54 protein-coding genes (2 of these 54 only partly in view) are annotated in these 56,787 nt (G+C 68.6%); 28 read left to right on the top strand and 26 right to left on the bottom strand.

From position 1 onward, the window contains the following. Positions 1–354, top strand: the end of a protein-coding gene (gene sucD / locus EV647_RS17200; RefSeq protein ID WP_134003849.1) for a succinate--CoA ligase subunit alpha. Its footprint begins 537 nt before the window's first position; 354 of the gene's 891 nt are visible here — the last part of the coding sequence; its start codon lies off the left edge, out of view; its stop codon occupies positions 352–354. 52 nt (positions 355–406) lie between these two features. Here sucD and EV647_RS17205 read toward each other — a convergent pair whose 3' ends face one another. Further along, positions 407–1,738 carry a hypothetical protein gene (locus tag EV647_RS17205; RefSeq protein ID WP_134003851.1) on the bottom strand — a complete coding sequence of 444 codons (1,332 nt, stop codon included), beginning with the start codon at positions 1,736–1,738 and terminating at the stop codon, positions 407–409. A gap of 175 nt (positions 1,739–1,913) precedes the next feature. Between EV647_RS17205 and EV647_RS17210 the strand changes: the two genes are divergently transcribed. The 3 genes from EV647_RS17210 to purH are packed head-to-tail and all read left to right on the top strand — an operon-like array spanning position 1,914 to position 5,384. Continuing rightward, positions 1,914–3,179, top strand: a complete 1,266-nt coding sequence (locus EV647_RS17210; RefSeq protein ID WP_134003860.1) for a DUF6350 family protein — start codon at positions 1,914–1,916, stop codon at positions 3,177–3,179. Between the two features lie 10 nt (positions 3,180–3,189). Then, positions 3,190–3,828 carry a phosphoribosylglycinamide formyltransferase gene (purN, locus tag EV647_RS17215; RefSeq protein WP_134003862.1) on the top strand — a complete coding sequence of 213 codons (639 nt, stop codon included), beginning with the start codon at positions 3,190–3,192 and terminating at the stop codon, positions 3,826–3,828. Continuing rightward, complete coding sequence (purH, locus tag EV647_RS17220; RefSeq protein WP_134003864.1) at positions 3,825–5,384, top strand: bifunctional phosphoribosylaminoimidazolecarboxamide formyltransferase/IMP cyclohydrolase; 1,560 nt, start codon at positions 3,825–3,827, stop codon at positions 5,382–5,384. Before purN ends, purH begins: the two co-directional genes overlap by 4 nt. A gap of 92 nt (positions 5,385–5,476) precedes the next feature. Here the strand turns inward: purH and EV647_RS17225 are convergent, their stop codons facing one another. Genes EV647_RS17225 through EV647_RS17235 form a run of 3 tightly spaced genes read right to left on the bottom strand, consistent with a single transcriptional unit; the run spans position 5,477 to position 7,162 of the window. After that, positions 5,477–5,944 carry a GNAT family N-acetyltransferase gene (locus EV647_RS17225; protein WP_134003866.1) on the bottom strand — a complete coding sequence of 156 codons (468 nt, stop codon included), beginning with the start codon at positions 5,942–5,944 and terminating at the stop codon, positions 5,477–5,479. A gap of 44 nt (positions 5,945–5,988) precedes the next feature. Next, entirely contained in the window at positions 5,989–6,258 is a 270-nt protein-coding gene (locus tag EV647_RS17230; protein ID WP_134003868.1) for a DUF3017 domain-containing protein, read from the bottom strand. 46 nt (positions 6,259–6,304) lie between these two features. Next, positions 6,305–7,162 carry a bifunctional methylenetetrahydrofolate dehydrogenase/methenyltetrahydrofolate cyclohydrolase gene (locus tag EV647_RS17235; protein WP_134003870.1) on the bottom strand — a complete coding sequence of 286 codons (858 nt, stop codon included), beginning with the start codon at positions 7,160–7,162 and terminating at the stop codon, positions 6,305–6,307. A 315-nt stretch (positions 7,163–7,477) separates the two neighbouring features. Between EV647_RS17235 and EV647_RS17240 the strand changes: the two genes are divergently transcribed. Beyond that, the gene (locus tag EV647_RS17240) at positions 7,478–8,458 is read left to right on the top strand and encodes a pirin family protein (RefSeq protein ID WP_134003872.1); all 981 of its coding nucleotides are present in this window, start codon (positions 7,478–7,480) and stop codon (positions 8,456–8,458) included. A 28-nt stretch (positions 8,459–8,486) separates the two neighbouring features. On the opposite strand, the gene EV647_RS17245 is transcribed toward EV647_RS17240, so the two are convergent. Next, complete coding sequence (locus tag EV647_RS17245) at positions 8,487–8,798, bottom strand: cupin domain-containing protein (protein ID WP_131344540.1); 312 nt, start codon at positions 8,796–8,798, stop codon at positions 8,487–8,489. Between the two features lie 72 nt (positions 8,799–8,870). Here EV647_RS17245 and EV647_RS17250 point away from each other — a divergent pair, with 72 nt between their 5' ends. Further along, positions 8,871–9,806, top strand: a complete 936-nt coding sequence (locus EV647_RS17250; RefSeq protein WP_134003874.1) for a helix-turn-helix domain-containing protein — start codon at positions 8,871–8,873, stop codon at positions 9,804–9,806. On the opposite strand, the gene EV647_RS17255 is transcribed toward EV647_RS17250, so the two are convergent. Then, positions 9,794–10,435, bottom strand: coding sequence for a phosphotransferase (locus tag EV647_RS17255; RefSeq protein WP_134003876.1), 642 nt, complete (start codon positions 10,433–10,435; stop codon positions 9,794–9,796). The genes EV647_RS17250 and EV647_RS17255 overlap by 13 nt on opposite strands. Then, a complete protein-coding gene (locus EV647_RS17260) occupies positions 10,436–11,698 on the bottom strand; it encodes a glycoside hydrolase family 18 protein (RefSeq protein WP_134003878.1) in 1,263 nt (420 codons plus the stop codon). Between the two features lie 95 nt (positions 11,699–11,793). Between EV647_RS17260 and EV647_RS17265 the strand changes: the two genes are divergently transcribed. From EV647_RS17265 to EV647_RS17275, 3 genes are all read left to right on the top strand, one after another. Continuing rightward, positions 11,794–12,504: a transporter substrate-binding domain-containing protein gene (locus EV647_RS17265; protein WP_134003880.1), complete on the top strand. Its 711-nt coding sequence runs from the start codon at positions 11,794–11,796 to the stop codon at positions 12,502–12,504. Between the two features lie 169 nt (positions 12,505–12,673). Next, the gene (locus EV647_RS17270) at positions 12,674–15,943 is read left to right on the top strand and encodes a S8 family peptidase (protein ID WP_134003882.1); all 3,270 of its coding nucleotides are present in this window, start codon (positions 12,674–12,676) and stop codon (positions 15,941–15,943) included. Between the two features lie 97 nt (positions 15,944–16,040). Then, entirely contained in the window at positions 16,041–19,253 is a 3,213-nt protein-coding gene (locus EV647_RS17275; protein WP_134003884.1) for a S8 family serine peptidase, read from the top strand. Between the two features lie 55 nt (positions 19,254–19,308). On the opposite strand, the gene EV647_RS17280 is transcribed toward EV647_RS17275, so the two are convergent. Continuing rightward, positions 19,309–20,301, bottom strand: coding sequence for a malate dehydrogenase (locus tag EV647_RS17280; protein ID WP_134003886.1), 993 nt, complete (start codon positions 20,299–20,301; stop codon positions 19,309–19,311). A 192-nt stretch (positions 20,302–20,493) separates the two neighbouring features. On the opposite strand from EV647_RS17280, the gene EV647_RS17285 reads away from it, so the two are divergent. Then, on the top strand, positions 20,494–21,276 hold the full coding sequence (locus EV647_RS17285; protein ID WP_238177249.1) for a spermidine synthase: 783 nt from the start codon (positions 20,494–20,496) through the stop codon (positions 21,274–21,276). On the opposite strand, the gene EV647_RS17290 is transcribed toward EV647_RS17285, so the two are convergent. After that, positions 21,239–21,808 carry a helix-turn-helix transcriptional regulator gene (locus tag EV647_RS17290; RefSeq protein ID WP_166680358.1) on the bottom strand — a complete coding sequence of 190 codons (570 nt, stop codon included), beginning with the start codon at positions 21,806–21,808 and terminating at the stop codon, positions 21,239–21,241. The genes EV647_RS17285 and EV647_RS17290 overlap by 38 nt on opposite strands. 56 nt (positions 21,809–21,864) lie before the next feature. Here EV647_RS17290 and EV647_RS17295 point away from each other — a divergent pair, with 56 nt between their 5' ends. Beyond that, the gene (locus EV647_RS17295; RefSeq protein WP_134003892.1) at positions 21,865–22,722 is read left to right on the top strand and encodes an MOSC domain-containing protein; all 858 of its coding nucleotides are present in this window, start codon (positions 21,865–21,867) and stop codon (positions 22,720–22,722) included. A 9-nt stretch (positions 22,723–22,731) separates the two neighbouring features. Here EV647_RS17295 and EV647_RS17300 read toward each other — a convergent pair whose 3' ends face one another. Together EV647_RS17300 and EV647_RS17305 are read right to left on the bottom strand one after the other, a co-directional pair. After that, positions 22,732–23,202, bottom strand: a complete 471-nt coding sequence (locus tag EV647_RS17300; RefSeq protein ID WP_134003894.1) for a lamin tail domain-containing protein — start codon at positions 23,200–23,202, stop codon at positions 22,732–22,734. Positions 23,203–23,313: 111 nt separating this feature from the next. Next, positions 23,314–24,075: an MBL fold metallo-hydrolase gene (locus EV647_RS17305; RefSeq protein WP_134003896.1), complete on the bottom strand. Its 762-nt coding sequence runs from the start codon at positions 24,073–24,075 to the stop codon at positions 23,314–23,316. An 82-nt stretch (positions 24,076–24,157) separates the two neighbouring features. On the opposite strand from EV647_RS17305, the gene EV647_RS17310 reads away from it, so the two are divergent. Further along, on the top strand, positions 24,158–25,108 hold the full coding sequence (locus EV647_RS17310) for a GlxA family transcriptional regulator (RefSeq protein WP_134003898.1): 951 nt from the start codon (positions 24,158–24,160) through the stop codon (positions 25,106–25,108). On the opposite strand, the gene EV647_RS17315 is transcribed toward EV647_RS17310, so the two are convergent. The 4 genes from EV647_RS17315 to EV647_RS43040 all read right to left on the bottom strand — a co-directional run bounded on the left by EV647_RS17315 (position 25,087) and on the right by EV647_RS43040 (position 29,465). Continuing rightward, the gene (locus tag EV647_RS17315; protein WP_134003901.1) at positions 25,087–25,341 is read right to left on the bottom strand and encodes a hypothetical protein; all 255 of its coding nucleotides are present in this window, start codon (positions 25,339–25,341) and stop codon (positions 25,087–25,089) included. The genes EV647_RS17310 and EV647_RS17315 overlap by 22 nt on opposite strands. A 310-nt stretch (positions 25,342–25,651) precedes the next feature. Next, entirely contained in the window at positions 25,652–27,604 is a 1,953-nt protein-coding gene (locus EV647_RS43035; RefSeq protein ID WP_238177250.1) for a hypothetical protein, read from the bottom strand. 308 nt (positions 27,605–27,912) lie between these two features. Continuing rightward, positions 27,913–28,896: a CAP domain-containing protein gene (locus EV647_RS17325; RefSeq protein WP_134003903.1), complete on the bottom strand. Its 984-nt coding sequence runs from the start codon at positions 28,894–28,896 to the stop codon at positions 27,913–27,915. Positions 28,897–29,090: 194 nt separating this feature from the next. Then, positions 29,091–29,465: a CAP domain-containing protein gene (locus tag EV647_RS43040; RefSeq protein ID WP_238177251.1), complete on the bottom strand. Its 375-nt coding sequence runs from the start codon at positions 29,463–29,465 to the stop codon at positions 29,091–29,093. On the opposite strand from EV647_RS43040, the gene EV647_RS43045 reads away from it, so the two are divergent. Next, positions 29,449–29,790, top strand: a complete 342-nt coding sequence (locus EV647_RS43045; protein WP_238175875.1) for a hypothetical protein — start codon at positions 29,449–29,451, stop codon at positions 29,788–29,790. The two genes, EV647_RS43040 and EV647_RS43045, sit on opposite strands and share 17 nt — an antisense overlap. Before the next feature lie 191 nt (positions 29,791–29,981). Here EV647_RS43045 and EV647_RS17335 read toward each other — a convergent pair whose 3' ends face one another. Then, positions 29,982–30,644, bottom strand: coding sequence for a GNAT family N-acetyltransferase (locus EV647_RS17335; protein ID WP_133785044.1), 663 nt, complete (start codon positions 30,642–30,644; stop codon positions 29,982–29,984). Between the two features lie 108 nt (positions 30,645–30,752). Beyond that, complete coding sequence (locus EV647_RS17340) at positions 30,753–31,883, bottom strand: GNAT family N-acetyltransferase (RefSeq protein WP_134003907.1); 1,131 nt, start codon at positions 31,881–31,883, stop codon at positions 30,753–30,755. Between the two features lie 68 nt (positions 31,884–31,951). Here EV647_RS17340 and EV647_RS17345 point away from each other — a divergent pair, with 68 nt between their 5' ends. Beyond that, positions 31,952–32,767 (top strand): DeoR/GlpR family DNA-binding transcription regulator, encoded by an 816-nt coding sequence (locus tag EV647_RS17345; RefSeq protein ID WP_134003909.1) that lies wholly within the window; start codon positions 31,952–31,954, stop codon positions 32,765–32,767. Here EV647_RS17345 and galK read toward each other — a convergent pair. Beyond that, positions 32,760–33,887, bottom strand: a complete 1,128-nt coding sequence (gene galK, locus EV647_RS17350) for a galactokinase (protein ID WP_134003910.1) — start codon at positions 33,885–33,887, stop codon at positions 32,760–32,762. The genes EV647_RS17345 and galK overlap by 8 nt on opposite strands. After that, entirely contained in the window at positions 33,884–34,930 is a 1,047-nt protein-coding gene (gene galT, locus EV647_RS17355) for a galactose-1-phosphate uridylyltransferase (protein ID WP_134003912.1), read from the bottom strand. Before galT ends, galK begins: the two co-directional genes overlap by 4 nt. 168 nt (positions 34,931–35,098) lie before the next feature. Between galT and EV647_RS17360 the strand changes: the two genes are divergently transcribed. After that, complete coding sequence (locus EV647_RS17360) at positions 35,099–36,421, top strand: hemolysin family protein (RefSeq protein WP_134003914.1); 1,323 nt, start codon at positions 35,099–35,101, stop codon at positions 36,419–36,421. Here EV647_RS17360 and EV647_RS17365 read toward each other — a convergent pair. Continuing rightward, on the bottom strand, positions 36,369–37,625 hold the full coding sequence (locus EV647_RS17365; RefSeq protein ID WP_134003916.1) for an MFS transporter: 1,257 nt from the start codon (positions 37,623–37,625) through the stop codon (positions 36,369–36,371). The two genes, EV647_RS17360 and EV647_RS17365, sit on opposite strands and share 53 nt — an antisense overlap. Positions 37,626–37,628: 3 nt before the next feature. Next, positions 37,629–38,219, bottom strand: coding sequence for a helix-turn-helix transcriptional regulator (locus EV647_RS17370; RefSeq protein WP_134003918.1), 591 nt, complete (start codon positions 38,217–38,219; stop codon positions 37,629–37,631). 158 nt (positions 38,220–38,377) lie between these two features. Between EV647_RS17370 and EV647_RS17375 the strand changes: the two genes are divergently transcribed. Next, positions 38,378–38,761, top strand: a complete 384-nt coding sequence (locus tag EV647_RS17375) for a YciI family protein (RefSeq protein WP_131344491.1) — start codon at positions 38,378–38,380, stop codon at positions 38,759–38,761. Here EV647_RS17375 and EV647_RS17380 read toward each other — a convergent pair. Continuing rightward, the gene (locus EV647_RS17380) at positions 38,747–39,787 is read right to left on the bottom strand and encodes an N-acetylglucosamine kinase (protein WP_134003920.1); all 1,041 of its coding nucleotides are present in this window, start codon (positions 39,785–39,787) and stop codon (positions 38,747–38,749) included. The genes EV647_RS17375 and EV647_RS17380 overlap by 15 nt on opposite strands. Positions 39,788–39,996: 209 nt before the next feature. On the opposite strand from EV647_RS17380, the gene EV647_RS17385 reads away from it, so the two are divergent. From EV647_RS17385 to EV647_RS17430, 10 genes are all read left to right on the top strand, one after another. Then, positions 39,997–40,779, top strand: coding sequence for a sugar isomerase domain-containing protein (locus EV647_RS17385; RefSeq protein ID WP_134003922.1), 783 nt, complete (start codon positions 39,997–39,999; stop codon positions 40,777–40,779). A gap of 24 nt (positions 40,780–40,803) precedes the next feature. Then, entirely contained in the window at positions 40,804–42,222 is a 1,419-nt protein-coding gene (ngcE, locus tag EV647_RS17390) for an N-acetylglucosamine/diacetylchitobiose ABC transporter substrate-binding protein (protein WP_134003924.1), read from the top strand. Beyond that, positions 42,219–43,220, top strand: a complete 1,002-nt coding sequence (locus EV647_RS17395) for a carbohydrate ABC transporter permease (RefSeq protein WP_238177252.1) — start codon at positions 42,219–42,221, stop codon at positions 43,218–43,220. The genes ngcE (EV647_RS17390) and EV647_RS17395 overlap by 4 nt, the downstream gene beginning before the upstream one ends. Next, complete coding sequence (locus EV647_RS17400) at positions 43,217–44,110, top strand: carbohydrate ABC transporter permease (RefSeq protein WP_134003926.1); 894 nt, start codon at positions 43,217–43,219, stop codon at positions 44,108–44,110. The genes EV647_RS17395 and EV647_RS17400 overlap by 4 nt, the downstream gene beginning before the upstream one ends. 12 nt (positions 44,111–44,122) lie before the next feature. After that, positions 44,123–45,466 (top strand): N-acetylglucosamine/diacetylchitobiose ABC transporter substrate-binding protein, encoded by a 1,344-nt coding sequence (gene ngcE / locus EV647_RS17405; RefSeq protein WP_134003928.1) that lies wholly within the window; start codon positions 44,123–44,125, stop codon positions 45,464–45,466. Positions 45,467–45,514: 48 nt separating this feature from the next. Further along, positions 45,515–46,522 carry an iron-siderophore ABC transporter substrate-binding protein gene (locus tag EV647_RS17410; RefSeq protein ID WP_134003930.1) on the top strand — a complete coding sequence of 336 codons (1,008 nt, stop codon included), beginning with the start codon at positions 45,515–45,517 and terminating at the stop codon, positions 46,520–46,522. Between the two features lie 46 nt (positions 46,523–46,568). Continuing rightward, a complete protein-coding gene (locus tag EV647_RS17415) occupies positions 46,569–46,982 on the top strand; it encodes a hypothetical protein (protein WP_202876192.1) in 414 nt (137 codons plus the stop codon). Positions 46,983–47,138: 156 nt separating this feature from the next. Next, a complete protein-coding gene (gene trpS, locus EV647_RS17420; RefSeq protein ID WP_134003932.1) occupies positions 47,139–48,194 on the top strand; it encodes a tryptophan--tRNA ligase in 1,056 nt (351 codons plus the stop codon). Positions 48,195–48,206: 12 nt separating this feature from the next. Beyond that, the gene (locus EV647_RS17425) at positions 48,207–48,719 is read left to right on the top strand and encodes a 2'-5' RNA ligase family protein (protein ID WP_133785077.1); all 513 of its coding nucleotides are present in this window, start codon (positions 48,207–48,209) and stop codon (positions 48,717–48,719) included. A 28-nt stretch (positions 48,720–48,747) separates the two neighbouring features. Continuing rightward, positions 48,748–49,803 (top strand): YihY/virulence factor BrkB family protein, encoded by a 1,056-nt coding sequence (locus EV647_RS17430; RefSeq protein ID WP_134003934.1) that lies wholly within the window; start codon positions 48,748–48,750, stop codon positions 49,801–49,803. On the opposite strand, the gene EV647_RS17435 is transcribed toward EV647_RS17430, so the two are convergent. Next, positions 49,797–50,927, bottom strand: a complete 1,131-nt coding sequence (locus tag EV647_RS17435; RefSeq protein ID WP_134003936.1) for a D-alanyl-D-alanine carboxypeptidase family protein — start codon at positions 50,925–50,927, stop codon at positions 49,797–49,799. The genes EV647_RS17430 and EV647_RS17435 overlap by 7 nt on opposite strands. 58 nt (positions 50,928–50,985) lie before the next feature. Continuing rightward, the gene (locus EV647_RS17440; RefSeq protein ID WP_134003938.1) at positions 50,986–51,930 is read right to left on the bottom strand and encodes a zinc metalloprotease; all 945 of its coding nucleotides are present in this window, start codon (positions 51,928–51,930) and stop codon (positions 50,986–50,988) included. Positions 51,931–52,153: 223 nt separating this feature from the next. Here EV647_RS17440 and EV647_RS17445 point away from each other — a divergent pair, with 223 nt between their 5' ends. Further along, the gene (locus tag EV647_RS17445) at positions 52,154–55,039 is read left to right on the top strand and encodes a S8 family serine peptidase (protein WP_238177253.1); all 2,886 of its coding nucleotides are present in this window, start codon (positions 52,154–52,156) and stop codon (positions 55,037–55,039) included. Positions 55,040–55,182: 143 nt separating this feature from the next. Further along, a complete protein-coding gene (locus EV647_RS17450) occupies positions 55,183–55,389 on the top strand; it encodes a HEAT repeat domain-containing protein (protein WP_134003940.1) in 207 nt (68 codons plus the stop codon). A 208-nt stretch (positions 55,390–55,597) separates the two neighbouring features. On the opposite strand, the gene EV647_RS17455 is transcribed toward EV647_RS17450, so the two are convergent. Then, on the bottom strand, positions 55,598–56,317 hold the full coding sequence (locus tag EV647_RS17455) for a FadR/GntR family transcriptional regulator (protein WP_134003942.1): 720 nt from the start codon (positions 56,315–56,317) through the stop codon (positions 55,598–55,600). 9 nt (positions 56,318–56,326) lie between these two features. Next, positions 56,327–56,787: the 3' portion of a 3-oxoacyl-ACP reductase gene (locus EV647_RS17460; RefSeq protein ID WP_134003944.1), read on the bottom strand. Its footprint extends 316 nt past the window's final position; only the last 461 of its 777 coding nucleotides appear in the window; its start codon lies beyond the right edge, outside the window; its stop codon occupies positions 56,327–56,329.

The raw sequence follows: 56,787 nt of genomic DNA on the forward strand, positions 1-56,787 counted from the left end.
GGGATCGGCGGCGACCCGATCATCGGGACCACGCACATCGACGCGCTGCGGGCCTTCCAGGACGACCCGGACACCGACGCGATCGTGATGATCGGTGAGATCGGCGGTGACGCCGAGGAGCGGGCGGCCGCGTTCATCAAGGAGAACGTGACCAAGCCGGTCGTCGGGTACGTCGCGGGCTTCACCGCACCGGAGGGCAAGACGATGGGCCACGCCGGCGCGATCGTCTCGGGCTCGTCGGGTACGGCGGCCGCGAAGCAGGAGGCCCTCGAGGCCGTCGGCGTGAAGGTCGGCAAGACGCCGTCCGAGACCGCCAACCTGATGCGCGAGATCATGCAGGGCCTGAGCAAGTAACTGCCAGGAGCTGTGCAGCGGGACCTGCCCCTGACGGGGTGGGTCCCGCTTTCTACTGGTAGGCGGCGGAGCGGTCGGCCGCGCGGGCGAGCGTCTCGTTGAACGCCGCGTTGGTGAGGTCCAGCTCCTTGAGCACCGGGAACAGCACGTAGACCGCCCGGTTCCCGGATCCGGCGATCCCGATCCGGTAGACGAACTTCTTCCCGTCGCCGGTGTCGTACGTCGCCTTCCAGCTCTTGCCCGTCATCGTGTTGGTCTTGACCGTGCCGGTCGACTCGACCTTCGCGTTCGAGACGTTCTTCTCGCAGGCGTCGACGTTCTTCTTGATCTGGCTGACGTAACTCGCCGCCGCGGTCGGGGTGGCGAACTTGATCACCGTGTCGTCGAACCCGAACTCGGTCGGCACCTTCGCCTCCGGCGTCACGTACGTGACCGTGCCGTACTTCGTCGCCTTCGCCTTCTTGAGGCCGAGCTTCTCGCAGCCGGTGCCGTCGTTGCTCGTCGCGGGGGCGCTCACCCACGGCTTGTCGATCTCGTCCAGCAGCGGCAGGTCGACCGACGCCATGAAACCCGGGGCGTCGGTGTTCGGCAGCAGGGCGGGTTTCGCGACCGGCGCCCCGGTCGCGCAGCCGCCGGTCTGGGCGCAGATCTTCTTCGCCGCGGCGCTCGCGGTGGCCAGCACCGTGTCCGGCCGGGGCGGCGCGGCCGCCAGCGTGTCGTGCTCGACGACCATGGTCGCCTGCCCGACGAGTGTGACCGCGACGGTCTTGTACTTCGTCTTCGCGCCGGGGACCTGCCCGAACACGGCGATCACACCGCGCTCGCCGACGCCGGTGGTCACGTAGCCGGCCGACAACCGGGTTTGCGGTGTCGTGCACTGGCTGAGCCAGTGCACGACAGTGGTGTAGGTCTTCGCGGCGGTGGCCTTGTCGTTCGACACGTCGACGTACTGCACTGCCGTGTCCTTGGTGGCCGAGTTCTGCAGGGTGCGGACCCAGGTCCGCAGGCCGGACGGGTCGGCGAACCGCTGCGACTGGCAGGCGAACGCGCTGTCCGGGGCGGAGTCGCCGTCCGCGGTCTTGGTGACCGCCCAGGTGCCGGTGGCGCCGAGCGTCTTCGCGCTCGCGGCGTCCAGCAGCGCCTTGTCGTCGGCGAGTACGTCGGAATTGGTCGGCTTGTCGTCCGACGGGCCGTTGCCGGCCTTCGCGCCGGGCTCCTTGTCGCCGCCGAACGCGTTCAGCGCGGCGACACCGCCGCCGCCGACCAGCACCACGACCGCGACGCCTGCTGCGATCGTCTGGTTCCGCTTACGCGCCTTCAGGCGGCGCGCCTCCCGGGCAGCGGCGCGACCGCCGCCGCGTGATGCACGGTGGGAACCGGCCAAAGCTCGTCCTCCTGACTGATTCCACCCGACAGTACCGGGTGAACCCACGCTGCTCCCACTCAGCTACCAACAGGCGAACAGGGATGAACTGAGCGTGAGCAAGCGGGCTGAAGTCTCCCACATCCGGCGTGTCAGGACGAGTGGCGTCCGTGCGCGGGGAGACCATGGGAGTCAGATGACCGACATGCTGAGCCGCTCCGGGGCCCGGGACGGCGAGACGAGCGCTGCGCCCACGTCGGAGATCGCCGCCCAGACCAAGCCGTTGATCGTGTCGGCCGTGATCTCCGCCGGAGCGTGTCTGCTGACGGGTCTGCTCACGTGCGCCGCGGTCGCCGTCATCGGCTGGCTGGGCGCGACGTTCGGCGGCGCCTCCGGCGCGGTCCGGGCCGGAGCGTCGGTCTGGCTGATCGCGCACAAGGCCGCCGTCACCATTGGCAGCAGCACGGTCGGCGCCGGCCGGATCAGCGTCGCGCCGCTCGGCCTGACACTGTTCTTCGCCTGGTGCCTGTACCGCGGCGGCAGGTCGGCGGCCCGGTCCAGTGCGGCCGACCGGACCCGGGACCTGATCGCGCTGGCCGGAGCGTTCGCGCTCGTCTACGGCCTCGGCGCGCTCGTCGTGGCGTTGCTCACGGCAGAGGGCTCGCTGAAGGTGTCGCCACTGGGCGCGTTCCTGGGCGCGTTCTCGCTGGCGCTGGTGGCCGGCCTTGCGGGCATCGCGGTCGAGTCCGGAGCGGCCGAGGATCTCGCGGACGCCACACCGGCGGGTCTGCGGGACGCCGTACCCGCCGCGCTGGCCGCCGTTCTGACCGTGATCGCGATGGCCTCGCTGTTGTACGGCGTACTGCTCGCGATCCACTTCTCCCGGATCACCGGGATGCTTGAACTTCTGGACGCCGGCGTGATCGGGTCGGTCGTGCTGTTCGCGATCTGCCTGATGCTGGTGCCGAACATGGTGCTGTACGTCGTCGCATTCCTCGCCGGACCCGGGTTCCAACTCGGGGTCGGGACGACGATCGCGCCGACCGGTGTGGATGTCGGGAACCTGCCCGCCCTCCCGCTGCTGGCGGCGGTACCTGCCGACGGCGCCACCCCGTCGTACCTGCTGGTGCTGACGGCTGTGGTGCCGCTGGTCGCCGGTGCGGTCGCAGGTCTGGTCGTCGTACGGCGAGGGCTCACGGAGCGGGACGCTGACGCGCTGGGATGGGATGCGTTCGCGCTGCGCGGTGCGATGGCGGCGCTCGTCGCGGGCGTCATCGTGTTCGCGCTGCTGGCGCTGTCGGGTGGATCGGCTGGGCCCGGGCGGATGTCCGCGGTCGGAGTTCCGGCGGCGTTGCCGGCGGCCGGCGTACTGGCGGCGGGGATGGCGATCGGGGCCGCGATCACGGCCGCTGTGGTCTCGTCCCGCCGCCCGGCTGACGGGGAGACCGACGCCGAGCGATAGGCTTCCGGCCGTGACTTCTGCTGATGCCGCTGCGGTCGACTCAGGGCAGGCACGCCTCGTCGTGCTCGTGTCGGGGTCGGGGTCGAACCTGCAGGCATTGCTGGACGCCTGCGCCGACCCGGCGTACGGCGCTCAGGTCGTCGCCGTCGGCGCCGACCGGGACGGGATCGCCGGCCTGGAGCGCGCCGAGGCCGCCGGTGTGCCGACCTTCGTGCACAAGGTGAAGGAGTACCCGGCACGCGCCGACTGGGATCGTGCGCTGACCGCGTCCGTCGCGCAGTACAAGCCTGATCTGGTCGTGTCCGCGGGCTTCCTGAAGCTGGTCGGTGAGGACTTCCTGGAGTCCTTCGGCGACCGCTACATCAACACCCACAACGCACTGCTGCCGGCGTTCCCCGGGATCCACGGGCCCCGGGACGCACTGGAGTACGGCGTGAAGGTCGCCGGGGCGACGCTGTTCTTCGTGGACGGCGGCGTCGACACCGGGCCGATCATCGCGCAGGTCGTCGTACCCGTACTCGACGACGACACCGAAGAAGCCCTGACCGAACGGATCAAGGACGTCGAACGCCGCCAGCTGGTGGAGTGGGTCGGCCGCCTGGTCCGGGAGGGCTGGACCATCACTGGACGAAAGGTTCGACTGAAGTGAGCACCGACCGCAGGCCGATTCGCCGCGCGCTGATCAGCGTGTACGACAAGACCGGCCTGGAGGAGCTCGCTTCGGCGCTGCACGCCGCCGGTGTCCAGCTGGTATCGACCGGTTCCACCGCGGCGCGGATCGCGGCGGCCGGGGTTCCGGTGACCAAGGTCGAGGAGCTGACCGGGTTCCCGGAGTGCCTCGACGGGCGGGTCAAGACCCTGCACCCGATGGTGCACGCCGGGCTGCTGGCCGACGTACGGCGGGACGAGCACGTCGAGCAGTTGCGGGAGATGCGGGTCGAGCCGTTCGACCTGCTGGTCAGCAACCTGTACCCGTTCACCGAGACGGTCGCCTCCGGCGCGTCGGTCGACGAGTGCATCGAGCAGATCGACATCGGCGGACCGTCGATGGTGCGTGGCGCGGCGAAGAACCACGCGAACGTCGCGGTGGTGACGTCGCCGGCGCAGTACGCGGAGTTGTACGCGGCACTCGACGGGGGCGGCTTCTCGCTCGAGGAGCGGCAGAGGCTCGCGGCGGCGGCGTTCGTGCACACGGCGGACTACGACATCGCGGTCGCGTCCTGGATGGGCAATGTGCTCACCGACTCGAGCGAGGGGTCCGGCTTCCCCGCCTGGGTGGGCGCTTCGTGGGAGAAGTCCGCCGTCCTGCGGTACGGCGAGAACCCGCACCAGCCGGCCGCGCTGTACCTGAACGGCAAGGGCGGGCTGGCCGCAGCGGAGCAGCTGCACGGCAAGGAGATGTCGTACAACAACTACGTCGACGCCGATGCAGCCCGGCGTACCGCCTATGACTTCAGCGAGCCGGCGGTCGCGATCATCAAGCACGCCAACCCGTGCGGGATCGCCGTCGGCAAGGACATCGCGGAGGCCCACCGGCGCGCACACGAGTGCGACCCGGTGTCGGCGTACGGCGGTGTGATCGCGACGAACCGCCCGGTCTCGGTGGACCTCGCCAAGCAGGTCGCGGAGATCTTCACCGAGGTGCTGGTGGCGCCTGCGTTCGAGGACGGCGCGGTCGAGATCCTGCAGGCGAAGAAGAACATCCGGCTGCTCGTGGCGCCGGCCGTGTCCGCGGACGAGACGGTCGAGTGGCGCGCAATCAGCGGCGGCCTGCTGCTGCAGCACCGCGACCGCTTCCAGGCTTCCGGTGACGACCCGTCCGCGTGGACCCTCGCCGCCGGCGAGGCCGCCTCGGACGAGGTGCTGGCCGATCTCGCCTTCGCGTGGAAGGCGTGCCGTGCGGTCAAGTCCAACGCGATCCTGCTCGCTGCCGACGGTGCCTCGGTCGGCGTCGGCATGGGCCAGGTCAACCGCGTCGACTCCTGCCGGCTGGCCGTCTCTCGCGCCGGCGACCGTGCCAACGGCTCGGTCGCCGCCTCCGACGCCTTCTTCCCCTTCCCCGACGGCCTCGAGGTCCTCATCGAAGGCGGCGTCAAAGCGGTAGTCCAGCCCGGCGGCTCCATCCGCGACGAAGCAGCCATCGAAGCCGCCACCAAGGCCGGCATCACCATGTACTTCACCGGAACCCGCCACTTCTTCCACTGAGTCAAAACGTCCGCCCGGACCTCGATCCGGGCGAACGTTCATTCGGTGGTCAGCAGTTGTTCGGGGTCAGCCCGGACGGCACGCGTCGCTGACTACCTGAACCGGCGGCGGTACGACACCTGCCGGCCGTCGTCGCGCGTCGATCCGCTCAGCCTCCACCCTGTCTTTGCGTAGAACTCCTGCCCGTGGGGATAGTTCGCCAGCGTCCACACAATCGCTTCGTCGTAGTGCGCTGCCAGGTGCTCGAGAGCCTCGTGCATGAGGGCGGTGCCGACGCCTTGACGCCAGTACGGTGAGTCGACGGCGATCGTGTCGAGTTCGCCCAGGTCGGGATCGATCGGATCTCGGCTCGGCCCGATCCCGACGAAGCCCGCGACGATGCCGTCGACCTCGGCAACCCACCAGTTGCCGCCAGCAAGGGTTTTCGACCAGCGGGCGATCCGGCCGTCGTCCAGCACAGCGGTCGGCATCAGGTCGCCGAATCCGTCGTTCCACGAGGCGACATAGATGCGCGCAACCACTGGACCGTCATCAGCGCCGGCAGGACGAACAGTGACCATCCGCCTGATTATCCCGATGCGGCGGGCCGTCCGCAGCTGAGTTGTCAGTTGGGGACGATGATGGCGAGTACCGCTATGGCGGCGGCGGTGAGGAGGAGGAAGGTGGTGTCGAACATGCGGCTGCGGACGTGGAGGAGGCCTGCGGCTGTGTCGGAGAGGGTGGCTCGGAGGAGGCCGGCGAGGCCCAGTGCGCCGGCGAAGACGAAGACGCCGTTGCGCCAGTCGTAGAACCACAGCACGACCATGCCCGTGAGTGCGACCAGCAGCGTCAACCCCAGGGGCCATTGGCTTCGGCGCTGGGCCTCACCCGCCATCAGCACGCCACACCCAGCTCGGCCGCGTACGCCGTACCGCCGGAGGTCACTGGGGGAGGCTCGATTCGGCGGCTTCCACCACGTTGGTGAGGAGCATCGCGCGGGTCATCGGGCCGATACCGCCGGGCATCGGTGCGATCCAGGCGGCCTGCTCGCGGGCCGCGGCCTCGATGTCGCCGACGATCTTGCCCTCGGCGTTCCGGCTGGTGCCGACGTCGAGGAGGACGGCACCGGGCTTCACCATGTCGGCGGTGATCAGGCCGGCCGAACCCGCGGCGGCGATCACGATGTCGCCGGTGCGCACGACGGCGGCGAGGTCCTTCGTGCCGGTGTGGCACTGCGTCACGGTCGCGTTCTCGCTGCGCCTGGTGAACAGCAGCCCCATCGGGCGTCCTGCGGTCACGCCGCGGCCGACGACGACCACGTGCGCGCCGGCGATCGGTACGTCGTAGCGCCGGAGGATCTCCACGCAGCCCTTCGGGGTGCACGGCAGCGGACCGTCCTGGCCGAGGACGAGCTTGCCGAGGCTGACCGGGTGCAGGCCGTCGGCATCCTTGGCGGGGTCGATCAGGCCGAGGATCGTGTTCGTGTCGACGTGCTTGGGGAGCGGGAGCTGGACGATGAACCCGGTGCATTCCGGGTTGTCGTTGAGCTCCCGCACCTTCGCGGCGATCTCGTCCTGGGTCGCGGTGTCCGGCAGTTCGACCTGGATCGAGGAGATCCCGACCGCCGCGCAGTCGCGGTGCTTGCCCGCCACGTACGCCCGGCTGCCCGGGTCGTCACCCACCAGGATCGTGCCGAGCCCGGGCACCACGCCCTGCTCGGCGAGCTTCGCGACCCGGACCTTCAACTCGTCCTTGATCGCCGCCGCCGTCGCCTTGCCATCCAGAATCTGCGCCGTCACGACCCCAGAGTCTGCCACGCACCGCCTCCGGACCCCTACCCGGACCGCCACCACTCACCAACCGCGCTGCGTCGGACGCTCCCAGGCGTGGCGCCGGCTGGAGTGGGGCGGCCCGGAGCGGGTTGGTGAGTGGCTGGGGTCCGGACCGCCAGGCCATCACAAGTGGTGCTCGGCGGGGCGGCCAGGCGGGCCGCTCGGTCGAGGTGGGCAATTGTGATGGGCTGGGAGGGCGCGTTGACCCGGGAATGCGTGCGCTCTTGCCGTGGTTCGGGCAGATAGTTTATTCTTGAACTACCAATCAGCGAGGAGTACATCATGCCCGCCGTGACCGTCAGTGACATCACCGTTCTGCCCCGCATCAGCGCGCAGGAGCCGGTGAACGAGCGTTCGGTGAAGTCGGTGACGTCTGCGCCGAGCGGGTACGAGGGCGAGGGCTTTCCGGTACGGCGGGCCTTCGCGGGTGTCGACCTCCGTGACCTGGACCCGTTCATCCACATGGACCAGATGGGCGAGGTCGAGTACGCGCCGGGCGAGCCGAAGGGCACGCCGTGGCACCCGCACCGCGGCTTCGAGACCGTCACGTACATGCTCGACGGGATCATGGAGCACCAGGACTCCAACGGCGGTGGCGGCGTGATCTCCAACGGCGACACCCAGTGGATGACCGCGGGCAGCGGCCTGCTCCACATCGAGACGCCGCCGGAGCACCTGGTCGTGAGTGGTGGCCTGTTCCACGGCATCCAGCTCTGGGTGAACCTGCCGAAGGCGCTCAAGTGGGCGCCGCCGCGCTACCAGGACATCCGCGGCGGCGACTCCGCGCTGCTCTCCACGCCGGACGGCGGTTCGCTGATCCGCGTGATCGCCGGCTCGGTCGACGGCCACAACGGTCCCGGTTCGACCCACACTCCGATCACGCTGGTCCACGCGACGGTCAGTCCCGGTGCGGAGATGGTGCTCCCGTGGCAGCCGGACTACAACGCGCTCGTCTACGTGCTGGCCGGTCAGGGCACGGTCGGCTCCGAGCGGCGCCCGATCCGCAAGGGGCAGCTGGCCGTCTTCGGTCCCGGCGACACGATCCGTACGGCGGCGAGTACGTCGCAGCCGCAGGCGGAGCCGAACCTCGACGTACTTGTGATCGGCGGCCGCCCGATCCGCGAGCCGATCGCGATGGCCGGTCCGTTCGTGATGAACACTCGCGCCGAGGTCATCCAGGCCTTCGAAGACTTCCAGGCCGGCAAGCTCGGCAGCATCCCCGCGGTCCACGGCGCCCCGACCGAACTGCGCAGTACCGACTAACCGCAGCACCGAATAACCGCAGTACCGACTAACCCTCGGGGTAGAACAAGAACAGCGTGCAGCCCTGGGTGGACTGTGGAACGTGGGACGACCCGGCCGGGGCGTGGATGAACGAACCGGCCGGGTAGTCGCGTTCACCGTCGTTGAACACCCCGTCCACGACGAACACCTCCTCCGGCCCGGGATCGTGTACGTCGATGCCTTTCCAGCTCGATCCCGGATCCATCTGCAGCACGAACGCCTTGGCGACCGCTCCGGACCACAGGGGCCGCAATCTGATGCCGGGAAACAGTTCGCGGACCGGTGCATCGTCGACCGACGCCCACTCGTAGTTCTCCATGCCTGAAATCCTCGCGCGATCCACAGGCTCGTCCCCAGTGTCAGGAAAGTCCCGATCAGGTACTTTTCTGCCATGCATCGCGTTGTCGCTCTGGTGACCGCGCCGCAGGCCAGCTTCGAGCTCGGGTGTGCGGCGGCGGTCTTCCGCGATCCGCCGTACCGGTTCAGTGTCTGCACCGAGCACCCCGGAAACCTCAGTACCACTGAGGGTTTCGACATGGTGGTGACGTCCGGTCTGCGCGCGCTCGACCGCGCCGACACGATCGTTGTCCCCGGATGGCTGCCGATCAATCGCGAGCCGACGCCGGCGGTCCTCCGCGCGCTCACGCGTGCCCATCGACGCGGAGCGCGGCTCGTCAGCATCTGCTCAGGTGCCTACCTGCTCGCCGCGACCGGCCTGCTCGACGGGCGCCGGGCCGCGACGCATTGGCGGTACGCCGACGAACTGCAGCGCCGATTCCCCGCGGTCCAAGTGGATCCGGACGTGCTGTACGTCGACCACGGGGATGTGGCGACGAGTGGCGGGTCGGGGACCGGGATCGATCTGTGTTTGCACCTGGTGCGCCGCGATCACGGGGCGTCGTACGCCGCCTGGGTCGCCGGGCGGATGGTGATGCCGCCGCATCGCGAGGGTGGTCAGACGCAGTACCGTTCGCCGGAGCCAGTGCCAAAAGAGCCAGTGCCAAAGGAGTCGTTGGGAGGCCTGCTGGACTGGGCTGTTGAACGCCTGGACAAGCCGATCACCGTCGACGACCTCGCTCGGCGGGCGAATGTCTCGCCGCGGACACTCGCACGGCGCTTCGAGCAGCAGCTGGGTGCTGCGCCGGGGCAGTGGTTGCTGGCTCAGCGGATCGCCAGAACACGTGTTCTGCTGGAGGAAACGGACCTTTCCGTCGACGCGATCGCCACCCGGGTCGGCCTCTCGTCCGCGACCAATCTGCGCAGGAGATTTCGCGCCGCACTCCACACGACCCCGAGCGCCTACCGCCGCGCGTATCAGGGCAAGTAGTCACCGGTGTCGTCGAGCGTGATGTAGTGCTCGATGCGCGGGTCCTCCGGATCCCCGCCGTACAGCTCGACGAAGCGTCGCGCCGCGGGCGGTCCGCCGTACTGCGGGTTGAGGGTGCCGCGCAGGCTCTTGAACATCAATGCGAGATCGACGTACCGGTCGCCGGCGCCGAGTCGGCTGAGATCGAGAACGCCGGCGAATCGCAGCGTCGTCGGGTCGATGAAGACGTTCGGCGCCGCGTAGTCCCCGTGGGTCACGGCGGTCCCGGCACCCGGGAACGGCGAGGCGAACGGGCAGTCCGTCAGCTCGTCGAGGGCCCGCAGACCTGACGCGATCGCCGCGAGTACGGCGGGACGGTCGCGCGCCGGCCACGGTTGGGACGCGTCGCGGCCGGGCAGCTCCGTGGTCAACAGCCAGTTGTTGCCCTGGTCAACGATGCGCGGACACGGAAATCCGGTGCCGGAGAGCCACGCCAAACGCTCGGCTTCGACACCGACTCCTTGACCCGCCTTGTAGTACAGGCGTTCCGGGCCGCGGTCGAGCCGGACCACGGTCGCGTCGGAGCAACCCACCGAGATCGGTTCGGCGCGGTCAGCGCCGAACCGATCCTGCAGAAGATTCAGATCCACTCAACGAAGGTTACGGTGCAGCGCCGAGATCAGCTCCCCGTTTTGGGTGTCACCGTCGAGCGACCAGATCATCGCGCCGCCCAGCTCGCGGTGCGAGATGTACTGCGCCTTGCGCTTCATCTCGACCGGGTCGTCCCAGGTCCAGAACGTCGTACCGTCGAACAGCCACGCGAAACCGGCGCGGTTGTCCCGGTAGACCGTGTAGTTCGCCAACTGGGCTTTCAGATAGCGGTAGTCCTCGGTGCCGGCGTCGAACGTCGAGGGCGCCGGACCGGTCGACGGCTGGAAGAGGCCGTGGTTCGCATCAGTCACACCGGTCCAGCCGTGCGAGTAGAACGGCACGCCCATCACCAGCTTGCTCCGCGGCGCGCCACGGGCCAGGTAGGCGTCGATCGTCACCTGCGAGCTGAACTCCGGTGTCGTCGGATCGCCGGCCGGTCCGTCGATCGCGGACTGCTGGTTGGTGAGCGTCTCCCACGGACCGTGGTAGTCGTACCCCTGCGTCGTACCGAACGTCAGGTCCTTGAAGAGTTGCCGGACCTCGAAGCCGCGGTCGATCATCGCCGGGTTCGCAGGCAGGAACGCAGTCAAGTCGTGCCTGCCCGGCAACCTGTCGAGTTGCTTGCGGTACTCGTGCACCAGCGCGGTGAAGTTCTGCTTGTCCTCCGGCCGGATCACGTTGCCCGGATTGCCTTCACTGGCTGGCCATTCCCAGTCCAGGTCGACGCCGGTGAAGATGCCCTTCGCGGCACCGGCCGGAAGACCGGGCAGGTTGCCCTTCAGCCACAGGTCCAGGCAAGACTTCACGTGCGCGGCCCGCGACGCCGGCGTGAGCGCAGCGTCGGAGAAGTGCGCCGAGCCGGTCCAGCCGCCGAGCGAGATGCTGATCCGGAGCTTCGGGTACTTCTGCTTCAGTTGCTTGAGCTGATTGAGGTTGCCGTTGAGCACCTGTCCGGGCTCGTCGGCCTTGCCGTTGACGCTCTGCTCGGCGGTGAACGGTCGCTGGTAGTCGGCCCACGGGTCGCTGCTGAGGCAGTTCCCCTGGGCGTCGACGAAGCCGAACGCGTAGTTGATCTGGGTCAACCGGGCGGCCGACCCGTTCTTCACCAGATCGCTGACCAGGAAGTTCCGGCCGTACCCGCTCCAGTTGGTGTAGTACCCCACCACTCGTTTGGTGCTGCCGTGCGCTTCAGCAGGTACGGCGGCAGTCGTTGGCACGACCAGCGCAGCCGCCATCAGCAGCCCCACACTCCGACGCCTCATGACACCCCCATCGGACGGTTCCTGCGCACACAGTAGGACCGCCGGCCTACTTACGCAATGTCTCTGCAAAAACTGGATCCGACTAGGGTCGCTGTATGACGACTGTTGCTGGGGATCTTGCGCCGGACGGGGTTCTGCGGGCCTCGATCAATCTTGGGAATCCGGTGCTGGCGCAGGGGACCGCGGAGGCGCCGGGTGGGGTGACGGTCGACATCGCGCGGGAGTTGGCCAAGCGGCTCGAGTTGCCGTTGGAGCTGGTGTGTTTCGATGCGGCGCGGAAGTCGTTCGAGGCGATGACGACCGGGCAGGCGGATCTCTGTTTTCTCGCGATCGACCCGGCGCGGGCGGCCGAGGTCGCGTTCACGGCGCCGTACGTCGTGATCGAGGGCGTGTACGCCGTACCGCGCGATTCCGGGCTGACCGCCGTTGCCGAGGTGGATGCGCCAGGTGTGCGGATCGGGGTGAAGCAGGGGTCGGCGTACGACCTCTACCTGACCAGGACGTTGCAGCAGGCAACGGTGGTCCGCGGGGCGGAGGGCGTCGACGTGTTCCGTGACGAGGGGCTCGAGGTCGCGGCCGGCATCCGGCAGCCGATCGCCCGGTACGTCGCCGAGAACCCGGACCTCCGCCTGATCGACGAGCGGTTCATGCAGATCCAACAGGCCGTCGGCACCGCAAAGTCGAAGCACCCCGACACGGTCGCCTACCTGCACGACCTGATCGAGGACCTGAAGTCCTCGGGCTTCATCGCCGCGTCCCTGGCCGCCTCCGGGCAGGCCGACGCCATGGTGGCCCCGCCTGCCTGAGCTCGGAGGCCTTTACGGACAGTGACGAGGCAACAACCTGCCGTGGCAGGTGGTTCTGGCAACCATTCGATAGGGTCCGGACATCTATCGGTGAGTGGCCGTATGACTCCGCTCCGTGAGTGGTCTGGTGCGGCCCGCTGTGAGGACAACCGATCGGGAGGGACTCATCGTGGTATCCACACCACGATCGAGGCGCATCGGCGTTGCCGCCGTCGCTTTGATCGCTGCCTTCGGGCTCGTTACCCCGGGCCAAGCAACAGCCGGCCCCCAAGCCCATCCGGCCGCCAAGGATCAGAGCGTCACGCTGATCACCGGCGACCGGGTCACCCTGCGCGGCGGCGACCCCGCCCGCGCCATCATCCGGCCCGGCACCGGCCGGACCGACGTCGCGTTCAACTCGTACCGGCTGAAGGACCACCTGTACGTCGTACCGTCCGACGTCAGCGCGCGCCTGGCAGGCGGGAAGCTCGACAGCCGCCTGTTCGACGTGACCGGCCTGATCAAGGACGGGTACGACGACACGCTGCCGCTGATCGTCACGTACAGCGGCAAGGCCCAGAAGCGAGCCGCCATACCGGGAGCGACCGTCTCGCGACAGCTGCCCGTCATCAACGGCGCCGCGCTGAAGGTCACCAAGGACTCGAAGGTCCTGGACGGGGCCGGCATCGACAAGATCTGGCTCGACGGCAAGCGCAAGGTCACGCTGGACCAGTCGGTGCCGCAGATCGGCGCACCGACCGCCTGGCAGGCGGGCTACGCCGGCAAGGGCATCCCGGTCGCGGTCCTCGACACCGGGATCGACAAGGCGCATCCCGACCTCGCGACCCAGGTGGTGGGCGGCAAGAACTTCACCGACTCTCCCGACGGCGACCACTTCGGCCACGGTACGCACGTCGCCTCGACGATCGCCGGTACGGCGGCCGCGTCGAGCGGCAAGTACAAGGGCGTGGCTCCGGACGCGAGACTGTACGACGGCAAGGTCTGTGACGACTTCGGCAGCTGCCCGGACTCCGCGATCCTGGCCGGGATGGAGTGGGCTGCGACCGAAATCAAGGCCAAGGTCGTCAACCTGAGCCTCGGCGGCACCGACACTCCGGGCATCGACCCGCTCGAGGAGGCCGTGAACCGGCTGACCGCACAGACCGGCACGCTGTTCGTGATTGCCGCCGGCAACGAAGGCCCGGGGGAGCAGACCATCGGCTCGCCGGGTAGTGCGGACGCCGCGCTCACGGTCGGCGCGGTCGACAAGCAGAACCAGTTGGCCGACTTCTCCAGCCGTGGTCCGCGCGTCGGCGACGGCGCCGTGAAGCCGGACATCAGCGCGCCGGGGGTGTCGATCGTCGCCGCGAAGGCGAAGGACTCGATCATCGGCGAGCCGGTCGGCGCGGACTACCTGCGTCTCGACGGTACGTCGATGGCGACGCCGCACGTGGTCGGGTCGGCCGCGATCCTCGCGCAGGAACACCCGAACTGGAAGGCGGCCGAGCTCAAGGGCGCGCTGATGGGTTCGGCCAAGCCGGCCGCGGACCAGACCGCGTTCGAGCAGGGCGCCGGCCGGGTGGATGTTGCCAAGGGCATCAAGCAGACCGTGATCGCCGAGCCCGGCAACGTCTCGTTCGGCACGGCGGTCTGGCCGCACGGCGACGACGCCCCGGTCACCAGGACCGTGACGTACCGCAACCTCGGCGACCGGCCCGTCACGCTCAACCTGGCCGCGTCGTTGAACGGCCCGGACGGCAGCCCCGCTCCGGCGGGCGCGCTCAAGCTGAGTGCGACCACGGTCACCGTCCCGGCGGGCGGCACCGCCACCGTCCAGGCGACCTCGAACACCAAGCACGACGGCCCGGACGGCACGTACTCCGGCCGCCTCACCGCGACCGCGGGCGATGTCAGCGTCACGTCGGCGATCGGCGTGGACAAGGAGAAGGAGAGCTACAACCTCACCCTGAAGGCGATCGGTGCGGACGGAAAGCCGGCCCCGTTCGATGGCGTCCTGTCCGCGGTGGACCGGAACCTGTTCCAGTTCCTCGGCGACGGCACCGACACGCTCAAACTGCGGTTGCTGAAGGGCGAGTACCTGGTGCAGAACAGCCAGTACGTCGAGCAGCCGGACGGCGATCTGGTCAGCTACGGGCTCGTACAGCCGTCGATCAGGCTCACCGAGGACACCACGGTGGTGTTCGACGCGCGGACGACGAAGCCGGTGAAGGTGACCGTGCCGCAGGCCGGCGCGGAGGCCGCGCTCGCCGACATCGGATTCGACCGGACATCCGCGGACGGCAAGTACGCACTGAGCTACGCCAACTTGTCCTTCGGATTCGGCGCGATCTCCACCGCGCAGGTGGGATCCGAGGTGTTGCCGCAGGAGCAGTTCACCGGCCATGTCACGTCGCAGTGGGCGAAGCCGGACGCCAACGGGTCGTTCAGCAACTCGCCGTACTTCGTCGGACAGCTAAACACGTTCCCGGGCGTGTTCCCGACCGGGTTCATCCGGAACGTCAAGGCGAAGGATCAGGCCACGCTCCAGCAGACCGTCAACGCCACCAGCGACCGGGAGCACGAGCGGATCGTGTTCGGCAGCGGGCCGGGGATGAGTGGCGGCTGGGCGGTCGGACTGATGTACGGCAAGGCGCCGCTGACCACGACGGCGTACGTCGACGGCAAGCCGGCCACCTGGCAGACCGAGGTCGACGAGATCATCCCGAGCACGGATCCGGAGAACCCGTTCCCGGAGACGATCAGCCGGCTCATGTCGCCGTCGAAGGAGTACCGGGCCGGCAAGTCGTACCGCGAACGGTTCAACGCGGCGGCGTTCACGATCGCGCCGGACAAGGCGGTCCGGCAAGGGAACGGCCTGTTCGTGTCGGCCTACGGCCTCGGTGACGCGGACGGGAACGGTGGATTCATCGCCACCGACTCGGAGTCCAGCAAGCTGATGCAGGAGGGGAAGGTCGTGGCCGAGTCGCCGTTCTTCGGGTACGTCGAGGCGTCCGAGCTGCCTGCGGCGAAGACGACGTACACGCTGGTGTCGACGCAGACGCAGTCGAAGAGCCCGTTCGCCACCCGGACCGATCTGCGGTGGACGTTCAGCTCGGCGGCCACGTCCGAGGAGACCAGGCTGCCGCTACTGGGCATCCGCTACCAGCCCACGGTGGACGATCACAACGTGGCCGAGCGCAAGCCGGTCACTGTCCTGCCCGTCGTGGTGGACGCGCAGGCTGGGCAGCAGTTGCCGGTGATCCGGAAGCTGACGGTCCAGGTGTCCGGTGACGGCGGTAAGACCTGGAAGAACGCCGCGGTCGCGCCGATCGGTCACGGCCGGTACAAGACGATCTTCCAGACGCCGGCCGGAAAGAGCGTCTCGCTGCGGTCGCACCTCGTCGACGGCGCCGGCAACGTCACGGACCTGACCGTCATCGGGTCGTACGCGATGCGCTGACGACGCAACCCCGGAGACCGGTTGCCGCGTTCTAGCAGTTGCGCAGACAACCGACTTTTGGGGTGAGGCAGTGAGTTCGAGATCTACGCGCAGAGGAATGCCCGCGATCGCCGTCCTGGCGGTCGCGGGCCTTGCCGTCGGGCTGATGACGCCCGCCGCTGCGGCACCGTCCGCTCAGCCATCCGCCCGGGCGGCCGGCGGCAAGGACGTCAGCGTCACGCTGATTACCGGCGACCGAGTGGTTCTGGCCGGCGGCGACGTGACCAAGACGACGGTCCAGCCCGCGGCCGGACGGGAGCACGTCGGCTTCAACACCTACCGGGTCCGGGACCACGCCTACGTGATCCCGGCCGACGTCTATCAAGCAGTCGGGGACGGCCGGATCGACCGCCGGCTGTTCGATGTCGCCGAGCTGGTCAAGGGCGGGTACGACGACGCGTCGACGAGCACCATCCCGGTGCTGACGACGTACGCCGGCACCGCGAAGCGCGCCGTACCGGCCGGAACGCGGGTCACGCGGCAGTTGCCGTCGATCAGCGGCGCGGCGATGAAGGTCAGCAAGAGCAATGCCAAGGCGTTCATGAGCTCGGCCGGGTTCAGCAAGCTGTGGCTGGACGGCAAGCGGAAGCTGCTGCTGGACCAGTCGGTGCCGCAGATCGGTGGACCGGTCGCGTGGCAGGCCGGGTACACCGGCAAGGGCGTATCGGTCGCGGTGCTCGACTCCGGCGTCGACGCGACCCATCCGGATCTCGCGACGCAGATCGCGGGGGAGAAGAACTTCACCACGGAGCCGGCGGACGACTTGGTCGGCCACGGTACGCACGTCGCGTCGACGATCGCCGGCACCGGTGCCGCGTCGGACGGGCGCTACAAGGGCGTGGCGCCGGACGCGCGCATCTACGACGGCAAGATCTGCGAGGTCTGGGGTTGCGAGGAGTCCGCGATCCTCGCCGGTATGGAGTGGGCCGCGAACGACGTCAAGGCGAAGATCGTCAACCTCAGCATCGGCGGCCGGGACACGCCCGAGCTCGATCCGATCGAGGAGGCCGTGAACCGGCTGACGGCGCAGTCCGGCACGTTGTTCGTGATTGCCGCTGGCAACGAAGGTCCGGGTGACGGGACGATCAGCTCGCCCGGCAGCGCAGACGCGGCGCTGACGGTCGGCAACGTGACCAAGCAGGACCAGCTCAACGTGACGTCGAGTCGCGGGCCGCGGGTCGGGGACAGCGCGCTGAAGCCGGACGTGACCGCGCCGGGCACGGACATCGTGGCGGCGAAGTCGAAGGACTCCTCGATCGGCGAACCGGTCGGCGACAAGTACCTGCGGCTCTCCGGTACGTCGATGGCGACGCCGCACACCGCCGGCGCTGCCGCGATCCTGCTGCAGGAGCATCCGACCTGGACGCCGGCCGAGGTGAAGGCGGCGTTGATGGGTTCGGCGAAGGTCGCGGCCGGCCAGACGTCGTTCCAGCAGGGCGCCGGACGGATCGACCTGACGACCGCGATCAAGCAGACCGTGGTGAGTGAGCCCGGCAGCGTGTCGTTCGGGAAGGCGGCGTACCCGCACTCCGACGACCAGCCGGTCACGCGCGACGTGACGTTCCGGAACCTGGGCGACGCGGCCGTCACGCTGTCGCTGACGTCGGAGCTGAACGGGCCCGACGGTGCGGCGGCTCCGTCTGGTGCGCTGAAGCTGAGCACCGACTCGGTGGCCGTCCCGGCCGGTGGTACGGCGTCAGTGCAGGCGACGTCGGACACCGCACTCGGTGGTGCGGACGGGCTGTACAGCGGCCGGATCACGGCCACCGGGGGCGGCCAGACGGTCGTCGTACCGGTGGGTGTGGACAAGGAAGGTCCGACGTACAACCTGACCGTCAAGCTGGTCCGGCCCGACGGTGCACCGGACCCGGACTACCCGCTGTCGCTCGTCGGCGTCGACAACGACGCATACGACATGTACTCGCCGGACGAGAACGGGACGGTGACGCTCAGCCTGCCACAGGGCGAGTATCTGCTCAGTCAGTTCCAGGAATTCGAGCGTGGACCGGAAGACTGGATCTTCTTCTCGCTGACCGCGCCCAGCGTGAAGCTCACCTCGGACCAGACGGTCGTCCTGGATGCGCGGAAGGCGAAACCGATCACGACATCGGTGCCGAAGGCCGACGCGAAGCAGGCGAACTCGGACATCGGCTTCGACCGGAAGATCAAGGACGGCACGTACATGTACTCCGCGGGCGGTTTCCTGTCCGGGAAGATGTACACGTACAGCGCCGGGCCGAAGCTGTCCGCGGCCGAGCTGACCGGGCACGTCACGTCCCAGTGGGGTGTGCCGGGTGCCGACGGATTGTTCACGAACACGCCGTACCTGTACGGGATCGCGAACTACTTCCCGGGCGAGTTCCCCACCGGGTTCGACCGGCAGGTGAAGCAGTCCGACCTCGCGACCGTGGACAGCACGGTCAACGCGACCGCGGATCCACGGGTGTTCAAGATGCTGATGCCGGTGATGCCCGACGGCGGTGGTGGCTGGGCTCGCGTTATCCGCCTCGACGTGCCGCGGACGATCCGGTACTACCTCGACGACACGCAGTACGGCTGGTCCGGAGTGACCGAGGAGGACACGGACGGCGGGGACTTCCCGCTCCCGAAATGGCGCCTGGAGGGGAAGCCGGTGCTGTACAAGGCCGGCCGGTACTACACCGAACGGTGGAACGCGGCCACGTTCGTGCCGTCGGTGTACGCCGCGACTCGGTCGGGGAGCGAGCTGAACATCTCGCTGTACAGCCTCACCGACGCGGACGGGCACGCCGGGTTCATCTCCATGACGCCGGCGAGCACGAAGCTGTACCGCGACGGGACCGAGATCGGGTCCTCGACGCGGTTCGGCAGCATCGGCGTCGCGGACCTGCCCGCCGGCAAGGCGTCGTACAAGCTGGTCACGACCGGCACACAGGCGCTGTGGCCGTTCTCGACGCGGGTCGATCTGGAGGCGACGTTCACGTCGTCGGCAGATCAGCCGAGCGTTCCGATCCACACCGTCGCGTTCCGGCCGGAGCTGAACGGGAACAACACGATGGAACGCAAGCCGGTCACCGTCCTGCCGTACGAGGTCAAGGGCGGTGCGGTGGCGAAGGTGAAGATCGAGTACTCCGGTGACGCCGGAGCGACCTGGCGTCAGGCGCCGGTTGCCGGCGGCAAGGCGGTCTTCCCGACGCCGGCCGGCAAGACGGTCTCGCTGCGCGCGACCGCGACGGACGCGGCCGGGAACAGCACGACGCAAACCGTGATCGCCGCCTACAGCCTGCGGTGAGAACAGCAGAACGGCCCCCGGGACGCCATCCCGGGGGCCGTTCTGTGACGTGTTGTCAGCCGATCAGGCCGAGGTCCTTCACGGCATCGCGCTCCTCGCCGAGCTCGGCGGTCGACGCGTCGATCTTGCCGCGGGAGAACTCGTTGATCTCCAGGCCCTGGACGATCTCCCAGTTGCCGTCCTTGGTGGTCACCGGGAACGACGAGATCAGGCCCTCCGGTACGTCGTACGAACCGTCGGAGACGACCGCCATCGACAGCCAGTCACCCTCGGCCGAGCCCTTCAGCCAGTCGCGGGTGTGGTCGATGGTGGCTGCCGCCGCGGAAGCCGCCGACGACGCGCCGCGGGCCTCGATGATCGCGGCGCCGCGCTTCTGCACGGTCGGCAGGAACTCGTTCTCCACCCAGGCCTGGTCGTTGACGACCTCGGCCGCGTTCTTGCCGGCCACCTCGGCGTGGAAGATGTCCGGGTACTGCGTCGCGGAGTGATTGCCCCAGATCGTCAGCTTCTTCAGGTCGGTGACGTGCGTGCCGGTCTTCTTCGCCAGCTGCGCCAGCGCCCGGTTGTGGTCCAGCCGGGTCAGCGCCGAGAACCGCTCGGCCGGGATGTCCGGCGCGTTGCTCTTCGCGATCAGCGCGTTGGTGTTCGCCGGGTTGCCGGTGACGGTGATCCGGATGTCGTCGGCGGCGTGGTCGTTCAGCGCCTTGCCCTGGACGGTGAAGATCGCGCCGTTCGCCTCCAGCAGGTCGCCGCGCTCCATCCCCTTGGTCCGCGGCCGCGCGCCCACCAGCAGCGCGACGTTGACCCCGTCGAACACGACGTTCGGGTCGTCGCCGATCTCGATACCGGCGAGTGTCGGGAAGGCGGAGTCCTCGAGCTCCATCACGACCCCCTCGAGCGCCTTCAGCGCCGGGGTGATCTCCAGCAGCCGCAGCTCCACCGGCGTGTCCGGCCCGAGCAGCGCGCCGCTCGCGATCCGGAACAGCAGGCTGTAACCGATATTCCCTGCGGCCCCGGTAACGGCCACCTTCACCGGTGTAGTGCTCACGACATGCTCCTAGCTCATCCGATTGTGTGCTTCGGACGCTAGCAAGCCAGGTGTCGCAGCCCAACGCTGGGGCACCGCCGACTTGCTCACATCAACTTTGAGAACCCACCAACCGTTTTGCCCGCGGCCAAACGGTTGGTGGGTTCTCAAAGATGGGAGCATGTGCGCGTGGAGCGGCGGACTGGGTCGGGGATGGCTTCTGTTGAGGCACAGGCGGATGGGACGTTTGTGTTGCGGGTCGACGGGTCGCCGCAGTCGCAGGTGGATCTGGCGGATCCGGGGAACCTGTCGTTCGAGTACATGCGGCGGATCGGTGACGTCGTTGATGCGGTCGCGCCGCGGCGGCAGCCGGTTGCGGTGGCGCATGTCGGCGGGGCCGCGCTGAGTTTGCCGCGGTACGTCGCTGTGACGCGGCCTCGGTCACGTCAGATCGTGCTCGAACCGGACGAGGATCTGACCGAGTTCGTTCGCGAGACGTTGCCGTTGCCGAAGCGTTCCGGGATCAAGGTGCGCCCGGTCACCGGGCGGGCGGGAATCACCGAGTTGTACGACGACTCGATGGATCTGGTGATCCTGGATGCCTTCGACCACGAGTCGGTGCCGGCGAATCTGGTGACGGCGGAGTTCTTCGCGGAGTGCGCTCGGGTGCTGCGGCCGACGGGCGTGCTTGTCGCGAACCTGATCGACGGGAAGGCCGGGCTGCCGTTCATCCGGCGTACGGCGGCGACGGTACGGGACGTGGTTGGCGCGGGCGTCGTGCTCGCGGAGCGGAAGATCCTGCGGGGCAAGGGATTCGGGAACGTCATCATGGTGGCGTCGCCGCAGCCCGTTCCCGACCTGACGGATGCGGGACGGCGGGCGCAACCGCCGTACGACGTGATGCCTTTGCAGGAGCTTGCCGGGAAAGCGGCGCCACTGACCGATGCGGAAGGCTTCGTCACGCCGCGGGCGCCGGCCTCAGTCTTCCGGACCTGACCCGCGCAGAGCTGACCGGCGAGCGGCCGACCCGGTCTCGTCCGGTGGCGAGGCGGTCTACGGCGTTGGCGACCGCGGTGCGCTCGGCAGGGGTTGCGCCGACCGAGCGGACGAGGTGGTCGAGGCGGTCCCGGCCCGGGAGCCTGGTGCCCTGGAGCCACGCCTGGATCGTTGCTCGCGGGATCCCGCTCTGCTGCTCGAGCGCTCGCAACGATCGTGGTCGGGTGAGTGCCGCGACCGCTGTGCCCAGGTCTTCGAGGTTCTGCGCGTTCCCCAGCAGGCCGACGATGTCGCGCGGGTCGCGGCTCGCCTGCTGCCAACGTCGGCGCCAGACCGGCAGCAGATCCATCGGAACTCCGCAGCCGGTGAGATAGGCGGCGGCCACATCCCAGGTCGGGAGGTGCTTGCCGCTCGTCGCGCGGATCAAATGCGGATGCGAGTAGTGCGCGCGGTCCGCCAATTGGCGATAGCTCAGACCCGCCTGACGACGTACCCGGTCCAAGGCGGCAGCGAAAGCAGCGACGTCCTCCACGTGTTCAAACATAACTCAACATGTTTCAACAGATCAAGGCCGGTTAGGCTGGTCCTGTGTCCGTTGCAAAGGTTGCCGCCCTGGCCTACTACCCGGTGAAGGGCCTTGCCGGGATCTCCGTCGAATCCGCCGAGGCCGGACCGACCGGTCTGCTGCACGACCGGTTGTTCATGCTGGTCCAGCCGGACGGGTCGTTCCTCAGTCAGCGCAAGCTGCCCGCGATGGCCACGCTGCGCGCCGAACTCGCCGGCGACGCGCTCCGGCTCTCGGCGCCCGGCGCCCCGGACCTCGAGATCGAGATCCGGTACGACGGGAAGCGGCGTGACGTCAGCCTGTTCGAGAAATGGTTCGGGCAGGGCATCGTGCAGGACCCAGCCGCGGACGAGTGGTTCACCGCGCGCCTCGGTGCGCCGGCAGCTCTGGTTCGCGTGACGCCCGAGCACGAGCGGCCCGGATGGGGCGCGCATCGCGGGCTGACCGGATTCGGCGACGCGCACGCCTTGATGATCACGTCGCAGGCGTCACTCGACGGTCTGAACGCGCGCATCGTGGAACACGGCGGAAACGCGATTCCGATGAACCGTTTCCGGCCGAACCTCGTCGTTTCCGGGTGGCCCGAGCCGCACACCGAGGACAAGGTGCTGCGGATGACCGCCGGCGCGGTGGAGATCGGGTACTCCGCGCGCGGGATCCGGTGCGCGGTGCCGACCGTGGATCAGGCCACCGGCGCCAAGTCCGGGCCGGAGCCGACCCGGACGCTGGCGACGTACCGGCGGGAACCCGCCTACGGCGGCGGGGTGAGCTTCGGCGTCAAGGGCGCAGTACTTGCCCCTGGCAACATCCGGGTGGGGGACGAGATCACTGTCCAGGAATGGATCCCGGACGGCACCGACCCCGGGCCGGACCGCCGCTAGCAGTTGCTGTCAGCAGCCGACGCGGTAGCGGCCGGTGACTGCCGTGTAGGTGCAGGTGTCGAAGGTCTTGCCGGCCGGGGTCTGGAAGCGGGCGGTGTCGCCGGTGTTGTTCCAGATGTACCAGCTCTGGTTCCAGTACAGCGTGAGTGCGCGGTTCCGGTTCTTGCCGGTGCGGACGATGACGGTCGACCGGCCTGGGAGCACGTAGCCGCGCGGGAACACGAACAGGTGGTTGGCGGCGTCCAGGACGCGGAAGCCGGACAGGTTGATCGGCCGCGAGCTGATGTTGCGGACGGTGAAGAACTCGTTGTTCAGTTGGGCGTTGGTACGGTCGTCCGCGCCCGGCGGGTCGTACTGGATGCCGCTCAGGACGACAGTGATCGCCGCATCGGCCGGCAGTGGTGCGAGAGCCGCCGTACCGGCCAGCACCAGGGCGGCTGTGGCGGCGGAAAAGAGCGCGCGAAAGCGTCGTACGAACAAGGAATGTCCCCCTAGGCAGTGGGCCGAATTCCCCCCGGCCCGATGAGTGCAAGCTGCCGGTTCCCCCCGGCGGACGCACGCTATCCGTCACGCTCCGTGCTCGTCAAGCCCTCAATCAAGGCTCGTCGCGACGCCGTGCTCGAGTAGCGCGACGCGGTCCTCCAGCCCGGCGTCACGGAACGCAGCGATGAACTGCTCCGGGCCCTCGCTGAAGTGCGCCCAGCCTTCGGTGTGGACCGGGACGATCGTCGCCGCGTCGAGCAGGCGGGCCGCCTCGACCGCGTCCGCCGAGGTCAGGGTGAGGTTGGCGCCGTCCAGGAGCGCGGTGCGCGCGGCGCCCGCGAACAGGACCGCGACGTCGATCGGCGCGAACCGGTCGGCGATCTCCTTCACGAGACCGAGCGAGGCGTTGTCGCCGGAGACGTAGACGGTCGGGAGTCCGTCGCCCTGCAGGACGAATCCCGTGACCACGCCGAGGACCTCCTCCGCGCCTTCCGGGCCGTGCAGCGCCGGTACGCCGGTCACCGTGATCACGCCGCCGTCCGGCCGGGGCAGATCGATCGACTCCCAGTTCTTCAGCCCGCGGACGCCGGGGATGCGGACGGCCGCACCGGGGGTCGAGACGACGGTCGGGATGGACGGGAGCAGCGCGCGGCCGGCGTCGTCGAGGTTGTCCTTGTGCTCGTCGTGCGAGACCAGGGCCACGTCGATCGGGCCGAGCTCCGCGGCCGGGATCGCCGGGCCGGTCAGCTTGGTCATCACCCGGCCCGGGAGCTGGTAGTCGCGGGGCTCGTCGAACGCCGGGTCGATCAGGAACGTGAGGCCACCGAGGTCCAGAACGGCGGTCGGGCCGCCGATGTGCGTGATCTTCATGACCACGATCGTCCGGCCTGGCGATCCGTCTCACCATTGGCCCGCGAGTCATCGTTCCTGAAGATCGGGCCATACTGTCCCCATGCGTACTGTCGCGGTCCTCGCGTATCCCGGGATGAGCCCGTTCCATCTGTCCGTGCCGTGCCTGGTGCTCGGCGAACGTCGCGGGCTGCCGGCGCGGTACGACGTACTCGTCTGTGCGGAGGAGCCGGGATCGTTCGCCACCAGCGCCGGGTTCGGCATCACGGTGGATCACGGTCTCGAGGTGATGGACCGGGCCGATGTCGTGGTGCTGCCGAGCTGGGAGCCCGGTCTGGTCGCGTCCGACGTACTGCTGGACGCGATCCGGCGGGCACACGCGCGGGGAGCGATGGTGGTAGGGCTGTGCCTCGGGGCGTTCCTCGTGGCGGAGAGCGGGCTCGCCGACGGGCGCGAGGTGGTGACGCATTGGCGCTTCGCCGACGAGCTGCGGTCGCGGTATCCGGACCTGAAGGTGCGCGCCGACGTGCTGTGGTCGGATCAGGGGGACGTCGTCACATCGGCCGGTACGGCGGCCTCACTGGACTGCTGCCTGCACCTGGTGCGCACGCACCATGGGGTCGAGATGGCGGAGAAGGTTGCCCGGGACATCGTGGTGGCGCCACATCGAAGCGGGTCGCAGGCGCAGTACATCCCGGTGCCGGTGCCGCCGGACCCCGCCGACGACGTGATCGAGAAGGCGATGGTGTGGGCGCGGGCACGGCTCGACCAGCCGGTGTCCCTCGACGAGTGGGCGGGAGCGGTGGCGATGTCACGTCGTACGTTCACCCGGCAGTTCCGGGCGCGGACCGGGAGCTCGGGACAGGCATGGTTGTTGCAGCAGCGGCTGGACCGAGCACGGTTGTTGCTGGAGACAACAGACCTGTCGGTCGAGCGGGTGGCGGCGGAGAGCGGGTTCGGGAGCAGCGACGCGCTGCGACACCACTTCCACGGGTTGCTGGGTACGACGCCGCAGCGGCATCGGCAGGAGTTCTACAGCACGAGCAGGATGTAGATCACCGGCGCGGCGAACGTGATCAGCAGGATCCAGGCCATCATCCGGTGCGCGGGCTTGCCACGGTCGAGTGACGACGCGAAGTACAGCACGGCGCCTTCCTCGGTATGGCGGCTCAACCCCATCCGCTTGGCCTCCTCGGGCCGCGGATCCGGCCGCTCCTCGGCGAACGCCTCCGGATGAATCCCGAAATGCGCCGGCTCCGCCCGATCCACATCATCCCGCTCGTACATCCAACCTCCCGCAGGCCGGTGGACCAGGGTCCTCACCCCCATGATCCCACTCGCTGAACCGCCACGCAGACATATCCACTCCACCGGCTCGACCCGTGGACGATCCCACCGCCCGCCGCCCGACGGCGGGGACTGGAGACAGGCACTGGTGACCGGGAACAGGCAATACCAAGTCCCCACGCACCACTGCCTATCGCACGATCCCGGAGCGGCTGGTCACGACCCACACCTGGGACACGACAGCCGCAGAACCCACTCGCAGCGGCTCGTAAGACCGCGCGAGGGGGTTACGCCTGAGGCAGCTCCACACCTACGAGAAGTTCGCCACCCAGGCCTTGCGGTCCGTGTAGCTGAGGCACCCGATCAAGACCGGGAACGTGCACCGCTTCGCGGAGCCGAGGCCGACGCCGAGCGTCGTCAGGTTGCAGTTCAGAACCGTGCTTCGGGCGCTCGACATCAGCCTGTCGTAGGCCTGCTGCGCGGTCATCTTGTCGCCGCCTGCACCCACTTGGGACCCGTCGGGATCGTCCATACCGCTGCCGGTCTTGGCGCGGCTGCCCGCGGTCGCCTCGGCACTGTTGGTGAGGCTCGGGTCTTCCTTCAGGCGGGCGCAGCCGTTGTTCACGCGGGCGTTGTCGATCAGGTCGAAGAGTTGCTGCTCGTCGGCGTTCATGCCGCCGTCGACCGGTGGTGGCGGGGTCGTGGTGGTGGTCTGGGTCGGGGTGGGGGTGGGGACTGTGCGGCCCGGGGAGGTTGGGGCGGTGGTGGGCTGCGTTGTCGGGGCCGACGTCGGTGCGGTGGTGGGGGTCTTGGAGGACTTGGTGGTGGGGGAGTCGGTCGGGGTGCTCGTCGGACTGCTCGACGGAGTTGTCGAGGGGGTTTCCGACGGGGTGCTGGTGGGGGTGGCCGTGGGGGTCGCCGTTGGCGGGACGGTGACTCGGGCCGAGGGGGTTGCGACGGCTGCCTTGGTGGTGGGCGTGATGTAGGTGTCGTCGGTGCGGGTGACGATCGGGATGGATGCGTCCGCCTCGTCGTTCTGCGGCTGGTGCAGCAGGATCCACGAGATCGGCGTGATCACCAGCAGGACAGAAGCAATGGCAATCACCGTACGGCGGCCACGAGCCGACCGCCCAGCCGCCGCCGACCGTGCCGCAGTCCGCCGTCCCGGCCCAGAACCGCCAGGCCCAGAACCACCAGGCCTCCCCGGCCCAGAGGCCCCACGCCCGCCGCCCGAGGCACCAGCGGCAGCAACATGCTCGTTCCCCGAGTCGGTCCCACCGACCTCAGACCCAGCACCCGCGTACGCCGCCGCGCCCACACCTGCACCAGCCACGCCGCCGTCCACACGATCCGCGCCGAACTCTCTCGCGCCAACGCCAGACGTGCTCGCGCGGGCCGCGTCCACGCCGGATTCCCCGACGCCGAACGCGCCCGCGGCTACGCCGGACGTGCTCTCGCGAACGCCGAACGCGCCCGCGGCTGCGCCGGTACCTGCGGCTGCGGTGCCGAAGGCGCTCTCGCCGACGCCAGACGTGCTCGCGCGGGGCGCGTCCACGCCGGATTCGCCGGCGCCGGACGCGGTTGCGGGTGCGCCGGTGCCTGCGGCTGCGGGGCCGAATGTGGTTGCGGCTGCCTCGGGGCGGGTGGTTGGGCGGCGGGTGGCCGCTGCGGACAGGTCGTCTGCGGCTGAGCGGGTTGTACCTGCGTCAGCTGCACGTCCCGAGGCGGTGCCTAGGGAGGCCCAGTCGTCGGCGGCTCGGCGGGAGGACCAGGTGCCGGCGGTTTCGCCGAGCGGTGCCGGCGCCGGGGCCGGGGTCTCCGTGCGGGCGGCCGCACGGCGTGCCCGCGTGGGTGGTTCGGGGTCGCTGCCTGCGATTGACTGGTCGACCCACGACGGCGTACCACCAGCAGGCCGCCGGCTTCCGAGACCCGGCTCCTCAGACGGCCGAGTAGGCAGACCGGAGCTGGTGTCGGGTGCGGTGTAGCTGGGCAGCGCACCGCGCGGGGCGTACTGCGGCGTGGCCGGACGTGACTGGTTGCCGCCGGCCCAGAACGGGGACTCGCTGGACGTGGCGCCCTTCGGCGCGCTCGCCCAGAACGGTGACTCGTCGCTGGTCCGCGGCGCGTAGCGCGGCGGTTCGGGTGGTGCGGGCGGGGTGGTTTCCGCGGGCGGAGTGGGCCGATTGCCGGACCGCGACGAACGGGAGGCCGCTCGCGTCGCTTTCCTGCGTGGTTTGTACCGGCCGTTGCCGGACTCGGACATTATTTCGTTGTTCCCTTCGAAGTCGCGCCCCCACGACGTGCCTCGTCAGATCGAGACGCCTCACACGTCGTCTCACCGGAGCCCCCCAGGACCGCCCGGCACCATGACAAGGATCGATTGAGGTCCTGTCTGGCGATTCCCCGCCTACTGCACCGCACCGAGCACCTGCTCGCGACGGCGCGGAATCGCCAGACAGGACCTACCCGCCGGGACCGGCGGTGAACCGGCCGGACATTGTGGCCCTGGAACAACGTTCTGGCCACTCTCGGTGTTCTGGACACGATGACAACCACGATGGCTCCCCGGTCTCAGCTTCTGCCGAAGTCCTGGACCCAGCTGCCCGGTCCCCAGTCCGACCGCACCTGGCCCGGGTCGTATCCGACGCCGATCGTGGTGAACCGGCAGTTCAGGATGTTCTTGCGGTGCCCGTCGCTCTGCATCCACGCGGCCACCACCTTCTGTGCGCTGTCGTAGCCGGCCGCGATGTTTTCGCCCCAGCTCGACCCGCGGTACCCGGCGGCCGCCATCCGATCGCCCGGGTCCTGTCCGTCGGGATTCGTGTGGTCCAGGTAGTGCCTGCGGACCATGTCCGACGCGTGCTTGCCGGCGGCTTCGACGAGTGCGCTGTCCAGCCGGAGCGGGCCGCAGCCCTGCTGTTCACGGATCTGGTTGGTGTACTCGAGGACCTGCCGCTCCTGCGTGTTCGTCCCGCCGCCACCGGCCGGCGGCTCCGGGGTGTCGCTCGGCGTCGGGTCGGTGGACCGCGTCTTGGTCGGCGTCCGAGTCGGTGTACGGGTCGGTGTCGTACTCGCGGTCTTCGTCGGCTTGCCGGTCTGGGGCCGGGTGGTGCGTGGCGTCGTCGGCGGCACCGTCACGGTGGTCACGCCGACGGTCGGCGCCGTCGGCGTGGTGAGCACGTTGCTGGGGGTGTCGCTCGACGTACCTGGGCTCGTCGGGGTCGCGGAGGAGGACGCGGCCGCGCCGAAAGCCGGCGTACCGAGGACTGCTGTCGTCGTTCGGCCGTCCGGCAAGGTCTTCGTGATGGTCATCAGCGGCGTGCCGGCCGTCGTACCCTCGACCGCCGATCGGCCGTCGACGCGGGTGCCGTCGGAGACGTACTGGACCCTGGCGGCGTCGTCGACCCGGTTGGTGTCGCGAGACATCAGCCAGACCACCGGTCCGATCGCGACCAGGACCGAGAGCGCGCTGACGACAGGGCCGACCAGGCCACGGCTCCGCCGGGGAGCTCGTCTACTGCCGCGGTGCCGCCGGGGGGTAGGCGAATCCGTCATGGGATGGGCGAATCCTCTTCGTTTTTCGTACCGAGTTGCGCGTCGTTCCCCGTGGTCCAGCCAGGTCCCCCCTGGTCTCACCGAACAGCGACCTTAACCGACGCGCAAGGTCATCGTTACGGAGCCGAGTGCCCTCTTAACGAATCCTGAAGAAAACGATTGACTGACCGCCGCGAACCTCGCCCCGAGGGCGGTCAGCCGCCGAAGTCCTGCACCCAGCTGCCGTTGCCCCACTCCGGCTTCACCTGGCCGCTGTCGTAGCCGATCCCGATCATCGTGTAGGTGCAGTTGAGGATGTTCGCGCGATGCCCTTCGCTGTTCATCCAGCCCTTCACGACCGCGGCCGCGCTCGTGTAGCCGACGGCAATGTTCTCAGCCATCGCGCCGCCCCGGAACCCGGCCGCCTTCATCCGGTCGAACGGGCTGCGGCCGTCCAGGCTGTCGTGCGCGAAGTAGTGCTCGGCAACCATGTCGGCGGCATGCGCCTCGGCGGCCTGGGTCAGCGACTTGTTGGTCCGCAACGGTCCGCAGCCGGCCTTCGCCCGCTCCTGGTTGGTCAGATCCAGCACCTGCGCCTCGGCCGGGCCCGATCCGCCGACCGGCTCCGAGGTCTTGGTCTTCCTGGCCGGCGTCGGCGTCGCCGAACGAGTCGGCGTCGACGTGGTGGGCTGCGGCGTTCGCGAGCTGCTCCGGCTGGGCGCCGATGTCGTCCGGCTCGGCCGCGGCGTCACCTTCTTCGTCGCAGACGGAGTGGACGGAGTCATGGACGGAGTACGGCGAGGTGTGTACGACGGGCTCGTCGGACGGACCGGCGTGGCCGACGAGGCGTCGTCGCTCGCGGTCGCCATCGTGACCGGAGTGTCCTGGCTCGTCACCGTGCTGCTGTCCGACTGACGCAGTACGAACCACCCGGCACCGGCCACCAGCACCAAAGCCGACAAGGACGCGAGGAGCGGACCGGCCACGTTGTGTCGCGATGGCCGTCGGTGGTTCGTCATGGTGTGCAGCCTTGCCCAGGCCGACGCCCGCCAACTCCTGAACGGCCCGCGCTTAACAACGCTTTGACTATGGCAATCGTTTGAATCTCAGCGGCAACGGGCGATGACGATGTCGGCGATCACCTTCCAGCCCAGGCTCCGGTACAGCCGCAGGCCGTCGATCGACGCGATCAGGATGCCGCGTTTCGCACCCTTCGCGGCGGCCGCTTCGACCAGCGAGGCCATCACCGCGCTGCCGAGTCCGCGCCGGCGGTGCGCCGGGTCGGTCTCGATCCGGTCCGCGACCGCGTCCTCGCCGACGACCGCCATCCGGCCGCTCGACACCACTCCGCCGTGCATCGTGGCGCGGGTGATGATCAGGTCGTCCTCGAGCTCGGTGTGCAACGAATATCGCTCGTGCAGCTTCAGCGCCGGCTGCTCCGAGAGCTGGATCGTCATCAGCCAGTCCTGGTCCTGCTGGACCTCGAGGCCGAGCTCCTCAAGTTGCTCGATCCTGGCTTCCTTGTCATCGGTGGCCAGCGTGATCCAGCCCGAGCCGCGCCCGCCGCCGTCGGCGAGGGCCAGCTGGGCGGCGCGGTCCACCCGTTCCGGTTTGTCGTCGGCATCCAGTACGACGTACTCCGTCGGCCGGCTCTCCTCACCTGCCCGGACGATCAGGATGCCGTCGTTGTCCTCCTCAACCGTGGTCCAGCCCCGCGAGACGGACCACCCGGCCTGCCAACGGCGGACGAGTTCCTCACGATCTCTCACCCGTCGATTCAAGCAGCCCGGCAGCGCGACGGCGAGGGGAACCGGTGTCGTTTGTCACCAACTCGCCGTAAACCACTGCCTTCAGCCCGTTACCGCGTGCCCGAGATGTCAGCCGCCGGGGTGTTCGGCGGCGAGCAGGTCGTAGGTGAGGAGGTTGTTGTAGGTGCCGTCGCGGCGGGGGTCGGCGAGGCGCTCGTTGGCGACCTGGGTGAAGCCGTTGGCCTCGGCAACGTGCGCGGACGCGGTGTTCCCGTCGGCGCACCTCAGCACCAGCCGGCGACGGCCCAGACCGCCTTCCTCGATCGGCCGGAAAGCGTGTGCGATCACCAGCTCGACGGCCGTCGACATCACCTTGCGGCCGCGGGCGTCCGGGTGCATCCAGTACCCGATCTCGCCGACCGTCTTGTCCATCCGGTGGTTCAGACCGAAGACGCTGACGTTGCCGAGCAACTCGTCGGTGACCGCGTCGGCGACCGCCCACGCGACCGCCTCACCACTGGCCGCCGCATCCGGCCGGCTCGCGATGAATCCCTTGGCGTCCTCGAGTCCGTACGGCGACGGCATGCCCGTCAGCCACTGCTGCGTCCGCTCGTCGGCGCAGGCCTCCATCACCCGTTGCGCGTCCGATTCGCGCAGCTCCCGCAGCCGGATCGCACCCCCCTCGAGCACCGGCACCGCCCACCAGTTGCCCTTCGGCTCGAGCTCGTCGTCGCACCCGATCGTCGCGACCCACTCGTCCTTCCGTACGCCGCGCGAGCGGCCGCCGCCCGGAATCGTCACCAGCCCACGGAATCCGGTCTTCCACGCGACCCGGCGGCTGGCGTAGTTGCCGACGTACGCGCGCCAGATGACGCGCTTCCAGTCGAGGCCGTCGAACGCGTACCGCACCACCAGCTTCAGCGCGCGGGTCATCACCCCGTTGCCGCGGACCTCGGCCGACACCGCGAACCCGACCTCGCCGACACCGCCCTCGCCGTCGCGCAGGTCGATGGTGCCGACGTAGTTCCCGTCGTACTCGATCGCCCAGGCCCAGGCGGTGTTGTCGCGCCAGCCGGCCGGGACCACCTCGGTGAGGAAGTTCACCGCGTGCTCGTGCAGGTACGGGACCGGGATCGTGGTCCATTCCTGCATCACCGGGTCCTGGCACATCCGGTACGCCGGCTCTACGTCGGCGGCCGTGTGCGCACGCAGGGTCACCACACCGTCGGTCAGCACCGGGACGTCGTCGGGAAATCGCATGCTTCAGGGTGACGCGCTGCCACTGGCCGGGCAACACATTTCCCTGCCGGCGGGACTATTCTGTGGACGTGAACGCAGCCGGAGCAGAACCGCCACGCGGCCGCGGCGGCCAGCTCGCCGCCCAGCGGCAGGCCACGATCGTTGCCGAGGTCAACAGCCGGGGCGCGATCACGGTCGCCGAACTGGTCGACCGGTTCGGGGTCTCGGACATGACGATCCGGCGCGATCTGGACGCCTTGGACTCCAGCGGCCTGCTGCACAAGGTGCACGGCGGCGCGACGTCCGTCGGCCTGCGCAGCGCGCACGAGCCGGGCTTCGACGCCAAGCTGACCCAGGAGTCCGCGGCCAAGCAGGCAATCGCGGCCGAGGCCGCCACCCGGGTGCAGCCGGACAGCGCGATCGGCATCGGCGCCGGTACGACGACGTACGCGCTGGCTCGTCAGCTGTTGCGGGTGGAAAACTTGACGGTTGTCACGAACTCGGCGCGGATCGCCGATGTGTTCCACGGCAACGGGCGCTCGGACCGCACCGTCGTACTCATCGGCGGTATCCGCACGCCGTCGGACGCGCTGGTCGGCCCGATCGCGACCGCGGCGCTGGCGTCACTGCACCTGGACCTGTTGTTCCTCGGCGCGCACGGTGTCGACGCCGAGCACGGGTTGAGCACGCCGAACCTGATGGAGGCCGAGACCAACCGGTCGTTCATCGCCGCCAGCCGTGAGGTGGTCGTGGTTGCGGACCACACCAAGTGGGGCACCGTCGGGCTCAGTACGTTCGCGACCTGGTCCGACCTGGACGTGATCGTCACCGACAACGGCCTCACGCCCCCTGCCCGTAAGGCCATGCGCGATACAGGATGCGACCTCGTCATTGCCTCTAGCTGACCCTGGAAGCACCTGCTGACGGGGTCGCGGCCAGCGAGCTCGGGGCCGAGAAACCGTGTTCCGCAAAGGCTTTCTCGATCGCGGACAGTACGGCGTCGGCAGCCGAGGCCTCGACCAACGCGATGATGCAACCGCCGAAACCGCCACCGGTCATCCTTGCACCGAGGGCCCCCGCCTCCAGCGCGGTGTCGACCGCAACATCGAGTTCCGGCACGGTGATCTCGAAGTCGTCGCGCAACGAGGCGTGCGACGCGGTGAACAGCGGACCCACCTCGCGTAGCTTGCCGGCCCGCATCAACGCGACCGCGTCCTCGACCCGGCGGATCTCGGTCACCACATGCCGCACACGCCGCCGTACGACGTCGTCCGACAGCCGCGCGAGCGCCTCGTCGAGGTCCTCGAACGCGATCGACCGCAGAGCCGGTACGCCGAGCTCGGCCGCCGCCTGCTCGCAGCTCTTCCGGCGCGCGGCGTACTCGCCGTCGACGTGCCGGTGCGGTGCCTTCACGTCGACGACCAACAGCGCGAGATCGTCGGCCGGCGGGTCGAACGGGATCTGGTCTGTGGACATCGCGCGGATGTCGAAGAACAGCGCATGGCCCTCGGTGCAGCACATCGAGGCCATCTGGTCCATGAGTCCGACCGGCGCGCCGACGTACTGGTTCTCGGCCTTCTGCGCCAGCCGCGCGATCTCGGCCGGGTCGACCTCGAGGTCGCGCAGGCCCAGCAGCGCCACGAACGTCGCGCAGAGCAGGGCGGCCGACGACGACAGGCCGGCGCCGGACGGGAGGTCGGACTCGACCAGCAGGTTCGCGCCGCCGATCGGGTAGCCGGACTCGCGCAGGATCCAGGCCGCACCGGCCGGGTACGCCGCCCAGTCGCCGACCGAGCCCGGGGCCAGGTCGTCGATCGCGAACTCGATCACGCCCCGCTGCCCGCTCGACGCGACCGCGATCCGGCCGTCGTCCCGCTTCGAGGCGGTGACCAGGATGCGGTTCGGCAGCGCGATCGGGAGCACCAGGCCGTCGTTGTAGTCGGTGTGCTCGCCGATCAGGTTGACCCGTCCCGGGGCACGCCAGCTGCCGTCGGGCGACGTACCGAAAACCTTCTGGAAGCTCACTGGCCGGCCTTTCGCAGAGTCTCGGCCACATCCTCGGGCCGGGTGTCGCTGATGAACGCGCCCATGCCGGACTCGGAGCCGGCCAGGTACTTGATCTTGTCCTTGGCCCGCCGGATCGACAACAGCTCCAGGTGCAGGTAGCCGAGCTCGCGATCGATCCGGACCGGGGCCTGGTGCCAGGCGGCGATGTACGGCAGCGGTTCGCCGTACAGGCCGTCGAGGCGGCCGAGGACGTCGAGGTACAGCTCGGCGAAGTCGTCGCGCTCGCCGACCGACAGCTCGTCGATGCCGCCGACCTGGCGGTGCGGGTACAGGTGCACCTCGACCGGCCAGCGGGCGGCCTCCGGGACGAACGCGGTCCAGTTGCCGTTCTCCGCTACGACCCGCGTGCCCTCCTTGCGCTCCGCGGCCAGGACGTCGGCGAACAGATTGCTGCCGGCAACTTCCTGGTGCTTGCGGGCCTGCCGCAGCAGGTTCTGCATCCGCGGCGGGAGGAACGGGTAGGCGTAGATCTGGCCGTGCGGGTGGCTGAGGGTGACGCCGATCTCGCGCCCGCGGTTCTCGAACGGGAACACCAGCTCGACGTCGTCGCGGGCGCCGAGCTCGGCGGTCCGGTCGGCCCAGGTGTCGACGACCAGCCGGGCCTGGCCCTGGGACAGATCGGTGAACGAGCGGTTGTGGTCGCTGGTGAAGCACACCACCTCGGTCCGCCCCGGGCCGGCGAAGGACGGGAACCGGTTCTCGAAGACGGCGACGTTGTAGTCGTGGTCCGGGATCTCGGTCGGGTTGCCGGGCTTGCTCGCGCACAGCGGGCACTGGTCGGCCGGCGGCAGGTACGTCCGGGTGTTGCGGTGGGTGGCGTAGGTGATCACGTCGCCGGTCAGCGGGTCCGTGCGCAGCTCGACCTGCGGCTGCGGGGCGGGCAGGCCGCGGGTGTCCTCGAGCGGCACCCGGGCCGGCGCGTCGGACGGGTCGTAGTAGATCAGCTCGCGGCCGTCCGACAGTCTGGTGTCGGTCCGGCGTACACCGCGCGGTGTGTTCATGGTGTGACCCCTCCCGGCCGTACGACGCGTCCGGCCAGGAATCATCATAAACCGACAAACTCGAACACGCACGAGGGACCGCGTGACCGGTAGGCTTGGTAGATGGACGACTACGCCCAACGCACGCCCTCTCGACAGCTGACGAGAGGGCGCTAGGAACTCCGACCCATGAACGAAACCCTGCTCAACATCGTCCTGATTCTGGTCTTCGTGCTGATCGGCGGGGTCTTCGCCGCGGCCGAGATGGCCCTCGTCTCGCTCCGGGAGAGTCAGCTCAAGGCGCTCTCGCACCGCGGCCGGCGCGGCGAGATCGTCGCCAAGGTGGCCGCCAACCCGAACCGGTTCCTGTCCGCCGTGCAGATCGGCGTGACCCTGATGGGCTTCCTGTCCGCCGCCTTCGGTGGCGCGACGCTCGCCGACGGCCTTGCGCCGCAGCTGGAGAAGCTCGGGCTGCCCGAGTCGGTGGCCGGCACGGTCGCGCTGGTGCTGATCACGATCCTGATCTCGTACGTCTCGATCGTGCTCGGTGAGCTGGCCGCGAAGCGCCTGGCCCTGCAGCGGGCCGAGGGTTTCGCGCTCGCTCTCGGGCCGTTCGTGGACCGGATCGCGTCCGGCGCGCGGCCGGTGATCTGGCTGCTGTCGAGGTCCACCGACCTGGTGGTGCGCGCGCTCGGCGGCGACCCGAACGCGAACCGCGAGGTGATGACCGACGAGGAGCTGCGCGACGTCATCTCCGCGCACGAGTCGCTCGGTGTGGAAGAGCGCAAGATCGTCGACGACGTCTTCGAGGCCGGTAGCCGGCAGTTGCGCGAGCTGATGCTGCCGCGCACCGAGGTGGATTTCGTCGACGCCGAGATGCCGGCGTACAAGGCGGTCAAGTTCGCCGCCGAGCGGCCGCACTCGCGGTACCCGGTGATGAACGGCTCGGCCGACGACATCGTCGGCTTCGTGCACGTCCGGGACCTGTTCGACCCGGCGGTCGCGACCCGCTCGGTGCGGGTGGGCGACCTGGCGCGCGAGGTCCTGATGCTGCCGGACACCGCGAAGCTGCTGCCGACGCTGACCGAGATGCGCCGCCGCAGCACGCACCTCGCGATCGTCCTCGACGAGTACGGCGGCACCGCCGGCATCGTCACGCTCGAGGACCTGGTCGAGGAGCTGATCGGCGACATCAAGGACGAGTACGACGAGGAGCCGGCCGAGACGACCCGGCTCCGCAGCGGCGACATCGAGGTCGACGGCCTGCTGAACCTGGACGACTTCGCCGACGCGACCACGATCGAGCTTCCCGACGGGCCCTACGAGACCGTCGGCGGGTTCCTCGCCGCCCGCCTCGGGAAGGTCCCGTCGACCGGTGACGAGGTTCCGATCGACGCCCACACCCTGACCGTGACCGAGATGGACGGCCGCCGGGTCGCCCGGGTCCGTCTCCACCTGGTCAAACCGTCAGAAGAGGCTCCGGCCGAGCAACCAGAACCCGCCGCCGACTGAGCACAACCAGCCCGCCCACGACGTACCCGAGGCCCTGGAAGACCAGGATCGGGATGATGCCGACGGCGTCGCCGAGCAGGCCGCCCGCGGCGATGCCGAGCAGGACCGCGACGCTTTCGGCGGCGCCGACCGCGCCGTAGATGCGGCCGCGGGTGCCGTCGACGGTGAGGTTCTGGAACACCGTCATCATCCCCGCGACGGTGAGCGCGCCGGGCAGGCCGACGACGATCATGCAGACGAACGCCGGGATCACGCTGTCCGACGCCAACGGGTAGAGGAACAAGGCGATGTCGATCAGACCGAAGGCGAAGGCGCCGACTCCCCACAGGGTCGCGGCCGGCCAGCGGGAGCCGATCGCGGCCGCGATCAGGCCGCCGACGATTCCGCCGATCGCCTGCGACGACACGATCAGGCCGTACACCTTCCCGTCGCCGCCGACCTCGGCGCTGACGAACGGCGCGAACAGCGTGCTCATGATCCCTTCGCCGACGCCGGTGACCAGGCAGAACACGAAGAACAGCCGCATCGCCGGACCCGCGACGCACAGCCGCAGTCCCTCGGTCCACTCCTCCTTCAGCCGCTTGATCGCGCCGCCGGCCGTTTCTTCCTTGGGTTCGGGGCGTTCCTGACGGTGTCGCATCGCGGCGACCAGCACCACCGCGGCCAGGAACGTCACGGCATCGCCGACGGCGAGCAGCGTGAGTCCGCCGGCGGCCGCGAGCACACCGCCGAGCGCGGCGCCGACCAGCCTTGCGAGGTCGCGGATCTGGCTGTTCAGGGCATTCGCGGTCACCAGTTGCTCGGAGTTCACGAGGAGCGGGACCAGTGATTGCTCGGCGGGCGTGAAGAACTGCTGTAGACAGCTCTGCGCCAGTACGACGCCGTACACGATCCAGATCGTGCTCGCGTCGTGGACGGCGATCAGCGGGAGCAGTACGACGGCGTTCAGCACGTTCGTCACGATCATCGTGGTGCGTTGGTTCCACCGGTCGACGAAGACGCCGGCCAGCGAGCCGAGCAGTACGGCGGGGAGGAACGACGCGAGGAGCAGTCCACCGGACGCGAGGGTCGAGCCGGTCAGTACGTACACCTGGAACGCGAGCCCGGTGCGCAGCAGCCAGTCGCCGGTGAGCGAGATCAGACCGGCGCTGAGCATCAGCCGATAGTCACGCTGCCGCGCGAGGACGCCCCACAAGTCCTTCATCTGCTACTCCTCCGGCGAGATCGTGACGATCTGGGTGAACGAGACATGCCGGCTCCCCGCCGGCCGGGTGGACTTGTCGTCGATGGGCCGCTCGTCGACCCAGCGCTGCAGGATCTCGTTGATCTGGCCAACGATCTCCGCCAGCTCCTCGCCGGTCAGGTAGAGGCCGGTCTGTCCGATGCCGGAGTTGTCCCGCCAGGCCGGGTCCGCCTGCGGGCGCTGCTCCTGCCACTTCGCCAGCGCGTCCAGCGCCCGCTCGGCCATCAGCTGCTCGAGTACGTCGGCAGCGGCCGCGCCTTCGGACGTCTTGATCGCGTCCCGCCACGACTGCGACGTGGACACCAGGCGCCACGGCCGCTCCCGGTTGTCCTTGCCCGGTGCGGGCTCGACGAAGTCGTACTTCGCCAACTGCCGCAGGTGGTGCGACGCCAGCGCCTGGCTGATCCCCAGCCGCCGCGCCGCATCGGCCGCGGTCAGCGGCCCTTCCCTGCCCAGCAGCGACTGCAGGTCCAACCGCACCGGGTGCGCCATCGCCCGAATGGCCAGCGGATCGTCGAGCAACCGCGCCCGCCGCGGATCCTTCTCCAAAGACATGCTTGGAATATGCGGCAGCCCGAATCCAATGTCAAGCCGTTGCTTGGAATAAGCGGCGCCGTACCGGCGAACGCCGGAAAACGGCGAAATGTCGAGTGTTGCCGGTTGTGTCCGACCTCTGCTGCGAAGATCCAGTGACTGCCCGAAAGGACACCGACATGAAGTACCTGCTGATGATCCACAGCAACCCGATCACCTGGGGTCACCCGTCGTTCCTGCACACCGAGGAGGGCAAGGCCCTGCCGAAGAAGGCCCGGGAGGCGCTCGCCGCGCAGCTCGACAACCTGCTGAACGAACTCGACGCCAGCGGCGAGCTGATCAACGCCGTCCCGCTCGACCCGCCGTCGAAGACCCGGGTGGTCCGGGTCCGCGAGGGCGTCCGCGCGACCACCGACGGCCCGTACTCCGAGGCGAAGGAGCAGCTCGCCGGCGTCTTCCTCATCGACGTCGCCAGCCAGGAACGCGCCGAAGAGGTCGCCGCCACCATCCCGGAGGCGGGCTTCTACGCCGTCGAAGTCCGCCCGGTCTCAGTGTTCGACTAGGCGTTGGTGGTTCTCGATTGTTGCGAGGGCGGGGTCGAGGGCGCCCAGGGCCAGCCAGGTGGCGCCTCCGACCCCGTCCCGGGCGGTCAGTACGTCGCCCGCGAAGTGCTGCCGGATGAGATGTCCCACAGGAGAAGATTCACCGGCGACACTGCCCGCGAGCACCATCGGGCCCTTGTCCGACGTTGTCTTCAGTCGTGCGGCGGTTTCTGTGAGCAACTCGGCTGCGCGTTTCACCAGGGACCGCGCGGTCTCGTCGTCCTGCGCGTACGCCGCCATCACCGTCGGCGCGAGTTCCGCGAGCAGAACGGGTGGCCGGCTGTTCACCGTTCGCACCAGGTCGTCACGCAGTGCGTCGTATCCTTCACGTTGTGCAGCAGCATGCTCGTCCCGATCGGGCAGGATCGCTTGTACGACGGCCTGCCCGAGCAGCCCGAGCGGCTCGCGGAGATCCAGAGCCTGCAGCACGCTGCGCACGGCCTCCCGGCCGAGCCAGAACCCGGAGCCGTCGTCGCCCAGCAGCCAGCCGTGTCCGCCGGCGGTGCGCAGCAGTTGATGATTGCGCACCAGGCCGGCGTTGCTGCCGGTGCCGGCGATCAGCACGGTCCCGTCGGGTTCCGGCGTACCTGAGGCGAAAGCGACCTCGAGATCGCCGATGTAGTCGGGCGCAACGGTGAGGCCGGCGCCGGTCCACGCCGCCTCGAACTGGGCCGCCACGTCCGGGCGCGCGAGCGCCACCCCGCCGGCCATGCCGACCACCCCGGCCTTGACGGCGGTCGGGTCCAGCCCGGACAGTGCGGCGTGAAGGGCCTGCCCGAAGTTGGCCGCCGCACTCACCGGATGACTGGTCGGATTCCCTCCTGCTGCGGCGCCGCGACCGATTACGTTGCCCTCAGAGTCCGCGATCACGATCCGGGTGGAAGTGCCGCCGAGGTCGCCGCCGAGGACCAGTGGTCCGGCAGGTATCGGGACCACCTGGTCGACAGGTGCGGCGTCAGCGTCCGGAAGCGGGCCTTCGACCGACATACGCGATGCTCCAAACTGCTCGAAAGAGCCTATAAGTAAGCACAAGCAAACAAGGTTACGCAACGGTCCCGATCTGGGGAGATCACACGAATGAGCCTTGACTTTAGCTACGAGTTGAGAAAAGTTCTGTCCAGCAAACAGCAAACTTGCGCATTTGTCGGCACTTGGAGTGTCGCCGGCGAGCAGATCAGTCGAGGGGTGGGCCGTTGATGGCCAGCAGTAACACGGGGGAATCCACTGGCGTGAGCGCACAGGCGTATGTTCAAACGCTGATGCCCATCCTGGCCGCGGTCACCACCCAGATCGACGGCCCGATCCAGCAGGCCGCCGACCTGATGGTCACGTCGCTGCGCGCGAACGGCGTCATCCAGGCCTTCGGCTCCGGCCACTCCGAGGCCCTCGCGATGGAGATCGCGGGCCGGGCCGGCGGACTGATCGCCTCCAACCGGATCGCCCTGCGCGACCTGGTGCTGCTCGGCGGCGAGCCGAAGGAGCTGCTGCGCAGCGCGGAGCTCGAGCGCGACCCGGCGTACTCCCGGAAGCTCTACGAGCTGTCCGCGGCCCGCGAGGGCGACCTCTTCGTCATCGCCTCCAACTCAGGTGTGAACGGCTCGATCGTCGAGCTCGCGAGTGTGGTCAAGGAGCACGGTCACCCGCTGATCGCGATCACCTCGCTGCAGCACACCGGCGGTATGGACTCGCGGCACCCGTCCGGCAAGAAGCTGATCGACTTCGCGGACGTGGTCCTCGACAACCAGGCGCCGTACGGCGACTCGGTTCTGGACCTGCCCGACGGTGCGGGCAAGGTCTGCGCGGTGTCGTCCATCACGGCTGCGCTGATCGCGCAGCTGCTCGTTGCCGAGGTACTGCGCCGGATGACCGAAGCCGGCGAGACGCCGCCGGTGTACCTGTCCGCGAACATCCCGGGCGGCGACGAACACAACCATGCCCTTGAAGCAAGGTACGCCGGTCGCATCCGGCGTACTGCGTGAAACACTCCTTGGAAGGCGGGACCAATGACCACTCCCAACAACCTGTCGCGGCGCCTGTTCCTGCAGCGCGCAGCGGTCGGCACCTTGATGGCGACCGGCGGCAGCACGCTGCTGGCTGCGTGCGCCGGCAGCGGCAGCGATGACAAGGGTTCCACCGGTGGCGGCGCCGACAAAACCGCGGACAACCCGTTCGGCATGGCGGACAAGGCAACCATTGACGCCGTGATCTTCAACGGCGGGTACGGCTACGACTACGTGACGTTCGCGGCCAACCTCGTGCAGAAGAAGTTCGCGGGCTCGACGGTCAAGGTCGCCCCGTCCACCGAGATCGCCCAGCAGTTGCAGCCGCGCTTCGTCGGCGGCAACCCGCCGGACCTGATCGACAACTCCGGCAAGGCCCAGATCGGCTTCGGCACGATCCTGGACCAGCTCGAGACGCTGGACGACGTCTTCGAGGCCAACAACTACGAGGGCACGAAGATCGCCGACACCCTGTACCCGGGCGCCAAGAACCCGGGGACCTTCGACGGCAAGTTCGTCGCGATGAACTACGTCCTCACCATCTACGGCCTGTGGTACTCCGACAGCCTGTTCAAGGAGAACGGCTGGGAGCCGCCGAAGACCTACGACGCGCTGCTCGACCTCGGCGCCAAGGCCAAGGCCAAGGGCAAGTACCTGTTCGTCTGGGGCAAGGAAGCGGCCACTTACTACCACACGATGGCCGTCGACGGCGCGATCAAGGAGGGTGGCGACGAGGTCCGGCTGGCGCTGGAGAACCTCAAGGAGAACACCTGGTCGATGCCGCAGTTCCAGGGCATCTTCAAGGCCCTGGAGACCATGGTCAAGAACGGCTACTTCGTCCCCGGCGGCGCCGGTACCCAGTTCACCGCCGCGCAGGCGAAGTGGAGCAACGACCAGCAGGCCATCCTCTACCCCTCGGGCTCGTGGATCGAGAACGAGATGAAGAAGGCCACCAAGAGCGGGTTCCAGATGAAGGGCGTCCCGGAGCCCACGCTCACCGACAAGCCGAAGCTGCCGTACGAGGCCCTGCGGAGCGCGGCCGGCGAGCCGTTCATCGTCCCGTCGAAGGGGAAGAACGTTGCTGGCGGCAAGGAGCTGCTGCGGGCCATGCTGTCCAAGGAGGCGGCGACCAACTTCGCCAAGACCCGGCTGGCGCCGACGATCGTCAAGGGCCTCGTGCCAGCCGACGGCTTCGGTTCGACCGCGCTGCAGTCGCAGACCGCGATGCTGGACGCCGCCGGTACCAACGTCTTCGACTACCAGGTCTTCGGCCTGTACGGCATGAACACCGACCAGTTGGTGGTCTGGAACTCGTTCCTGTCCGGACAGCTGGACGCGGCGGGCCTGACCAAGGGCCTGCAGCAGATCATGGACAAGGTGCGCAACGACAGCTCCGTCAAGAAGATCCCGGTCACGAAGTGACCGTGACACCAGAGGCTGTGCCGGGAGGCGGACCGAAGCGGTCCGTCACCCGGCGCCGCCGGCCACTGACCTTCGACCGGGCCAGCTTCATGGTCGTGTTCCTCGGCCTGCCGCTGGCGGTCTTCGTGATCTTCGTGGTCTCGCCGTTCGTGCAGGCGCTGTACTACTCGCTGACCGACTGGTCCGGGTTCAGTTCGGGGCAGAACTTCGTCGGCTTCGACAACTACGTCAAGCTGTTCCACGACGACATCTTCCTGAAGGCCGTGCGCAACAACATCCTGCTCGCGATCGTCGTGCCGATCGTGACGATCTTGCTGGCGCTGGCCCTCGCCACGCTGGTGACGATCGGCGGCTCGGGCACCGGGACCGTCCGCGGACTGCGCAACTCCGGCTTCTACCGGATCGTCTCGTTCTTCCCGTACGTGATCCCCGCGATCGTGATCGGCCTGATCTGGGCCCAGGTGTTCACACCGGGCTCGGGCGTGCTGGACGCGGTGCTGTCGAAGATCGGGCTGCACCAGTTCGAGAACTACGCGTGGCTCGGTGATGCGCGGACCGCCATGCCGGCCTCGATGTTCGTGATGATCTGGGGTTTTGTCGGCTTCTACATGGTGCTGTTCATCGCCGCCATCCGGGGCATCGACCCCGAGGTGTTCGAGGCCGCCCGGATCGACGGCGCCGGCCGGTTCCGTACGGCGGTGTCGCTGACCGTGCCGCTGATCCGGGACAACGTGCAGACGGCGTACATCTATCTCGGCATCGCCGCCCTCGACGCCTTCGTCTACATGCAGGCGCTGAACCCCGGTGGCGGGCCGCAGAACTCGACCCTGGTCATGCCCCAGCAACTGTTCACCACGGCCTTCACCAAGGGGCAGTTCGGCTACTCGACGGCGATGGGCGTGATCCTGGCCGCGGTGACGATGCTGTTCGCGCTCGTGGTCTTCACCGTGAACGCCTTGACCGGCGGCCGGGAGCGGAAAGTGAAGGAACGCCGATGACGACAACCACCGCCGACCGGGCCGAGCCCGTGGCCGCGTCCCGCGCGCCTCGCCAGCGGGCCCCGGAGGGCAGGGGTGTGGCCACGACCGCCCACCTCGCGCTGATCCTGTGGTCGCTGCTGGTGATCCTGCCGCTGGTGTGGACGCTGCTGTCCTCGTTCAAGTCGACGCAGGAGGTCCTGGGCAACCCGCTGTCGCTGCCGGGCAAGCTGCGATTCGAGAACTACGCCAACGCCTGGACGACGGCCGGCATCGGTCGCTACTTCGCGAACACGGTGATCGTCGTCGGCGTCGCGCTGGTGCTGGTGATGATCCTGGGCGCGATGTGCGCGTACGTGCTGGCCAGGTTCACGTTCCCCGGGAACCGGCTGATCTACTACTCCATGCTGGCCGGGCTGACGTTCCCGGTCTTCCTGGCGATCGTGCCGCTGTTCTTCGTGCTGAAGAACCTCTCGTTGCTCAACACCTTGCCCGGGTTGATCGTCACCTATGTCGCGTTCGCGCTGCCGTTCACCGTGTTCTTCCTGCACAGCTTCTTCAAGGCGCTGCCGGGTGAGATCTACGAGGCGGCGCAGATCGACGGCGCCGGTGAGTGGCGCACGTTCTTCTCGGTGATGCTGCCGATGGCGCGGCCGGGGATGGCGTCGGTCGCCATCTTCAACTTCCTGGGGTTGTGGAACCAGTTCCTGCTCCCCGTCGCCCTGAACACCGACTCGAAGAACTACGTGCTCTCGCAGGGCATGGCCTCGTTCGCATCGCAAGCCGGCTATGCGGTGGACTTCGGTGCTCTGTTCGCGGCCGTGGTGATCACGGTGGCGCCGGTTCTGGTGGTCTACATCATCTTCCAGCGTCAGCTGCAGGTCTCCGTGACCGCCGGAGGCGTGAAGTAATAGCCTGCGGTGATGCTGAGACGGCGGACTTTGTTGCAGGGCGCGTTGGCCGGTGCGGTCCTGAGCGGCTGCACCAGCGAGCCGGTCGCGCCGCCTGTGTCGAAGGACAACCCGTTCACCGTGGACGGGAGCGCTCCGGTCGCCCTGGTCATCGGTGAGGAGTACGGCGGATTCGCGGCGGCGGCGTACCGCAAGAAGTATGCGGCCGCCGCCGTCACGCCGAAGGTGACCACGCAACTGTCCGCCCAGTTGCTGCCCCGGTTCGCCGCGGGCAACCCGCCCGACGTGGTGCTCAGCACCGGGGACGACGCGCTGAAGCTCGGCCGCTTGGTCAAGGAAGGTCAGCTGACCGACCTGCAGCAGTTGCTCGACGCACCGTCCTGGGACAACCAGTCCGCGGCGGTCAAGGACCAACTGCTGCCGGACATGCTGAACTTCGGCCGGTACGACGGGGCGCAGCGCACCGTCAACTACATCGCGAGCGTCTACGGGATCTGGTACTCGGCCAGCCTCTTCCAGCGCAACGGCTGGGAAGTGCCGCGTACCTGGTCCGATCTGCTTGCCCTCGGCACCGATATGAAGGCGGCCGGGCTCGGCCCGTTCATGTACGCCGGCACGCACCCGTACTACCTGCTGGAACTGGTGCTCACGCTGGCCGCAAAGACCGGTGGCCCGGACGTGGTGAAGCGGATCGACAACCTCGACGACGGCGCCTGGACGGACGAGAGCGTCACCAAGGCGATCAAGGCGGTCGGTGAGCTGAGCAAGCGCGGGCTGCTCGCCCCGGGGACCGCGGACTACGACCACATCGGGTCGCAGAAACGCCTTCTCGCCTCCAAGGTCGGGATGCTGCCGTGCGGCAACTGGCTCGAGAACGAGATGAAGGGCCTGGTCCCGCAGGACTTCGCGCTGACGATGTTCGCCGTACCGGCGCTGGACACGTCGCCCGCGCTCGCCAGTGGGCTGCACGTCGCGGCGACCGCGCCGTTCCTGGTGCCGGAGAAGGCGAAGAACAAGGCCGGCGGGCTCGAGTACCTGCGGGCGTTGCTGTCGGCGGACGTCGCGGCGCAGGTCACCTCGGAGTCCAGTCAGCTCACCATCGTCCGCGGGGCGGCCGACGGGCTGGAGATGAGTACGGCGCTCAGCTCGGCCCGCGACCTGCTGGCGTCGGCGGGGGATCAGCTCATCACGTGGTACTTCGACGACTGGTACCCGGAGTTCGCGAACGCGGCCGCGGCGGCCACCGGGCAGTTCATGGCCGGCGGTCTGGCGCAGTCCGAGTGGACCGCGCGGATCCAGGCCGCGGCCGACAAGCTCAAACAGGACAACGCGGTCACGAAGTACCACCGGGATTGAGATTTAGGTTAGGTTAGGGCAACCTAACCTAGTCCCTGTGAGGTCTCCATGCGCCGCCAGCTGGTGTTCCTGGCCGTACTCCTGCTCGCCCTGACCGGGTGCGGAAGCGGGAACGACGAAGCGCCGCAGGGAGCGAATGAACAGGGCGGCGCCTTCCCGGTGACGATCAAGAACAAGTACGGCGACACCGTCGTCAAGCAGGCCCCGCAGCGGGTCGTGACGGTCGGCCTCGTCGAGCAGGACGCGCTGCTCGCGCTCGGCGTCGTACCGGTGGCGACGACCGAGTGGTTCGGGGAGAAGCCGGGCGCGTTGTTCCCGTGGGCGAAGGCGAAACTCGGCGAGGGCGCCGTACCGCAGGTGCTGAGCGACAAGGACGGCCTGCAGTTCGAGAAGATCGCGGCGTTGCAGCCGGACCTGATCATCGGGCTGTATGCGGGCATCACGGCGGACGACTACAAGAAGCTGACCGCGATCGCGCCGACGGTCGCGCAGCCGCGCGGAGTACCGGACTGGGGCGTGTCCTGGCAGGTCGTCGCGCGGACGGTCGGGCAGGCGGTCGGGAAGGCGGCGCAGGCCGACGAGCTCGTGAAGGGGATCGAGGCGCGGTTCTCCGAGGTGCGCGCGCAGCATCCCGAGTTCAAGGGCAAGACGGCGTTGATGGCCTCGCCGTACGAGGGCTACTTCATCTACGGCACGCAGGATCCGCGGTCGCGGATGCTGACCGACTTCGGGTTCGTGCTGCCGACCGGGCTGGACAAGGTGATAGGCGACAAGTTCGGCGGGAACCTCAGCGCGGAGCGGATCTCGCTGCTCGACCAGCAGACGGTGGTCTGGTTCCCGAGCAAGGGCGGTACGGCGAAGCTGAAGGCGGACCCGCTCTACAGGAACTTGAAGGTTCGGAGCGAGGGGCGGGAGGTGTTCATCGAGGAGGACTACGACGACCAGTTGTACGGCGCGACCAGCTTCGTGTCGGTTCTCAGCCTGCCGATCGTGCTCGACCAACTGGTGCCGAAGCTGGCTGCCGCGGTGGACGGGAATCCGGCGACGAACGCGTAAAAACGCCGTCGCCTGAGGCGGCTGGTTCGCCGTACGCTCTAAGAGGGTGAGAGCGATGGTATGGCTGGCAGCGGCGGTCCTGTTCTTGCTGCTGTGCGTCCTCCTGAACCTCCTGCTGCCGGATCCGCCGCCGTCAGGGTTGCGGCGCAGCCTCCAGCGGCGTACGGCGCGGTTGGCGGCCCGGCTGCACCGGCATCCGGTCCCGGACCCGGACCCGTTCGACACTCTCTGGCTGCAGACCCGCCTGGGGTACCTGGCGGGCAAGATCCGGCGGATCGAGTCCGCGCCCCAGGTCTACGCCCGCGCGCATCGCCTGATGGCCCTCGAGGCGGCGTACGACGACCTTCTCGACGAGGCCTGCCGGCTGGCCGGCTGCCCGGGGGAGGCCGAGCAGAAACGCTCCGAAGAGAAACGCTGGCAGGAAGAGCAGGAACTGGCCGCCCGCGGCTGGTCCTGGTGACTGAGCGCCTATGCCCGACCGCCGCCGCCCCCGGAGATGACGCCGCCCTTCCAACCTCCGCCGAGCGAAGCGAGGCGTACTCATAGTGGTGGGCTTATGACTGGACGGACCCGCCCGGGTGTGAGTTGAACTTCGCACGCTGGCAGAATCGGGTCCATGTCCCAAGCTGCGTCTGACCCCTCCGCAGCCGGTTCCCAGCGGCGCCCTCGGGTGCTTTCCGGGATCCAGCCGACGGCGGACTCCTTCCACTTCGGCAACTACCTCGGCGCGTTGCGGCAGTGGGTGGCCCTGCAGGACGACCACGACGCGTTCTACTGCGTCGTCGACCTGCACGCGATCACCGTGGAGTACGACCCGAAGGCCCTCCGCGAGCGCACCCGCCGGTCCGCGGCGCAGTTGCTCGCGGCCGGGATCGACCCGGAGCGGTCCACCCTGTTCGTCCAGTCGCACGTGCCCGAGCACGCGCAGCTCGCCTGGGTGATGTCCTGCATCACCGGGATGGGCGAGGCCGGCCGGATGACGCAGTTCAAGGACAAGACCGCGAAGGGCGGCGCCGACCGCGCCACCGTCGGCCTGTTCACGTACCCGATCCTGCAGGCCGCCGACATCCTCGTCTACCAGGCCGACCGCGTCCCGGTCGGCGAGGACCAGCGCCAGCACGTCGAGCTGACCCGCGACCTGGCGCAGCGCTTCAACCACCGGTTCGGCAAGACGTTCCGGCTGCCCGAGCCGTACATCGTCAAGGAGACCGCGAAGATCTTCGACCTGCAGGACCCGAGCTCGAAGATGAGCAAGTCCGGCTCCTCGCCGGCCGGGATCATCGACCTGCTGGACGACCCGAAGGCGAGCGCGAAGAAGATCCGGTCCGCGGTCACCGACTCCGGCCGCGACGTGATCTTCGACCAGGAGAACAAGCCCGGCGTCGCCAACCTGCTGACCATCTACTCGGCGCTCACCGGCCGCAAGATCAGCGAGCTCGAGGACGAGTACGCCGGCCGCGGGTACGGCGACTTCAAGAAGGACCTCGCCGACGTGGTGGTCGAATTCGTCACCCCGTTCCGCGAGAAGACGCTGACCTACCTCGACGACAAGGCCCAACTGGACGCGATCCTCGCCCGAGGCGCCGAGCGAGCCCGCGCGGTCACCGAGCCGACACTGGCCCGGGTCTACGACCGCCTCGGCTTCGTCACCGGCCCTGCGCAGGGCCGGTAGCCGCGGATGACCATGACCACGATCGGTGTCGCGATTCCGATCGCGGAGCCGTACGGGACGGAGTTGCAGAAGTACCGGGCCGAGTTCGGTGATCCGATGGCCGCGTCGATCCCGACCCACGTCACGCTGCTGCCGCCGACCGAGATCGAGGCCGGCGACCTGGCGGCGATCGACGAGCACCTGCTCGCGGTCGCGGCCCGGTTCCCGCGGTTCCGGATCCGGCTGCGCGGTACGGCGACCTTCCGGCCGATCTCGCCGGTGGTGTTCGTGCCACTGGCCGAGGGCATCTCGTCGTGCGAGGTGCTGCAGTCACAGGTCCGGTCCGGTCCGCTGAAGATCGACCTGAAGTTCCCGTACCACCCGCACGTCACCGTCGCGCACGACCTGGACAAGGACGCCCTCGACCGCGCGTACGACGCCCTGTCGGAGTACGACTGCGCGTTCGACGTCGAGCACTTCAGCCGTTACGAACACGGCGCGGACGGCGTGTGGCGCCCGCAACGGTTCTTCCCGCTGGCAGGCTGAGTCTCCTTCGTCGGGGTACAGGAGATTCATGAGCAGGATCAAGCGCGCCTGGGCGCGGTTCAAGAAGTCGCAGCTGTGGCGGGCGTGGAAGCGGTACGGCGACCGGCGCGGCAACCGGCTGGCCGGGGCAACGAGCTTCTTCGGGTTCCTGTCGCTGTTCCCGCTGATCGTGCTGGCCGCAGCGATCGTCGGGCCGTTGCTCGGCCACGACGCCATCGAGGCGTTGAAGGACGGTTTGCAGAAGAACCTGCCCGGTATCGGCGACAAGATCGACATCGACTCGCTGATCGGGCACGCCGGCACCATCGGCCTGATCTCCGGAGTGTCGCTGCTGTTCACCGGTCTCGGCTGGATCGACTCGCTGCGCGCCTCGATCCGCTCGATGCACGAACTCGACGACGAGCCGGGGAACATCGTCAAGCTGAAGGCCGTCGACTTCGGCGCCCTGATAGGCCTCGGACTGATCGGCATGACCGCCACCGGCGCTTCGTCGGTCCTCACCGCTCTGTCCAAGCGCATCGTCGGCTGGGTCGACCTGGAGGGTACCTGGCTGGCGGATTGGGGACTCGGCCTGACCAGCCTGGTGATCGGGATCGCGGCCGGCGCCGTGCTGTTCCTGTACCTGCAGACGGCCCTGCCGCGGATCCTCCTGCCCCGGAAGGTGGCGCTGATCGCCGCGCTCGCCGGTGGCGTCGTGTTCTACCTCGCGCAGCGGCTCGGCAACCTCTACGTCGACCATGTCCTCGGCGCCAACGCGGCGTACGGCGCTGTGGCGTTGCCGCTGGCGCTGCTGGTGTGGATCTACCTGATGACCCGGGTGATCATGCTGATCGCCGCCTGGACGAAGGAAGCGACGCTCGACGCCAAGGCCGCTGAGCCCGCTGAGCCCGCTGAGCTCCCGTCAGGCCCGGCCGAGATCGAGCCGCTGCTCCTCGGCCCGCCCGACAAGCGCTACCAGGTCGTCCCGATCCCGGAGCGCAAGGCAGACACCGTCGCTGTCGCCGCGGGCGCGGTCCTGGGCGCAACGCTCACCACCCTGGCCGTGCAGGGTATCCGAGCGGTGCGCTCGGTCCGTCGTCAGTGACGGCGGCGGCGGAGGGCACGAGGGCGGCGGAGAAAGAGGCCGAGGAGGAGTACCGGCGGGGCGGCGTACGCCCAGTCGGGGACGCGGAAGGCGAGTGACTGGACTGCCTGGCCGGGGTTGAGTGCGGTGCGTGCTTGCGGGCGGCCCGCCGTACCTTGATGGGGCTTGCTGGCGGGCTTGCCTTCCGCCTGGGTTTTCGGCGGCGCGCCGGCCGGTCTGACCAGGGTGCCGACCGGCTTGAGCTTGCCGTAGTTGGTGAACGTCCAGGTCAGCAGGTTGCTCGCGTCCTCGGTGATGCCGTGCGGCGCGTTCATCATCGTCACGACCAGCGTGTGCCCGTTGCGGCGGGCGGCGCCGATGAACGTGTTCCGCGCCAGCGTGGTGTAGCCGGTCTTCACGCCGAGCGCGCCGTCGTAGTTGAAGAGCAGCTTGTTCTGGTTCGCGACCTGATAGGTGCCCTTGTTGCCGGCATTCGGGAAGTTCGTGTACTTCGTCGACGCGTACTTGGCGAAGTCCTGCCGGGTCAGCCCGGCCTGCGCGAACAGGGCCAGGTCGTAGGCGCTGGAGTACTGTCCGTCGGCGTCCAGGCCGGTCGGGTCGGTGACGTGGGTGTCGAGGGCGCCGAGATCCTTGGCCTTGGCGTTCATCCGCTGGATGGTCGCGGGTACGCCGCCCTGGTCGTGCGCGCAAAGTGCGTGTACGGCGTCGTTCCCGGACGCCAGGAACATGCCCTGGAACAGCTGGTCGACGGTGTAGTGCAGGCCCGGGTACACGCCGACCTTGCTGCCGATGATGCCGGCGTCGGCGTCCGAACCGATCACCGGATCGGTCTTCTTCAGCCGGGGCAGCAGGACCAGCGCGGTCAGCGTCTTGAGCGTGCTGGCGGGGCGCAGTTGCGCGTGCGGCGCCTTGGCCGCCAGTACCTGGCCGGTGTCCACGTCGGCCACGACGTACGCCGACGCCTGGACGGCCGGCGGTGTCGCCCCGTTGGCGACCACCGTCGGCTTCGCGGTCAGCAGGTCGCCGCCGACCGGGCCCTGTGGGACCTGGCCGGCGGCGGTCGCTGTCAGAGGTCCGGCGACCACCAGTGCGGCGGTTGCGCAGCCCGTCAGAAGCAAACGCATCGGCGGCACTCTAGTTGCCGAGCGGTGCAGATGTCACAGGCGGGTCTCATGCCCTGAATCAGGCCCGGTAGGCAGTCCACATGTTGCTGATGCGGGTTGACTGGCCGGGCGTGAACTGGTTGTAGCAGGAGTCGTACGAGTAGTCCATGTAGTTGTGGATGGGGTCCAGACCCGGCAGCGAGCAGGAATCCCGGCCTTCGGGGCAGCCGCTGGACGAGCTGCTCTGGGCGGGCGTGTCGGCCACCGAGTCGTTCGTGCTCGTGCAGCCGCCCTGGAACGTGTGGTACAGCCCGAACCAGTGCCCGGCCTCGTGGGACGCGGTCTTGCCTTCGTTGTAGTTGGTCGCCGACCCGCCGGGCAGCGAGCTGTACTGCACCCGGATGCCGTCGATCTTCGGGTTGCTCGCGTAGTCCCACGGGAACGTCGCGATGCCGAGGTACGAGAAGTCGACCAGCCAGATGTTCAGGGCGTTCTTGCCGCCCAGACGCGTCTGTGAGCGGTACGACGTGCTCTGGCGGTCCTTGTGCCACTGGTCGTTCTTGTACCGGTCGGTGCCGGCCAGGTAGAACGTGAAGCCGGTGTTCGCCGCCTGCGACGACTCCTGACCTGCGAAGTCCTGGTTCAGCTCGGCAATCTGCTGGTCGATCTGGGCCGCGGTGACGTCACCGGCGCCGGTCTTGCTCAGCATCACGTGGACGTACACCGGAACGCTCGCCGACGCCAGCGTGCCGGCCTGCGGGGCGAGCCCGCGGGCTGCCTTGGCCTTCAGGATCTGTGCTGTCTTGGCCTCGATGGCCTTCTGCTCGGCCGCCGACAGCTCCCGGTGGTCGGCGCCGAAGCCACCACGTGCGGCGGGACCTTCCTCCGGCGTGAAGCAGGCCGGGTTGCCGGTCTGGTCGACGGGCAACTGGGCAGTCGCCTGTCCACCGAGCGGACTGAACGCGAGCGCCGTACCGGCCAGCAGAACGGCCAGAGCGCGGGGACGGGTAACGAAAGATCGCATAGCGGTCCTCCAGAATCGGGCCGCTTTGGGCGGTGCGGCCGAATCCGGCGATTTTCCCCACCATCCCGGCACCTGCCAACCGATTCCCTGACCCCCCAGTGCCACGGCACCACCACGCCGAGCTTGCAGTCGCCGTCCTTCGAACGATAGAAGTGTCCCCTGTCTATACCGGTGCCGCGGGGGCCGCACTGGTTCTCCCCCTCTTCTTTCCGATGGAGCCTGGATGCGCCGCGCCCGCCTGCCGCTGACGCCTGCCCACGTACTACGACTCGCGCTTCCCGCCGCCTTGGTCGCCGCAACCCTGGTGACTGTCACCGGCTCGTCCGGAACCGCCGACGTCTCCGCCGCACCACGCCCGTTCAAGGCGAAGACCAACCTCGGGAAGCCAGTCGGCCCCGAGTACGACGCCAAGTCGGTCCTCGTGAAGTTCAAGCCGAAGGCGACCACCTCGGCCCGCAAGGCCGCCCTGGCCAAGGTCAAGGGAAAGCCGGACGTCTCCGTCACCTCAGACGTGGTGACGGTGACCAGTGACGTTCCAGCCTCCGACCTGCTGAAGAAGGTAAAGGCCGACCCGTCGGTCGAGCTCGCGTCGCTCAACTACATGCGGCACAAGTTCGCAACCCCGACCGACCCGTTCTACGTCAACTACCAGAAGTACCTCCCGACCGTCCGGCTCAACCAGGCGTGGGACCTGACCAAGTCGGCCGGATCCCAGACGATCGCCGTACTCGACACCGGCGTCGACGCAGGGCACCCCGACCTGGCAGGCCACTTGCTGCCTGGGTACAACCTCTTCAACACCGCAACCCTGCCGAACGACGGCGACGGTCACGGAACGGCGGTGGCGGGCATCATCGCGGCCGGCACGAGCAACGGCATCGGGATCGCCGGCGTGGCGTGGAACGCCAAGATCCGGCCGGTCAAGGTGCTCGACGACAACGGAAACGGCTCCGACGGCAAGCTGGTCATGGGCATCAACTGGGCGGTCAAGAACGGCGCCCGGGTCATCAACATGTCGCTGGGCGGCGGGTACGCCAACGAGATCGTCCACGACGCGATCAAGAACGCTGTCGCGAATGGTGTGCTGGTGGTAGCGGCCGTCGGCAACGACGGTACGGCGGAGTTCCAGCAGTGGCCGGCCGCGTATCCGGAGGTGCTGTCCGTAGGGGCCACGGACCGGAACGGTGTCTTGACCAGCTTCAGCAGTCCTCGCGACGTCGATGTCGTCGCACCCGGCTTCGGCATCGCCAGTACGGCGCCGCGAGCACTGACCCCGTCAGGTAGTGCGCCCTATTACACCGGCCTGTCGGGTACGTCGTTCTCTGCCGCGGTCGTCTCCGGCGTCGCCGCGCTGGTCCGCAACAAGTGGCCTTCGATGACGCCGGCTCAGGTGATCGCGCGCCTGCAGGCCACCGCCCGCGACGCCGGTCCGCGAGGCGTCGACCAGTACTACGGCTCCGGCGTCCTCGACGCGTACAACGCCCTCGGCGGCACCTGGGCTCCGGACTTCGCTCCCGGAACCCCGGACACCGACGACCAACCGGCCCGCGCGACATCGATCGAGCTGCAGCAGAGGGCCAGTGGAAACATCGGGACCGAGGGCGACGTCGATTGGTACAAAATGACGTCCACTGGCCGGGACCTCTGCATCTCCGTCACCATGCCGGAGTACGACTCAGCGACGTACGCACAGAATCTCGCTCCCGCACTGTCGGTGTACGACGCCTCGCTCAAGCCCAAGGCGTTCGGCGAAGTGCGCCTGCCATTACCAGGCCAGCCGGATCGCCCCGGGGTGACCGGCGTGATTGTTGCGGTCAGCCTGCCCGACGTCGGTCCGACCTATTTCTCCGTCCGCAACCACAACGGGGCGCGCGACACCCGCGCCTACACGGTCGACAGCTACATCTGCGATATCACGCCTACATCGCCCGTACTTGACTCATATCCAGCCCTCGACGCAGCGCCAGGCGATCAGTCGTTCGGAGCGCCGCTGGACACCAAGCCGTCCGTGACTTTCGCGCGTCCGGCCTTGGCGGAGACCGTGAACGCGACGACGGTCCGGTTGACGAACGCCAGGACCAATTCGGCCGTTGCGGCTGCGGTCGAGTACGAGGCGGCCACCAACAGGGTGACCGTTACGCCGACCACGCCGCTGCTCGACAACACCCCGTACCGAATCACCGCCGTTGACGTCAAGGACACGTCCTACAACTGGATGGGGGCGTTCAGCAGCCTGTTCACGACGGTCGATCTGGCCCCGGGGAAGCCGGACTTTGCCGCTGGCGGCGCCTATCTCGCGGCGAACCTGAGCTGGAAGATCGCTCCGATGTCAGACCTGGATCAAGTGATCGTGCGACGCAATTCGAGCAGTGTCGTGCCCGCGTTGACCACCGGCTCGCTCGCGTACGCGGGCACGGGCACCGCGGTGAAGAACACCGGCCTTGCGCAAGGTACGACGTACACGTACGCGGCCTGGGCCAAGGATCGCAGCGGCAAGGTCAGTCCGGTGGCAGTGAAGCAATTGCTCGGGATGAAGTCGGGGATCTCGACGACCTCGACGTTGATCAATTACGGCGGGTCGATCACGCTGCGTGGGAGCACGTTGCGGATCGACAATGTGGCGTATGCCGGGTTGCCGGTGAACGTGTATGTGCGGCCGAAGAACTCGACGAAGTTCACCCTGCTCGCGGCGTTGAAGACGTCGTCGACCGGGACGTTGTCGGTGGTGCACAAGCCGCTCGTGTCGTCGGTGTACATGCTGACGTTCCCGGGTAACGCCAGCCTGATGGGGACTCGTACGGCGGACGTCACCGTGCAGGTGCGGCCGACGATCTCGGCCACGTTGTCTCCGTCGTCGATCCGTCTGGGCGGGACGACCGCGTTCAGCGGGTACGTCGCTCCGGCGCACTACGGGCAGACCGTCTACCTGCAGCAGTACGGCAACAAGGTGTGGAAGTCGATCGCGTCGGTGAAGCTGTCCACGTCGGGCAAGTACGCGTTCGGCATCAGGCCTGCGATCCGGGGCCAGATCGCGTACCGGGTCTACTTCCCGGGTGACGCTGACCATGCGCCGGCGTACACCGTCAACAAGATCCTGACCATCAGCTGAACCGCGCACGACACGCCCCGGCCGCCTTGCGGACCGGGGCGTGTCGTCGTGGCGCGACGCGGTATCCGCGTCGGCGCAGATGTATCGGCGCGCCCCGGCTGGGTACGCGGATGACGATGTGTTGAACGGGCCCGTACGACGTCATGGCCGAGGTGGCCGAGGCGCTAATTGAACTACTTGTCGATGAGGACTTGAGGCTGCACGCCGTCGGTGCACTTGGAAAGCTGGGAGCGACGGCGTCGCGATCCCAAGTCGAGAACCTTCTTCGCGATGAGCGGCCGGCGGTGAGAAGGGCGGCGGCAACTGTGCTCCGGAAGTTCGACCGGCTCGAGTCCGATGCTGCGAAATGACATTCAGCATGACTTCTTCTCGCCAGGAGAAGGAAAATGCGCCTGCGCGGGCGCGGACCTCGGTGAAAGATCGGGGCAGTAGATGGTAGACGGATGAAATCAATTTGAGAACGATCGCGAGGGTTCCTCCGCGAAGGCGTCCACACCACCGTCCCGTCGGCCAGGACGCCGCAACGAACTGATCGTCCAGGCCCTCATCTCCGCCTGACTATTCGAGGAAAGCGCGAAGGAGGGCTTCGGTGCCGGCCAGGTGTTCTTGCATGGATTGGCGGGCGGGGGTGGGGGCGCCGGCCAGGATTGCTTCGATGATGGCCTGGTGCTGGTGGTTGGAGTGGTCGATGTTGCGTTCGAGGAGGGGGATGGCGTCCAGGAGTTCGTTGAGGCGCATGCGGACGTCGGCCATGGCCGACGTCAGGGAGGGGGAGCCGGTGACTTCGGCGATCGCCAGGTGGAGGCGGGAGTCCAGGCGGCGGTAGTCGGCCAGGCGGGCCGTGGACGTTTCGGCCAGGCACCGTTCGAGGTGGTCGCGTTCGGCCGTGGTCAGGGTGCGGGAGGCTGCGGCTTCCGCGGCGCCGGTTTCCAGGACGAAGCGGAGCGTGAGGGCGTCGTCGAGGCCTCCGGCGAGGTCGCGGGCGAGGCGTTTGGCCGGCGTACGGCGGGGTTTCGGGAGTTGCTCGTTGACGAACGTACCGCCGTACCGGCCGCGGCGGGACTCGACGTAGCCGGCCTCGATGAGGGCGTGGATCGCCTCGCGGAGCGTGACCCGGCTGACGTTCAGCCGGGTCGCGAGCTCGCGCTCCGGAGGCAGCCGGTCGCCGGGCACGACGACGCCGAGCTTGATTGCCTGGAGCAACCGCTCGACCGTCTCCTCGAACGGGTTCCCGGCCCGCACCGGCCGGAACACCGCGTCATCTGCCTGAACGACCATGGACCAACACTAGATCGGTGTCACATAGGCGCCCGAGATTCCGCCGTCGACGAGGAACGTGTTGGCGGTGATGAAGGAGGAGTCGTCGCTGGCCAGGAACGCGACCGCGGCGGCGATCTCCTCCGGCTCGCCGAAGCGGCCCATCGGGACGTGGACCAGCCGGCGCTCGGCCCGCTCGGGGTCCTTCGCGAACAGCTCGGTGAGCAGCGGAGTGTTCACCGGGCCGGGGCAGAGCGCGTTCACCCGGATCCCCTGCCGCGCGAACTCCACGCCGAGCTCGCGGCTCATCGCGAGTACGCCGCCCTTCGACGCGGAGTACGAGATCTGCGAGGTCGCCGCGCCCATCACGGCGACGAAGGACGCGGTGTTGATGATCGACCCGCGACCCTGCCGCTGCATGTAGGGGATCGCGGCCTTGCAGCACAGGTACACCGACGTCAGGTTGACCTCCTGCACCTTGCGCCACGCCT

It is taken from the genome of Kribbella sp. VKM Ac-2566 (assembly GCF_004366005.1).
GTDB lineage: Bacteria > Actinomycetota > Actinomycetes > Propionibacteriales > Kribbellaceae > Kribbella > Kribbella pratensis.

Coding starts and splice junctions, on each gene's coding strand:
- EV647_RS17315 (WP_134003901.1), bottom strand. CDS start 25,341: ATGTACGAGCGGGATGATGTGGATCGGGCGGAGCCGGCGCATTTCGGG.
- EV647_RS17210 (WP_134003860.1), top strand. CDS start 1,914: ATGACCGACATGCTGAGCCGCTCCGGGGCCCGGGACGGCGAGACGAGC.
- EV647_RS17455 (WP_134003942.1), bottom strand. CDS start 56,317: ATGGTCGTTCAGGCAGATGACGCGGTGTTCCGGCCGGTGCGGGCCGGG.
- EV647_RS17375 (WP_131344491.1), top strand. CDS start 38,378: ATGAAGTACCTGCTGATGATCCACAGCAACCCGATCACCTGGGGTCAC.
- EV647_RS17260 (WP_134003878.1), bottom strand. CDS start 11,698: ATGAGGCGTCGGAGTGTGGGGCTGCTGATGGCGGCTGCGCTGGTCGTG.
- EV647_RS17445 (WP_238177253.1), top strand. CDS start 52,154: ATGCGCCGCGCCCGCCTGCCGCTGACGCCTGCCCACGTACTACGACTC.
- EV647_RS17250 (WP_134003874.1), top strand. CDS start 8,871: ATGCATCGCGTTGTCGCTCTGGTGACCGCGCCGCAGGCCAGCTTCGAG.
- EV647_RS17435 (WP_134003936.1), bottom strand. CDS start 50,927: ATGCGTTTGCTTCTGACGGGCTGCGCAACCGCCGCACTGGTGGTCGCC.
- EV647_RS17310 (WP_134003898.1), top strand. CDS start 24,158: ATGCGTACTGTCGCGGTCCTCGCGTATCCCGGGATGAGCCCGTTCCAT.
- EV647_RS17245 (WP_131344540.1), bottom strand. CDS start 8,798: ATGGAGAACTACGAGTGGGCGTCGGTCGACGATGCACCGGTCCGCGAA.
- EV647_RS17285 (WP_238177249.1), top strand. CDS start 20,494: ATGGCTTCTGTTGAGGCACAGGCGGATGGGACGTTTGTGTTGCGGGTC.
- EV647_RS17430 (WP_134003934.1), top strand. CDS start 48,748: ATGAGCAGGATCAAGCGCGCCTGGGCGCGGTTCAAGAAGTCGCAGCTG.
- EV647_RS17370 (WP_134003918.1), bottom strand. CDS start 38,219: ATGTCTTTGGAGAAGGATCCGCGGCGGGCGCGGTTGCTCGACGATCCG.
- EV647_RS17325 (WP_134003903.1), bottom strand. CDS start 28,896: ATGACGGATTCGCCTACCCCCCGGCGGCACCGCGGCAGTAGACGAGCT.
- EV647_RS17450 (WP_134003940.1), top strand. CDS start 55,183: ATGGCCGAGGTGGCCGAGGCGCTAATTGAACTACTTGTCGATGAGGAC.
- ngcE (WP_134003924.1), top strand. CDS start 40,804: ATGACCACTCCCAACAACCTGTCGCGGCGCCTGTTCCTGCAGCGCGCA.
- EV647_RS17265 (WP_134003880.1), top strand. CDS start 11,794: ATGACGACTGTTGCTGGGGATCTTGCGCCGGACGGGGTTCTGCGGGCC.
- EV647_RS17225 (WP_134003866.1), bottom strand. CDS start 5,944: ATGGTCACTGTTCGTCCTGCCGGCGCTGATGACGGTCCAGTGGTTGCG.
- EV647_RS43035 (WP_238177250.1), bottom strand. CDS start 27,604: ATGTCCGAGTCCGGCAACGGCCGGTACAAACCACGCAGGAAAGCGACG.
- EV647_RS17425 (WP_133785077.1), top strand. CDS start 48,207: ATGACCACGATCGGTGTCGCGATTCCGATCGCGGAGCCGTACGGGACG.
- EV647_RS17440 (WP_134003938.1), bottom strand. CDS start 51,930: ATGCGATCTTTCGTTACCCGTCCCCGCGCTCTGGCCGTTCTGCTGGCC.
- EV647_RS17400 (WP_134003926.1), top strand. CDS start 43,217: ATGACGACAACCACCGCCGACCGGGCCGAGCCCGTGGCCGCGTCCCGC.
- EV647_RS17340 (WP_134003907.1), bottom strand. CDS start 31,883: ATGCGATTTCCCGACGACGTCCCGGTGCTGACCGACGGTGTGGTGACC.
- EV647_RS17380 (WP_134003920.1), bottom strand. CDS start 39,787: ATGTCGGTCGAAGGCCCGCTTCCGGACGCTGACGCCGCACCTGTCGAC.
- EV647_RS17360 (WP_134003914.1), top strand. CDS start 35,099: ATGAACGAAACCCTGCTCAACATCGTCCTGATTCTGGTCTTCGTGCTG.
- EV647_RS17365 (WP_134003916.1), bottom strand. CDS start 37,625: ATGAAGGACTTGTGGGGCGTCCTCGCGCGGCAGCGTGACTATCGGCTG.
- EV647_RS17410 (WP_134003930.1), top strand. CDS start 45,515: ATGCGCCGCCAGCTGGTGTTCCTGGCCGTACTCCTGCTCGCCCTGACC.
- EV647_RS17240 (WP_134003872.1), top strand. CDS start 7,478: ATGCCCGCCGTGACCGTCAGTGACATCACCGTTCTGCCCCGCATCAGC.
- EV647_RS17275 (WP_134003884.1), top strand. CDS start 16,041: ATGCCCGCGATCGCCGTCCTGGCGGTCGCGGGCCTTGCCGTCGGGCTG.
- EV647_RS17230 (WP_134003868.1), bottom strand. CDS start 6,258: ATGGCGGGTGAGGCCCAGCGCCGAAGCCAATGGCCCCTGGGGTTGACG.
- trpS (WP_134003932.1), top strand. CDS start 47,139: ATGTCCCAAGCTGCGTCTGACCCCTCCGCAGCCGGTTCCCAGCGGCGC.
- galT (WP_134003912.1), bottom strand. CDS start 34,930: ATGAACACACCGCGCGGTGTACGCCGGACCGACACCAGACTGTCGGAC.
- ngcE (WP_134003928.1), top strand. CDS start 44,123: ATGCTGAGACGGCGGACTTTGTTGCAGGGCGCGTTGGCCGGTGCGGTC.
- EV647_RS17385 (WP_134003922.1), top strand. CDS start 39,997: ATGGCCAGCAGTAACACGGGGGAATCCACTGGCGTGAGCGCACAGGCG.
- EV647_RS17305 (WP_134003896.1), bottom strand. CDS start 24,075: ATGAAGATCACGCACATCGGCGGCCCGACCGCCGTTCTGGACCTCGGT.